This window comes from Streptomyces sp. CB02058 (assembly GCF_001905505.1).
Taxonomy (GTDB): Bacteria; Actinomycetota; Actinomycetes; order Streptomycetales; family Streptomycetaceae; genus Streptomyces.
Genome location: NZ_LIPG01000004.1, coordinates 56570 through 112410, shown reverse-complemented (window position 1 = coordinate 112410; position 55841 = coordinate 56570). Strand labels below are relative to the sequence as shown.

The window sequence follows — 55841 nt, the reverse complement described above, 5'->3', positions numbered from 1 at the left end:
CTTGAGCGTTGCCAGACCGGCCGGTCCCGCACCGATCACCACGACCCGGGGCTCCCCGAGCATGCCGGCCTCCCTGACGAACTTGGTGGCATTTAATCCATCAACCGTTGGATTGATGGCCCGGGCATCATGCGGCCACGTCGGCCGACCCGTCAAGGCGCGTCGGGGGCAAGGGGGCGGATCAGCCCGCGTCCGGCCCGTACATGCGGTCCATCCAGCGGTGGAGAAAGGCCCGCAGCTCCCGGCGCTCCCGCGCTCCCGCACGCCCGGAGAGCAGGCTCACCACATGCGCGTGCACCGCCCAGACCAGGCTGCGCACGGCGATGTGCGCAGTCGGCTCGGTCAGCAGGCCGACCGCGTCCGCCTCCGTCAGCGCCTGCTCGACCTGGCGGTAGAGCGGGGTCGCGTACCGGGCGTCGAACTCCGCGTGCCGCTCCGGCTCCAGCCAGCGGCGCAGCCACAGCGCGGTGGTCTCCGGACGGTCCTCGAGGAAGTCGACGAAGGCGTCGAGCAGTTCGTGCAGGGCGACGTGTGCGGTATGGGCCGCCGCTTCCCCGGCGGACTCACCGTAGGCCGCCACCGCGCCCGACGCCGCCTCCGCGGCCTCGCGCAGTGCGGCCCGCTCGGCCTCGAACACGCGGGCGAAGCAGGTGTCGTACAGCTCGGCCTTGGTTCCCATGTGGTGATGGACGGTGGACACATCCACTCCGGCCGCCGTCGCGATGTCGCGGACGCCGACCGAATCGAAGCCGTGCCGGGCGAACAGCCCGGTGGCCGCCTCCACGATGAGATCAGCGGTGGCCCGCTGCTCGGCGAGGCGCGGCCGCCCTGGGCGGCGCCGGGAAGTCGTCATGGCCGCAATCTTGCCTTACTATCCAGCGAAACTATCCAGCGAGCGTTGGATTACTGGCAGGGGGAGACATGTCGCAGCCGAACCGGACAGTGGCGCATGACGCGCCCGCGCGCGGGAGCCGTCTCCCCCTCAGCGGGCTGCTGATGTTCTCCGGCGGCTCACTGGCCATGGGGGCCTGGGTCACCGTGCCGGGCCTGCTGCTGCTCTACTTCCTCACCGACGTACTTGCGGTCGCCCCTGCCCTGGCCGGCCTGGTACTGCTGCTGCCGAAGATCGCCGATGTGCTGCTCCACCCGTGGGTGGGCCGACTGTCCGACGCCGACCTGGCCCGCCGCGGCCACCGGCGCCTGCTGATGGCCGCCGCCTGCGCGCTGCCGGTCGCCTTCACCCTGCTCTTCGCACCACCGGGCGCCACCACCGGTCCAGCAGCGGCGGCCTGGGTCGCCGTCACCTTCGTCTGCGGCAACCTGCTCTTCGCCCTCTACCAGGTGCCCTACCTCGCCGCCCCGGCCGACCTCGGCATCGGCTACTCCGAGCGCACCCGTCTGATGGGCTTCCGGATGGTGGTCCTCACCGCGGGCATCCTGATCTGCGGGCTGATCGCGCCGCTGATCACCGGGCAGGACGACCCCACCCGCGGGGGCTATGTGCGGATGGGCGTGATACTCGGCCTCGGCATGCTGGCCACGATGGCGATGGGCATCCACGGGGTACGTCGTCTCACCGCTGCGGTACCCGCGCCGGCCCCGGCTGCCCGTCCCGGAGGACTCGACACCCTGCGCAGCGCGCTGCGCGACCGCCAGTTCCGACTGCTCGTCGCCTCCTACCTGGCCATGTCGACCACCAGTCACCTGGTGCTTGCAGCCGTGCCCTACTACGCCGAGTACGAACTCGGCCGTCCCCGGCTCACCACTGTCCTGGTCGCCGCCTTCGTGGCACCGGCCCTGGTGGCCACCCCGGCCTGGGTCGCCGCCGCACGCCGCTTCGGCAAACAGCCGCTGCTCCTCGCCGCACAGGGGGCTTTCGCGCTCGGCTCACTGGCCCTCGCCGTCGGGCGGCCGCTCGGACTGCCCGCGTTGGTCGGCGCGGTGGTGGTGCTGGGTATCGCGTTCGCGGCGATGCAACTGCTGCCCTTCTCGATGATGCCGGACGTCATCGAGGCGAGCGGGGCCACCTCCACGGCCGGCGCCTACACAGGAGTCTGGACCGCGGCCGAGGCTACCGGCGCTGCGCTCGGCCCCTACCTCTACGCCGGACTGCTCGCCCTCAGCGGCTTCGTCGCCAGCGCGGCCGGCCAGACGGTACCCCAGCCCGGCACGGCCCTCACGGCCCTGCGCCTGGGCTTCGGACTGCTGCCGGCGGCCCTGATGCTGCTTGCCCTGCTCATCCAGCGTGGCTACACCCTCGACGGCCGCCTGCGCGCAGCGGAAGCCTCGAAACGCCTTGCCCACGACGCTTCCTGACCGACTGCACAACTGCCCGATGGGGGAGCGCCCGCACAGCGGTGTACCCCGTCCCGCCTGTACGCCGCCGTCCCTTGCTTCTCGCCCGGGACCACTTGCTCGACCTGCTCGCCGGCCGCTCAGGCCCTCGACGGACCTTGATGATGGACGGGACTCGCGGGTTCCTTCTTGCACCGAAGATCTGACCACGACCGTGTTACGGGCTTCGACGAGCCGGCAGCTTTCACAGGGGTGCGCGCCGCACCGAGCGGACGGCAGGCAGACCGGTCACTGTGGTCAGCCCGCCGCCCGGGAGCGGAACTCGTTCAGCGGTCCGCCTCGTCGTCACGCCAGTGCTGGGGCTTGTTCAGCTCGTCGCAGCAGCGGACCTTCCCCTGGCCGACCCCGAACCCCCGGTCACTGACAGGCTGAACCATCCAGCAATCGGCAACCTCGTCCGGAATGGGATAGGGGGCCGGATAGCCCTGCGCACCGGCATCGGGGCGGAAACCGTGCCTCGGGTAGTACTCCTTGTGGCCGAGGACGAAGACCAGGTGCGAACCCCGCTCCTTCAGCATCCGGATGCCTGCGTCGATCAACTGCCCGCCCACGCCTCGGCGCTGGTACTCCGGCGTCACGGCCAACGGAGCCAGGACATGGATCATCGGCTGGTCGTCGAGTCCGTCGAGAAAGGCCCGGGTGAACAGGATGTGCCCGACTGGCTCCTCGCGATCGAAGGCCAGGAGGGACACCGTCGGCACAGCAGTCGGGTCGGCCAGGAGGGCTGCTACAAGTCCGGCCTCCTTGTCATAGCCGAAGGCACGGGTCTCCACGTCCATGATGGTCGCGAAATCCCCGGACGTGCTCTCACGAATCTGCAAGGCAGGTGCTGTCATGCCCCCAGTTAACCAGCACTCCTTACCGGTTCCAGCTCCGCGGCCGCCTCCCTGTGCTGAGCCATCGGGAACCAGAAGGATGGGGATGGATGTCACACATGCGCAGGCAACGGTGGTGATCACAGATCACTTCAGACGGCGAGCATCAAACGAGCGTCAAGAACGTGGGGGAATCCATGGGAGAAAGCGACATGTGGCATGTGATCCTCGACCACACCGAGCACAGACTCGAAATGAGGCACGTACCGGGAACCAGGGAGGACGCGCGGGAGGTCGCGCGCCGGATAGCGCGCACGCACAACTGGACCGGTGAGGGGACGCGGGAGATTCACCAGGTGGGCGAGGACATGTGGTTCGTGGCCTTCCGGCATACATCGGGTCTGACCGCTCACTATGCCGCGTTCCGCGTGTACGTGAGCCGGCTGGTGGAGGTCCTGGAGCCCGCTCCTGAGGAGGAAGAGCCCGAACCCCGGCGCCGGGGTTTCGGACGCAGGCGTCGGTAACGGTCGACGCCTGCACGGTCCGAGCGGCTTCTTGCCGCTCCGGGATTCTGCTCCCGCCCTTCACGGCTCAGCGATCTGTTCGCCACCACGAACCGGGAGGGCAACACCGCCGTGCTCACCGAGGGGGCGCACCACCAGGCCCGCGCCGTCGCAGCGGCCGGCATCGGCGCGCTGCGGGCTGATACCGGCCTCGTACGAAGTGATCGGCTTCGGCATCGTCCGCCACGGCCGTGCGCGTGGGTGAGGCGGCCGGCGCGTCAGCCGGTGGGTACTACCGACTCATCGTGTTCTCGGTTAGCGGCTGCCGGCCCTGTTCTTCGCGATGTTCCGAATCTTCTTGGTGCTGCCCGACTCGGCGAGCAGGGCGAGTACCGTCAGAGACGTCGCCTCCTCGGAAAGGATGCGCTGCATCCAGTCCGTCACCCTCGCCAATTCGCCCGGTGTCGGCACGTGACCGTCCCTTACGGACAGGCAGAACAGCCAGTCGTGGATGCGGCGACGGATGAAGTCGCGGTACGCCTCTGCCCTGAGCTGGTCGATCTCCGGCAGCAGTTCCGCCGACCACTGTCGGAACTCAGCAGGACCGGTCACCTTCATCGCGATGCTGTCCACGAGGGCGACCACCGCCGTCTTGGAGGCCATTTCCACGGGGTCGCGCAGGATCGTGGCCACGATCGCGCGGTCTCGGTCACGGCTCGGCGAGGAAGCGGTGACCGAGATGACGCGCTGGTACGCGGACGATCGCACGTGCTCGTCCGCGACGGCTTCGTCGACGTCCACGTCGAGGATGCCGGCTTCCGCCAACAACTCGGTCACGCCGGTATGCAATGTCACGGCCGCACTTCCTCGCACCGGGCTGGACTCCTATTGTGCGGGCATCTTCTTCTGGTCCGCGCGTTGTTCCACTCTCCCGGGCCGCCGCCCTCGTCGTATCTCCTGAGTGGCGGGCCCGTCGTCAGCTCATTCCCTCGCCCGAGACTTACCCGCGGCCTTCCCGGTCTTGACTCCTCACCTTTCCACCCTCAGGCCGACTCAAGGCCCTCGAGAAGCTCGCGATCGGCCGCTCACGCAACGTTCACCTGCCGGTCAGTCATCGAATGTGGCCATGTTCCTGCCAAAAGGGTGAGATCGCTCCATGGGAGACCACGGGCACGATCACACGCACGTACACGGCCATGACGGACACGACCACGGGCACGAGCGCGGTGCCCAAGGACAGCCGGGCGGGACCAGCCGCCGTGCGCTGCTCGGAGCTGCCGCGGGCGGCATGCTCTTCATGGCGGCTGCTCCGGGCAGCGCCCGGGCCGCGACCACCGGCACGGCAGCTACCGGAAGTTCCGCCGCGCAGGCGGCGGGCGGGGCGTCCCGGGCGTCGTTGATCACGCAGGGGACGACACTCGTCCACGCGGACCTGCACAACCACACGGCGATGTCGGACGGCGACGGGGACCCCGCTCTCGCCTTCGCCTCGATGCGCAGCGCCGGCCTCGACGTCGCCGCCCTCACCGACCACAGCGGGGTGTTCACCATCGGAGGTCTCAACTCCTCCGAGTGGAAGCGCACGGCGACGTTGGCGGACGCCGCCAACGTCCCCGGTGTCTACACCGCGATCCGCGGCTTCGAGTGGACGCACGCCCTGCTCGGCCACGCCAACGTGTGGTTCTCCGACTCCTATGTCGACATGTCGCTGGCGCCGGGCATGGGGGCGTTCTTCGACTGGCTGGATGACAAGGACGCGGTGGCCGGCTTCAACCATCCTGGGCGGGAGGAGCTGCGGTTCAACGAGTTCGGCCATCACGCGGCCGTGCACGACCGCATGGTCAGCCTGGAGATGTTCAACCGGACCGACGACTACCTCTTCGAGGGCTGGTCCTCCGGGATGAGCTCGCCGCTGGTGGCCTGTCTGAACGCCGGCTGGCGCACCGGCCTCACCGGTGTGACCGACGAGCACGGAACCGACTGGGGCATCCCCGAGGGCAAGGGCCGCAGCGGACTGTGGGTCACCGAGAACACCAGGGCGGGAGTCCTGGAGGCGATGCGCGCCCGGCGCTTCTTCGCGACCCGTGTCTCCGGCCTGCGCCTGGACGCCACGGCCGCTGGTGTCCGGATGGGGGGTCAGCTGCCCCTCACCTCCGGGGATGTACGCTTCCGGGTCGACCTGGACCGGGGCGCGGAGTGGACAGGCAAGCCGCTCGACATCCAGGTGCTGCGGCCCGGCAGCGCCGCGCCCGATGTCGTCGACGTCATCACGACGACGGCGGGCCGGATCAGCGAGTTCACCGTGCCGCTGGACACCGCTGACGGCAACTGGGTCGTCCTGCGTGTTTCCGACCCGGCTCAGGCCAACGGCTCACCGGGCCCGGCCGGGCACGCGTGCAACGACTGGGGGGTGGCGTACAGCAGTCCGTGGTGGCTCCAGGGCTGACCGGTCGCCCGCCGACGTCTGCCGCAGGCCGGCACGAATACGCCGGCCAACCGCACCACGAACAGGACCACCCACGGCACGCCCGGCACCACGCCGCTTCCGGAGATCGGGCCTGCCCCTCGCCCGGTTGATGCCGTGGAGCGGCTCCTTCGCCCGAATGAGGCGCCGCAAGGCCCGCCGCGGCCGCCAAGCAACGAAGCAAGGGTGTTGGTCAGACGATGCGCGGGACGGTCTCGTCGCGATCGGTGGACCAGTTGGTGACGATGGGCTTGTCCACGGTGGCCGTGTCGGGGAGTTCGAGCTCGGCGGGGTCGGGGTCGTCCTCCGTGGTGGCGATGATGACGTTCTCGAACTCCTTGCCGCCGTCGGTGTCCGTGGTCTTGGGGTTGATTCCGGTGTATGCGACGGCGGAGCCTGTGAGCTTGATGGGGTCTTCGCCGCCCTGTCCGACGGGGGAGGCGACGCCGTCGGCGCCGGAGCCGAAGGCGACGCTCGGGGTGTTGACGTCCAAGTAGCAGGTGATGCCGGACTTGGCCTTGGCGGTGACAAGGTAGTACCCGCCGGCCTGGGACTCCGCGGTGACGGTGAACTCCAGGTCGTTGGTACCGCAGGACTGCCCGTAACCGCTCTTGTCACCGCTGTCGCCGGAGCCGCTCTTGTCGTTGGAGCTGCTCGTGTCGGACCCGCCGGACTTGCCTCCGTTGCTCGTGGTGCCGCTGGTCGAGGGGGTGTCGCTGCCTCCGCCGGAAGAGGGGGCGGAGGCGGAGGGGGCAGCGGCGCTGCCGGTGTCCGTGGTGTCTTCCGGGCCGCAGGCGGTGGCGGTGACGGCGAGGGCTGCCACCGACGCGGCGGCCAGTACGAGACGGACGGAGCGAGCGGCGGGACGCGAGCGCATCATGATCTCCAGCGACTGTCGATTGCGGTACTTCCTGCTGACACCGACGACACTAGAGGCCAGACGATCTTGAAACGATCGCGCGCACGTCCGGGTTCTGTCTCAGTGAATCGGTTGTGGCGGCAGCCGCGCTCGAGTCGCCCCCGCGGCCGTTCCACGCCGTGCCTGGGGACAGGACAGCCCGGCTTCCAGCCCGGACCTGCGTGAACACCTGGTGGTCCGACGTCCTGGGCACTCGCGCGAGCCGGGCTGTCGGAGGCGGCTTGTACCCTGCACTCGTTCGACGAACGGATGATCAGGGGTACGGGCGGCGTCCAGGGGCGGGAGCGCGGGGGTTTCGATGAGCGACTCACATCCGGTACGAAGCCGTGGACCGGGCCTCTCGGCCGGTGCGCTCATCATGGCCGGCGTCGTCCTCGCCGCGATCGGGGCCGTCTGCGCCTGGCTCCAGGGCGACGCTCCCGGCCGGAGCGCGGAGCCGCGTACGGAGTTCACCGCGAGCAACCCCCCTGACGGTCTGCCCACCGCGCTCACCACCGGTCAGCACCTCCACTGGTCTCGCTGCACCTCGCCGTCCACCGCGCGCGCAGGCTACGACTGCGCTGCCATGAAGGCCCCCCTGGACTACCGGAAACCTGACGGCAGGACGATCGACGTCGCCCTGATCCGTCGCAGGGCCACCGGCCCGAACGCCCGGCGCATCGGCTCGCTCGTCCTCAACTTCGGCGGGCCGGGTGTGTCCGGCGTGAGCGGACTGCCCGAATACCTCAACCAGTACAAGCCCCTCCTCGACCGCTACGACCTGGTCTCCTTCGACCCGCGCGGAGTTGGCGCGACCATCCCCGTGCGCTGCGGGAAGACCGCGGACGACATCGGCTACGACGGGGCCGACGCCTGCGCGGAGCACTCCGGGGCGCTCCTCCCGCACATCGGCACCTCGCACACCGCGCGCGACCTCGATCTGATGCGCTACCTCCTCGGCGACGAGCGGCTGCACTACTTCGGCGTCTCCTACGGAACGGCGCTCGGCGCGGTCTACGCCCACCTGTACCCGTCGCACGTCGGACGGCTCGTCCTCGAAGCGCCCGTCGATCCGACCGAGGACCACGACGAGGGGCAGGTGTCGCAGGTCAAGGCGGTCCAGGCGGCGTTCGACCGGTTCGCTGCGCACTGCGCGGCCCGTATTCGTCGCTGCCCGACCGGCGACGGGCCCCAGGAGGCCGCGCGACGCATGGCGAGCCTGGCGAACCGACTGGAGGAGAAGCCCGCCCCGGCCGGCGGCGGAAGGAACCTCGACGCCGACGGCCTCTTGTACGCCGTGAGCGACCATCTCGACCTGGGCGCAGACGGCTGGTCGTCGCTCGCCAAGGCCCTCGGCGCGCTGATCGACCGAAACGACGGCCGTCCGCTGGGCAACGGCGCGGACGGCATCGGCTCCGCCGACCGCGCGGCGACACCGCGTGACAGCAGCCGCGCCGCCCAGATCGCGATCACCTGCGCGGACTCGAGTCTGCGCCCCGACTTCGAACGTCTCGACCGGGACGAGGCCCGCATCAAAGCCGCGTCACCTGTGTTCGGCGCGGCCTGGTCCGTCGGGGTCTACCTCTGTTACGGCTGGCCGTTCGACGGTGAGCGCGCCACGTTCGAGGTGAACGCCGACGGCGCGGCCCCCGTGCTGGTGGTCGGCGGCACCGGCGACGCGACGACCCCGTACCCCGGCGCCCGCCGTATGGCCCGCGCCCTGGGCGAGGGCGTAGGCGTGCTCCTGACGGCCGAGGAGGAGGGCCACGGTACATACCCGCAGAACCGTTGTGTCACGGAGAAGGTCGACGACTACCTCCGCACCGGCCGCACTCCGGCCGTGGGGGAGGTGTGCCGGGGCAGCATGTCATGAGGCCCTCGGGCCGCGGTGTTCGAGACGCAGATCCCGCTTTCGACGCAAGAGACACCTCCAGCTTCGGGGGCGTAAGCCGTCGGCGAACGTTCGCACGCGTCGGCCCGCTCATCACCCAGGAGCCTCACCGGCAGGAATCGGACCGCAGCCGGAGGGTTCTTGCGGCAGGGCGCCGTCGGCAGCGCCCGGTATGCAGTGCCTCGCGGTCCCAGAGGGCGCGCGGCTGCGTGTGCGGGTTCCCGTAATGCTCCAGTAGTGCTCGGCGATGTGGTCGGGATCGAAGTCGGTGCCGGGGGCGACCGGGCCATCCACGGTGACGCTCGCCGAAGCCGAGTTGAGCAGGCGGCTGTTGCGCTGCTATGAGCAACAAGCGGACCGGTGAAGCGGACCTGGGCTGCTGCCCGGGCTTTCGACTGCGGCTCGTCGGCATCTCGCGGCGCACGGGGCTGCCGCGTTGTGCGTACTCCGCCGTCGCGGCCGGTACGGGTCACGAGTCCGATGCCGCCAGGCCGTCAGCCTCGCCGACGAGCACCGGGGTGAAGCTGATCACTACGTTACAATGCCCTTTATGTCTGATATGCCAGATAGGGGTGGTGAGGGTTTCACTCCGCACGACCACGCCGCTTCAGCCGCGCTGTCCGGTGCACGCATCCTCCTCGGTGACCGCGACGAAGGCACGGCTGCCCGCATCGCCGAAACGCTGCGTTCGCACGGCGCGTCACACGTGCACTGTGTCGGCTCCGTAGCCGACTTCCTCAGCGCCGGGGCTGTGCCGCCCGCCCCGGTACGGCTCTGGGACGTGGCCGTGTGGGACACCGGGATCAGTGGTGACGACGCGTCCCTGACCGCACTGCTCGACCAGTGGCGCACGGGAGTTCCCGGCGCTCCGGTCGTGGTGTCCGACGAGGCGCCCAGTACGCGCCGGGCGATGGCCGCCCTTCGCGGCCGGGCCGCCGACATGGTCGAGCGGGGCGACCCGGACGGCCTCGTCGCAGCCGTGGCCAGAGTCCTTGAGAACAGGGCCGATCCGCTGAGAGTCGAGGGTGCACGTCAGGCGGGGCCTCGGATGCTGGTGGTCGGCGCCCACCCGGACGATGTCGAGATCGGGGCCGGGGGCATCATCCACCGCCGGGCGCACGGCGGGTGGGGCATCACCATCCTGACCCTGTCGGGCGGCGCCAACGGCGGTGACCCGGACCGCCGACGCGAGGAGGCCCATCGAGCCGCCGAGGTGCTCGGCGCGCACCTCATCATGGAAAACCTTCCCGACGGCTCCATCAGCGACGACAGTGCCACCGTCAGGACCATCGAACGCGCGGTTGCCGAGGTCGACCCGGACGTCGTCCTGGTGCACTCCGAGAGCGACACCCACCAGGACCACCGGGCGGTCCATCGGGCCACGCTCGTGGCGTCGCGTCAGGTTGCCCGCCTGGCCTGCTACCAGTCGCCGTCGGCCACCGTCGCCTATCAGCCGAATCGTTTCGTCGAACTGAGCGAGGCCGACCTGGAGGCGAAACTCTCCGCGATCGGCGCGCACAACTCCCAGGCAGCGAGCCGCTGGTACCTCGAGGAGGAGCTCCTGCGCTCCACCGCCCGCTACTGGGGCCGCTTCTCCCGAACCCGCTACGCCGAACCTCTGGAGCTCGTCCATGACAACACGCCCCTGGGTTACTACCCCGCCGACCACGCCTGACCTCGTCCGCGGCGGCTCCCCTTTCGCGCCCGACCTGGCCGCGCCCCTGGGCCGCCCGCCGAGGGTCCTGGTCACGGGCGCCGGCGGTCCGTCGGGGGTGTGCTTCCTGCGCGGTCTGGAGGGTGTCGCCGAGCGGTACGCGGCAGACCTCGATCCCAACGGCGCCGGCCTCTACCTCGTCCCCCGCGCCTATCGGATGCTGCTGCCGCCGGGCGACGCACCGCAGTTCGCCGAGGCTGTGCTGCGCCTGTGCGAACGCCACGACATCGACGTCCTGATCCCCACCGTGGACGTCGAGTTGGTGGCCCTGTCCCGCGCCGCCACCGACTTCGCCGCAGCGGGCGTGCAGCTGCTGGTGTCCCCTGCGGAGGCGTTGGAGAACTGCCTCGACAAGTGGCGGCTCGCCGAGGCGTGCAACGGGGCTGTACGGCTGCCGGCCACCCGGGTCCTCGGCCCGTCGGGCGGAGGAGCCCCCGACGGCGAGGCCACGGACTTCGAGGGCGGGTTCCCCGCCATCGTCAAGCCCCGCAGCGGGTCCGGCTCGCGTGGCATCATCCTCGTCAAGGACCCGTCGGACCTTGCCGCGCTCCCGCACGACGGTTCCTGTCTGCTGCAGGAACTGCTGCCTGGCACCGAGTACTCCGTCGACGTTCTCACCGACGCCACCGGCCGGGTCGTCGCAGCTGTCCCCCGTTCCCGCGACAAGACCGACTCCGGTGTCATCGTCGCCGGCCGTGTCCTGCGCGCCCCGGAGCTCTCCGATCTCGCCAAGGACACCGTGCACACCCTGGGGCTACGCGGGATTCTCAACGTGCAGGTACGCCAGGACAGGTCCGGAAAGCCCGCGCTCCTGGAGGTGAACCCGCGTCCGCCGGGCGGGCTTTCCCTGACCGTGGCCTCCGGGGTGGACATGCCGAAGTGGGCGGTCGCCGGCCTCCTGGGCACCGAGCTGCCCGAGTGCATCGAGCACTACGAGACGGCGGTGGTCCGCCACTGGCAGGACATCGTCCTGAGCCCCCGCGAACTGGGTGACATGGGCGACAGCACCGAGTCCGGCCTCCCCGGCACGGGAGCGCCGGCGTGAGGGGTGAAGCCGGCCCCCTGGGCACGGACCTGCACACGCACACGGACTTCTCCGACGGCCGCGACCCCCTCGACCAGGTCGTGGCTGCCGCGGAGACCGCCGGGCTGCACACCCTGGTCCTCACCGACCACGTCCGCGCGGACACCACCTATCTCCCGGCGTACGTGGCCGCCGTGCGCGCCGCGCGCGCCACGACCTCCGTACGCCTGGTGTGCGGTGTCGAGGCCAAGATCCTGGATACCGATGGCCGTATCGACCTGCCGGAGGACCTCACGGGAGTCGAGCACATCGCCCTTGCCGACCACCGTTTCCCGCTCCCCGACGGGCCCGCACACCCAGGCACCGTGCGGGCGCTGGTCGACGAGGGAAAGCTCACCTCCTCCGAGGCCCTGCGCCTCCTCGTGCAGGCAACCGCGCGGGCGGTGACCCGCATCCCGCCGGGCCGCGGCGCGCACCTGGCGCACCTGTTCAGCGTGCTGCCCAAGTCCGGGCTCGACGAGGACGACGTCGACGAGGTTCTCCTCGCCCCCCTCGCGGTCGCGTGCCGTGAGCACGGCATCGCGGTCGAACTCAACGAGAAGTGGCGCTGCCCGTCCGTCCGGACAGCCACCCTGCTGAGCCGCGCGGGAGTGACTCTGGCTGCGGGCAGCGATGCGCACCGGGCCGACGCCGTCGGTCTCTTCCCCTGGGTGTCCCAGGCGCTGGCCGAGGCCGGGCGCGGATCCGGCGCCCTGATGCGAAGGAATCCGGAGGAGCCGTGCACGCCCTGAACGACATCCTGCACGTCGTCGCCACCGTGATCGTGTTCCTCGGCGCGGTGCCGTTGGTGGTCGCCGTGATCCAGTTCCTCCTCGTCGGCTTCCAGCGATTCAGGTACCTGTACGAGACCGCAGGGGACGCCCCGTTCCCGCTGCCGCGCACGGCGATCCTCATCCCGGCCTGGAACGAGGCACCGGTCCTCACCGCCTCCGTCGAAGGACTTCTCGCCCTGAACTATCCGCGTGACCGGCTCCGCGTCGTCGTCATCGACGACGCCAGCACGGACGAGACCCCCCAGGTGCTGCGCGCACTGACGGCCCGCTACCCGGGCAGCGTGGAACACCTGCGGCGCGAGAACGGCGGCCAGGGCAAGGCCCACACCCTCAACCACGGCCTGGCCCACGTACTGGGCGACGACTGGGCCGAGGCCGTCCTCATCATGGACGCCGACGTCGTCTTCGACTCCGATGCCCTGTGGCGCATGACCCGGCACCTGGCCGAACCGAACGTGGGCGCCGTGACCGCGTACATCAAGGAAGGCAGTGGAAAGCAGGGCAACTACCTCACCCGCTACATCGCCTTCGAGTACATCACCGCGCAGGCCGCCGCCCGCCGGGCGCACAACGTGCTGGGCGTCGTCGCCTGCCTGGCCGGCGGCGCCCAACTGCACAGACGCACCAGCCTGGAGGCCATCGGCGGACGAATCGACACCAGCACCCTCGCCGAGGACACCGTCACCACCTTCGAGACCCAGCTCGCCGGACGCCGCGTCGTCTTCGACGGCTACGCCACCGTGTTCGCCGAGGAGCCGGGCGACCTGGCGAGCCTGTGGAAGCAGCGGGTGCGCTGGGCCCGGGGCAACCTCCAGGTCACCCACCGCTACCGGCACGTGTGGTTCCGTCCGCGCGCCCGGCGCGACCAGCACAGGCTGGGCTCCACCCTCTTCGGCCTGATCTGGTTCTCGCTGCTCGCGACGCCGTTTCTCCTGGTCGCCTGCTCCGCGTCGCTGCTCTTCCTCTACTTCACCGACTCCGACAGGGCATGGGCGCTGTTCCACCTGCTATGGGTCGTCAACCTCGTCTGCTACCTCCTGATCGTCCTCATGTCGGCGGTGGTCGACCCGGCGACGTTCCGCCGATGCTGGTTCGAGGCGCTGATCTACCCCGGTCTGGTGTCGACCTGCATCCTGGTGATCACCGCGCTGCCGGACGTCTTCCTGCCCCTGCTCGACGACGCGGGGATCCTGCCGGGGGACGGCTCCACCCCCGTCCTGATGATCATCATTTACGTGTGGCTCGCGCTGTCCATCCCCATCGCGTGGATCGCCAAGCTGTTGACCGGCACCCGCCTGCGGCCGCTCGCCCCCGTCCTGCTGACCCTGGTCGGCTACGGATCCCTGCTCACCGCCTCTCTGGTCGCCTCCTTCGTCCTCCAGGCGCGCAATGCCGACATGACATGGGACAAGACCAAGAAGACCGGGAAGGTGAGGGCAGGACGATGACCGTGCGAAGCGGAGACCCGAGTGACGGAACCGGCACGCCCGCGGACGGCGGGAGCCCGGCGGCCACGGATCTCCAGGCGCTGAGGGAACGGGTCGAGGAGCTCACCGCCGACGACCGCCGTCGCGACCGGCGCCTCCTTTGGCAGCAAGCGGCGGTGGTGCTGCTCATCGCGGCGGCCCTGGTGGCCCGCGCACTCTGGCTGGCCTGAACGCTTCCCCGGCACGAGCCGTCAGCGCAGGACGAACGGGCCTGGCCCCGCGCGTCGCGAGCGCGAACCAGGCCGTTGGCGCCGCGAGCCGGTCGTGCAGCCTCGTCGGGAGTCGACGCGGATGCGTCCGGCCCGGTGAGTCATGGCGACCCGTGTCGGCGTGAGGTGGCGCTCGCCCCGTGTCACCTGCCGCTGTAGACGGGGAAGGCGCTGTGCTCGCCGTAGTCCACATCGCGCAGGCTGCGCAGGGCGTCCATGTCGGCGCCGGAGATCTCGAAGTCGACCTCGGCGTTGGAGCGCATGTGCTCGGGGTTGGCCGTCTTGGGCAGGGACACCGTCTCGAGCTGCAGGGTGTAGCGGATGCAGAGCTGGGGGACGGACACGCCGTACTTCTCGGCCATCGCCCGGACTTCGGCGTTCTTCAGGATCGCGCCGTGCGCGATCGGCGAGTACGCCTCGACGAGGATCTGCTCGGCCTCGCAGTAGCCGAGGAGCTCCGAGGGGGTGTTGCCGGCGTGGACGAGCAGCTGGTTCACGTGCGGCACGGTGGTCGCCCCCTGGAGCAGGCTCTCCAGGTCCTGCTGCTCGAAATTGGACACCCCGATGGAGCGGATCCTGCCGGCCCGGTGGGCCTCTTCGAGCGCGCGCCAGGCCGCGCGGTTGCCCTCGGCGTAGTCGCCGCCGCGGAAGTCGTCCCACGGCTGCGGGCTGTGGATGAGCATCAGGTCGATGTACTCGAGGCCGAGCTTGTGGAGTGACTCGTCGATCGAGGCGACCGCTTGTTCGTAGTCCTTGATCTCGGCTGCGAGTTTCGTCGACACGAACAGCTCGTCGCGGGCCACCGCGGCGGTGCGCACGCCTTCGCCGACGCCGCGCTCGTTGCCGTAGGCCTGCGCGGTGTCGATGTTGCGGTAGCCGATCTCCACGGCCGCGCGGACCGCCTCGGCCGCCTTGTCGTCGTCGATGAACCAGGTGCCCAGCCCCAGCTTGGGGATCGCGACGCCGTTGGACAGGGTGTAGGTCTCGTCCAGGATGGTCATGCGTTCGTTCCGTTCTTCGGTAGCGCCCCGTACACCTCGTCGGTGACGGGCTCGAGCCATTCATTGCTGACGCCTTCGCCCGGGGTGATGAAGGCGACGTGCGAGAACCATGAGTCGGCCTTCGCGCCGTGCCAGTGCTTCGTGCCCGCCGGGACGCGGATCACCGCTCCGGGCTCCATGCTGATGGGGTCATCGCCCTCGGCCTGGAACCAGCCGCTGCCGGCCGTGCACAGCAGGATCTGGTCACCACCTCCGTCCGTGCCATGGTGAATGTGCCAGTTGTTGCGGCAACCCGGCTCGAAGGACACGTTGCTGACCGGAACACCTCCCGAGGTGAGCAGGGCCAGATAGCTCTGGCCGATGAAGTACTGCGCATAGGCGTCGTTCTTCTCCCCGAGCGGAAAAATCTGTTCGAATTCGTTGCCGGTCATCCTGTTCCTTCCTGGGTTCCATGCGCCCCGCTGATCGTGCGGGGCCAGTTCGCTCCTCGGGCCTGGGATCAGGCGGAGCGCTCGCCCGAGATCTTCTTCAGCATGCGGCGTTGTTCACCCTCGGCCACCCGGAGCCGACAGGCATCCCGGATCCCGCACGCAGGTGACCGCCGCCGGACCCGGGCCGCATCCGCTGCCACGATTGAGGAAACCGCAGATCAGAGACGCGTGGAAGGCACTGCTGTTACACGTACTGACAGGGTCCCCCAGTTGTGCCTGGTTCCTCACGGCCTGGACAGCCTGGGTAGGGCCCACGCCCGTCGACCGGCGCCCCACTTCTCCGCGTGCCGACTCGCACCGGCGGCTGGATGGATGCCTACGCCGAACGGCGTCGAGAACTGGCGTAGCCGCTCCGTGCGAGGTTGCCTGGACGGACGGCACCGCGCCTTCCCGGTCCGCCCAGGGGCGATGCGTCGTGTGGTTTCCTTCACCAGCGACTTTGGAGTTCTCCATGGCCTCCGGCACAGTGCGCCGCACTGCCGGCCCTCGCCTGCGCCGGCCGGCGGCGTGGGGACTGCTCCGGTGAACGGCTCCATCGGTGGCGACTGTGAGCACGTACTGCACGAGTTCATCGCGGAGGTGCACGCGACGGCCCCGACGAATCTGCCCACGCTCATCAATCGTCACGCGGTGCGACTGGGGCTGGGGCATGTCGACGTCTACCTGGTGGACCTGCAGCAACGGCAGCTGACCTCGTTGTCCGGGGAAGGCCGGCTGCCGGTGGACGGGTCGACGGCCGGCTGGGCGTTCCGAGCCGCGGCATTGCGTGTGGAGAACACCGATGCCGGAATCCTCACGGTCTGGCTCCCGCTCGTCGACGGGGTGGAGCGGCTGGGGGTGGTCGGCATTCATGTGGCGACGCTGAACAGCATCCTCCTGCGACGATGCGTCACCCTGGTGTCGGTCCTCGCAATGGCTGTCACATCCAAGCGGGCGTACAGCGACCGTCTCGTGCAGCAGGCGCGAACGGGGACGATGACCTTGCCCGCCGAGATGCTGCGGGCTCTGCTCCCGCCCCGGACCATCGGCGACGACCGGGCCATCTCCACCGCCGTACTCGAACCTGCCTACGAGCTCGGCGGGGATGCCTTCGACCACGCCCTGACGGAGTCGACGCTGCACGCCGTGATCCTCGACGCGATGGGCCACAACCTCGCGTCCGGGCTGACCACTGCGATCGCGATGGCGGGATGCAGGAGCGCGCGGCGCAAGGGTTCCGGGCTGGGCGAGCTGGTCAGGACGGTCGACGAGGCGCTCGCCGAATGGCTGCCGGAGCAGTTCTGTACAGGGATCGTCATGCAACTGGACCTGGCCAGCGGTGTTCTGAGCTGGGTCAACGGTGGCCACCCGCCACCCCTGCTCATCCGCGACCACCAGGTTCTGGAGAGCGCGCTCGAACACCCGGGGGAGCCCCCGATGGGGACGCCGGGAATCCTCGGAGGGCCCTCGCGCACCGTGCGGGAGGCTGCGCTGCAACCCGGGGATCGCGTCATCCTCTACACCGACGGTGTGACCGAAGCGCGGTTGGCCAGCGGGTCGCAGTTCGGTCTGGCCGGTTTCACCGCATCCATCATCCGCGCCACCGCAGCCGGTGAACTGGCCTCGGAGGCTCTCCGCCAGCTCATCCACTCGATCCTTGCGCACCAGAACGACCAGCTGAAGGACGACGCCACCATCCTCATGATCGAGTGGCGTCAGCCGCACGCCGGGTGACGCCACCCGGGGGCGGACCCGTGCGCCGACGACGCGTTGCGCGCATGCTGCCGGTCGCGCCCGCCGTGCGTCGCGAGCAGGATCAAGAAGCCGCGGGACGGCAGGTTCCGGCTCGACATCTGTCACGCGGCGTTGCCGAGTGCCGGCGAACGCTTGTGTTCCACCGACCATCAGCCTCGTGACCTGGAACGCAATTCTTGTCGCGCGGCCAGGGCGGCCGTCCGTCTGCTGCGACAGGACGGCCTGATCGAAGACAGGGTTCCTCGCCCCCCATGGACCTCACCGCCACAGTTCAACACCGACAGGTGACCGAACCGGCGCTGCCGCCCGGGACGAAGCCCGGCTCGCCTGAGCGGGAATCACGGTGCACGCCCTCTGACGGGCAGGCCGGCGGCCCGTGCAGGGTGGGCCGCCGGCTGGTCCGACAGTTCGCCGCCCGTCGTTCAGGAGGCGATGGCCATGTCGAAGATGTGGACGTTCCTGTTGGACGGCAGCACCACGAAATCGACCTGCTTGGTCGCGTCCAGCGGAACCGAGTGCGCGAAGACCCGGTAGGCGATGCCCGCGTTCCCGTAACCGTCCGGCCGGTTGCGGCCGTCCGCGGAGGCCACCAGAGTCGCCCCGTGGGCGTCGGCCGGGTCGAAGGACCAATTGGGGAAGCCGAACGAACCGCGGCTGCTGGTGCCGTCGGTGTAGTACACCGAGGCCGTGCCGGTGGCCCCGCTGGTGACGCCCGAGCCGAGGAGGACCAGCTTGCTGCCCCTGCCGTTCAGGGTGATCGCCTGACCGGTGCCGGAGACGTTGTCCTTGGTGCCGGGGGCCACGTCCGGCCAGGTCAGTTCGGCGCCCAGCGCCTCGACCCGGCCGCCCGGGACCAGCCCGGCGGCGGCCAGCTTCTGTGCGGAGAAGCTGTTGCCCTCGCCGTCGTAGTCGCCCGGCTCGGTGTCGCCCTCATCGGTGACGCCCACGTTGTTGTAGGCGGCTGCGAGGTTCGCGAGCGGGGCGCCGTTCGTCTCGGTGCGCGTGGCGGTCGCCGAACCCGTGCCGTCACCCCCGGTGTAGGTGGCCGTGGCGGTGAAGGTACGCAGAGCGAATCCGTCGCGCTTCTCGGGCACCTGTATCCGGAACTCCGCGGCGGCGTCGGCACCCACCCCGAATGTGCCGGGGACGCTGACGACGGCCGGCTGGACGGCCCAGCCGACCGGTCCTGCGAAAGCCACCTTCAGCGACCGCATCCGCTGTGGCCCGGCGTTCTTGACGGTCACCTTCACGCTCGAGATGGCCGGGCCGTCGAGGTCGACGGACGAGACCGACACCTCGGTGCGTGGGGCAGGGGACCCGGGCGGAGGTTCGGCACCGGCCGCGAGGGGTGATGAGGCGATCATGACCAGCGCTGCCACCGCTGTGGTCCCCAGGAATCTGAGCGGTCTGATGGTTCTCACGGGCTGCTCCTTCTGTCGGTCGGCCGGGGCGGGAGCTCAGGCGACGGGGGGCATGTTCGTCTCACGGGAGTCCAGGCCCAGGCGCAGATTCACCCAGGAGCCGCGGGTGAAGTCGGGGACCTGTACCGGGCGTCCGCCCGCAGCGAGGGACTTGACGCTCAGCGGCACGGGCGAGCACCAGGCCGCCGAGTCGTAGACGTCGATGTCGGGCACGAGACCTGCGCGCATCAGCTGAACGGTGCGCCACTGCAGTACGTAGTCCATGCCGCCGTGGCCGCCGTTGTTCGCCGCGTCGTCGCCGATCTTCTTCCACAACCAGTGGTCGAACTCCTTGCGGTAGGAGTCGAAGTCGCGCCAGGCGTGTCCGCTGTGGTCCGGCTCGACGTAGATCCGTCCTCCGGTCGACGACGATCCCGCGTAGTCCTCGAAGATCCCGCGGCTGCCGGCCAGGCTGTTGATCCTGCTGTAGGGCCGGGGCGAGCTGACGTCGTGCTCGGCCCTGATGACGCGGCCCTTGGCGGTGTCGATCAGACAGGTGACCAGGTCACCGTTGACATAGGTCTCCTTCCATGAGGGATGGGACCTGTCGATGAACCGCTCCCGGTAGTCCGCGAGGCCCTTCGGCTCGGTGGCGGTGGCCCGCAGCACGGTCATGCGGTCCCCGCGGTTGATGTCCATCGCGGCGGCGATCGGGGCCAGCCCGTGCATGGCGTAGAAGGACGCGGTGCTCCGCGTGTGCCACATGCGTCGCCAGGAATCGGTGTAGTACGTGTCGGAGAACAGCAGTTCCCGCAGGTCGTGCAGATACCCGCCGTGACCGTTGGTGACATCGCCGAACAGCCCTTCGTGGGCCATCTTCAGCATCGCCAGCTCGTTGCGGCCGTACGAGCAGTTCTCCGAGAGCATCAGATGCCGCCGGGTGCGCTCGGAGGTGTCGACGAGGTCCCACAACTCTTCGATCTCGGTGGCCACGGGGAGTTCGACGAGGACATGCTTGCCCGCCAGCAGTGCGTCCCTGCCCTGCCGGTAGTGGAACTCCCAGGGCGTGGCTATGTAGACGAGGTCGATGTCGTCGCGCTCCAGCATCTTCGCGTACGCGTCACCGGAACCGCCGTACTCGGCCGGGCGGGGCTTTCCCAGAGCGACAAGACGGTCCGCCAGCGCCTTCGCACGGCTCTCACGTATGTCGCAGACGGCGGTGACCCGGCAGCCTGGCACGACGGCCCAGCCCTCGCCCATGCCGCTACCGCGGTTGCCGATGCCGATCACGCCGACACGGACGGTTTTGTGGACGTCGAAGGGGACGTCGGTCATCGGTCGCTGGCCTTTGCCGCGACGGGGCGAGGGGACGGGCAGCGGAGCACCGGGCGCAGCGGGCTGCGCCCGGGCGGAACCGGCGCCGAGCGCCACCGTGCCGCCGGCCAGGGCCCCTCCTAGGAGTAGACGGCGTGAGACTGCGGGGATTTCGGGCATGCAGGAGCTCCTTCGATCCGCGACCGGGCATCACTGGCGAGGACGACTTTGATGGAATGGGCGCAGTCATGTCAATAGATGCTCGAAGTGGCATGCTTTCAAGCAGAAATGAACAAGTGAGTGGAGTGCCGGAGCCTCGAAGCGCCTGCGGCATGGGATCTCCGGCCAGGCCGGCGAGCACGCGACCGTGACCGAACGAGCCAAGGCGCGCCGTCGATGCCCTCCTTGCCATGAGGGCCTGCCCCTCCCTGGCATTCATGGGCGAGGGCTTCGAGGCCCTCGGTCCTGTGCGGTCGGACCAGCGAAGACCGGAGCCACGGCGCCGTCACGGGCCGCAGTTCGGTGCGGGTGCGGGTGCGGGTGCGGGTGCGGGTGCGGGCTCGGGCGCATGGTGCCCGGTGATCGTGGCGCCCTCGGCCCAGGGACGTGTCGATGCCGTGCTCGTGCCTGTCGCGTGCGCCGCGCAGTCCTGTACGCGATGAGTGCGGGTCGCCTGCCACGGGAGGAGGCCGACGGCTCACCACCGGGCCCTGGCAGACTGCAGAGCATGAGCTCCATGATGCCCGCCCGCGTCCTTCTGCTGGTGACCAGCGGAACAGCATGCCTGGCCACCGCAGCAAGCGCGCTGGTGGGCCTCTTCGTCGAAGGCCCGCTCACTGCCCTGATCCTGGGCATCGGCACGGCGACCGGGAGCACTGTCGCGGCCTTCCTCGTGCGGCGGCGGGCCATGGCAGCCCACGCGCGTGCGAGGGCGGCAGTGATGGCACACGGGTATGCCGAGGGCATCGCCCAGTACGTCCTGCTGATCGTCTGCAACTATGAAGCCGCGGTCTTCCCCCGGAGCGGCCCCCACGGCGTCACCCCCGAGGAACGTGCTGCCCGCCGCGCCGACGCCTACAAGATCGCCGCCGAGGAGGAAGTCCCGCACCCGGTGCGGGAGGCCGCGGCCGACGTTCTGGCCGCCCTCGACGACGGCGACCGCAGCCGCTCCGCCGCTGCTCAGGCCGCGCTCATCATCGCCGTACACGCACACGCCAAGCAGCTTGTTCCGCTGCCCCCGGGACGCTGAGGGCTGTCCGTACGCCGCCGGCCACGTGCCTCGCCCGCACGGGCAGCTCAGCGTCCTTGCCGCCCCACGTCAGTTCGGTACCAGCACGATCCAGACCTGGCCGGTTGCGAACGTCATCGGCTCGCCGTCCCTGGTGGTGAAGCCGGTCGCCGACTCGGCGGTGTTCCGCTCCCATGCCACGTCGTACGACTTGCCGTCACGCAGGACTGCCGCCGAGCCGGACCCCACGGTCGCGCTGAAGGGCGAGGTGTTGCCCCCTCGGTCCCGGAAGCGCGAGTCCTGCACGTCCACGTTCTGCAGAACCACTGTGGCTGCCGCGAGCCGGTCCCCGGAGGCCGTACGGGCAGGGGCGCCGTCCATGCTCACCAGCCACTGATCCCCGTCCGGGGACCAGGTGAAGGTGAACCGCGCCGACGGGTAGGACACGGTGCGCCCGCTGACGGGTGTGCCGCCCGAGGGGGGTGCGGCGAAGCGGAGCCCGAGGTCCTCGGCCGCGTTCACCCCGGTGCCGGCGTGGGGGATGTCCCCTGGGCGCAGGTAGAGATTGTGCGGTGCGGCGCGGTCTGCGCTGCGGAAATAGGCCTGCGGTGCTTTTGACGGCGGCAGTGCGTCCAGAGGGGCCGCTTCGATCGACGGCCGAAGGGCGGACTGGGCGCCCGAGTACGCGAGCGTGGGCTTGTCGAACTGCCGGAGAAGCTCCAGATCGGTTTCCCGAGCGCTGCGTACCGGGCCGATGACGGACGGCACGTCGGAGGAGTAGGCGGCGAGTATGCGGCTGAGGCCTGCCTCCACCTGCTCCACGTAGACGATGTCGGCCTCCTCGAGCCCGGTCGGCGGCCGGGCCGCGGCTACGTTGTCGATCTTCACGGCGAGGACGTCGGCGCGTGGTGCGGATGCCGAAGGGGGACTTGTCTCCCCTCCGCCCGAGCTGCCGCAGGCCGCGGTGATGACGAGGGTGAGTACGGCGAGTGCGGCGGCGGCCGATCTCTTCGTTCCGGAGGTAGGCATGGCGGCCGCCCCCTTCCGAGCCGGCTCGGCGGAACGGCCCCGGCTCACGTGTGCTGCGGCGGTGACTTTCCCGTCAATCATCACGCAGAAGACCGGTCGGAGCGCCTCAGGCGCGGCACCGCCGGCCTCATCCGAGCAGTCGCCCGACGGGCACCTGCCACCGCGATGTGCTGTTCATCGGCCGATGCTGTCCAGTTCGGCCACGTTCTCGTCCGAGAGGGAGAGACCGGCGCCTGCGATGTTCTCGCGCAGGTGGGCTGTGGACGAAGTGCCGGGGATGAGGAGGATGTTCGGCGACCGCTGCATCAGCCAGGCCAGCGCGACCGACATGGGCGTCGTGCTCAGACGGTCCGCGACCCGTGAGAGGGCCTCGGACTGCAGTGGCGTGAAGCCTCCCAGGGGGAAGAACGGCACGTAGGCGATGCCGTGGGCGGCGAGATGATCCACGAGGTCGTCGTCGTGGCGGTGGGCGAGGTTGTACAGGTTCTGCACGCACACGATCGGGGCGATGCTTCGCGCCTCGGAGACCTGCTCGCCGGTGACATTGCTGACGCCGAGGTGGCGGATCAGTCCTTCTTGCTGGAGTTCGACGAGCGTCTCGAATGCTTCGGCGATCGAGCCGGGCCGGGGCCCCTGAGCGTCGCCCATGCGCATGTTGACCAGGTCGAGGGTGTCGACGCCGAGGGATTCGAGGTTTTCATGGACCTGCTTGCGCAGGTCCTCGGGGCGCCGCGCCGTGGGCCAGCCGCCCTGCGCGTCGCGGGTCGCACCCACCTTGGTGGCGACGAACAGCGGCGCCGGGTAGGGGTGCAGCGCTTCGCGGATCAGCTCGTTCGTGATGCGCGGTCCGTAGGCTTCGCTGGTGTCGATGTGGGTGATCCCAAGGCCGGCTGCTTCGCGCAGCACGGCCAGGGCGCCGTCGTGATCGGCGGGCGGTCCCATGACCCACGGCCCGGCGAGCTGCATCGCGCCGTAGCCGAACCGGGTGACGGACGAGTCGCCCAGCGTCCAGGATCCGCCGGGAAGAGGTGTGGAGGTCGTGTTCATCGTGGTGCCTTTCACTTCATGCACGGGGTGGTGTTTCCAGCCCCCTTGCATCAGTGTTGGAGAGGAACTTCCCGTCGGGAAGTAGGCACTCTGAAGTGCGTAACAACCCAAGGCGAAAGGCGGAGATCCGTGACGATGTCGAAGGCCGACCGGAAGGCGCAGGCCAAGGCGGAGTACAACGCGTTCCTGGCGGTCTGCCCCAGTCGTCAGCTCCTCGGCCGGATCTCGGACAAGTGGGTCGTCCTGATCCTGTGTGCGCTGGGCGGTGACACGCCCGAAAAGTCCGGCGCAGCGCACGCTCCGAAGATGATGCGCTACTCCGAACTGGCCCGGCTGCTGGTTGGCGTGAGCCAGAAGATGTTGACCCAGACGCTACGGGCTCTCGAACGCGACGGGTTGCTCATCCGCACCGTGACACCCACGGTCCCCGTCACCGTCACCTACGAGCTGACAGACCTCGGCCTCTCACTCCACCACCTGACCCGCGGGCTCAGACATTGGGCCCAGACCCACATGGAACAAGTCCTCGCCGAGCGCGAGAACCACGACGCACGCGCTTCCTAGCGCGCAGCCGCTTCTGGCCCACGCGCCTCTCCGGCACCAAGCCGTCGGAATGCGGGCACTGACCGGAACCTGGCGGAGTGGCTGACGTGCTGTGCCGGTACGGACGTCATCTCCGGTGCCGTCGTGGCGACTTCAGGCGTCTCCCATGACCAGGCCCTCGATGGTGTGCTTCTGCGTCAGGGGCGTCAGTTCGTCCACGACGGGGCAGCCGAGGTGCCGGCGCACCCGGGCGGGCAGCCCGTCCCAGTAGGCGCGGGTGACTGCGGTGTCGTGGCGGTCGCTGTTGTTCGCCTCCGGCCCGTCCACGCCGAGGACCAGGACGGGGCGGGCCGCGGGGGAGTGGTTGGTCGTCCCGCGATGGATCGTCAAGGCGGTCCGGGCCGAGATGTCGCCGCGCCGGGGATACTTGCGGACCGCTCGCTCCTGGTAGCGGGAGTAATGCGACTTGGGCGGGAACATGCCGTGCTCGAACTCGGGACCGTCGTCCCACTGGGTGCCCAGCGCGATCTCGAACGGCCCCATGTCCTCGGCCGTGTCGACGGTGGTCACGTTGAAGGCGAGCGAGGTGAGGCGCCGTTCGCGACGGGTTTCGTCGGGGACGGGGAAGTCGCGGTGCCACGGCTGATTGACGGCGCCTGCCAGCGGGACGTCGAATCCGAGCTCGACGATGCGGTAGTCCGGCCCCAGTGTCGCGGCACAGAGGGAGCGCACCCAGGGGTGCTCCACCAGCTCCGTGAACCCCCTGATCTGCTCGGGGTGGATCTCGACGTAGAACCGGTTGGGGCCACGTCCGACAGCGCCCCCGGGGCGGCCCATGGCTTCCTCGAACGCCGTGTTCACGTCCTCGCCCAGCCGATCCGCCCACGCCTCGGTGAAGGCGCCCTTGCGTGCGGTGATGCCGTCCCTGTACAGGGCTTCCACGTCCGGGGACACGTCGACGTCCAGTTCGCTCACGTCGATGCCCGGGAAAGTCTGCACGCTCATGTCGCGTCTCCTTGCGCAGTGATGACCGCGACCATGCTGCAACGTGGAATGCGACGTTGCAATACCTCCTCCGAGATTCTGGTGCCGGTGATCGTCGCGTGGGAGGATGGGCCCGTGAGTAGCCGTCTGAAGGACGTCGCCGCCCTCGCCGGGGTGTCGACACGCACTGTTTCCAACGTCGTCAGTGGCACGGGGGCCGTGGCCGAGGAGACGCGTGCGCGAGTTCAGTCGGCCCTGGACGAGCTGGGGTACCGTCCGAACGTCGCCGCCCGGAACCTCCGTGCCGGCCGTACCGGGCTGATCGGCCTGGCCATTCCCGAGCTCCATTCGCCCTACTTCGGCGAGCTCGCCGGAATGATCGTCGAAGCCGCCCAGCAGCGCTCGTGGACCGTCGTCATCGATCAGACCTTCGGAGACCGGGAGGCCGAGAGAAGGCTGCTGGAGGGAACCGGCGGTCGTCTGGTCGACGGCCTCATCATCAGCCCGTGGGCCCTCGGCCCTGAGGAACTGACGGGCCGTTCCCGGGACGTGCCGGTCGTGCTGCTCGGCGAGCAACAGGCCCACGGGGTCGCGGACCGTGTCGCCGTCGACAACGTCCTCGCCGCCGACGAAGCCACGACGCACCTGCTGTCGACCGGACGCCGGCGCGTCGCCGCGATCGGCGTGCAGCCCCACCTGCGCAACGAGACCGCGCGGCAACGGCTGTCCGGCTACCGGCAGGCGTTGCGGCGCGCCGGGCTGCGGCCCGAGCCCGCTCTGGAACGGTCCGTGACGACCCTGCACCGCAAGGACGGCGCGGAGGCGATGTCCACCCTCCTGGACAGTGACGAGCGGCCCGACGCCGTCTTCGCGTTCAGCGACGAACTCGCTCTGGGCGCGCTTCATGTCGCCGTCGAGCGAGGTGTGCGGGTCCCGGAGGACCTCGCCGTGGTGGGGTTCGACGGGATCGAGGACGGGCAGTACGCCAATCCGCCCCTTACCACCGTGGTCCCGGACAAGCGGCAGATCGCCGAGCGCGCTCTGCAGTGCCTCGCCGACCGTATCTACAGTCCCGCCTCCACGGTCCCGCCCCTCGACATCGTCATCCCCCACCACCTCGACATCCGCGCCAGCAGCGGCCGGACGGGCTGAAGAGGAGAACGGGCCGCGCGCCTCCCGTCCGCGTCAGGTCGCCCTCGATCTCCGTACGGTGGTCGAGCAGGCGGCTGGGCCCGGCGGTCAGCGGCCCCGGGCCGCGATCCGGGCAGCAACCATGGAAAGGGGTACAGCCACGGCCCAGCTGTACATCGCAGCGATGGGTGAGAATCGCGCGATCCCCACGGAGAGCAGGAACACGACGGCCTGCGCCGGCAACGGCACGCGGCGCCAGGAAGTGCCGAGGGCGCGGCTGGCGCGCAGCTCCATCCCGTACAGCACGAGCGCGGTCGTGCCGATGACCGCCCCGTACAGGCCGGGGCCGAGGAAGCGGTCGCCGTAGTCCACGAGGACCTTCGTGGGAAACGGAATCGACGACAGGAGCAGCAGGAACGTGACGTTGAGCCAGAACAGGTACGAGTCGATCGGACCGACGACCCGCAACGCCGCGTGGTGGGCCCTCCAGAACAGTGCGATCACCACCGCGCTGAGCGCGAAGGCGCCCACCTGGGACTGTACGTCGTCCAGGGCCTGATGCAGCTGCTCCCCGTCGAGCCCTTCGGGCAGTCTGATGTCCAGCACGAGCAACGTCATGGCGATGGCCACCACTCCGTCGGTCAGGGCGAGCACCCTGTCCTTCGAAACGAGTTCCACCTCGGGTGGGACGATCTGCCGGCCCGCACTCTGATCCATGGGAACACTTCGTAGCACTCGCGCTCCACCGGCGGAGCCAACCGGACCCGTGTCGTCCCCAGCCGGTCGCCCGTCGGTCCTCCGCCCTCGTACGCCGTCGGAGAGCCGCTGCCGGCGAGGCCGAGTGCGGGGGACGAGGACGACGAAGCGTGGTGCCGGTCCACGCAGGCGGGCCTGGGCAGGCCCGAGCCGGCGCGGTCCGGCACCACGCGGTGGTGGCGACGACGCTGACGTGCGCGTGAGTCTGCCGGACCACGACCGTGGTGTCCGGCCCGCGGGTGCAGCGGTGCGGCGGGCCGGAGCACGGACGGAGGTCAGGCCGCGAGCGCCTCCTCGGCCGCGACGGGCCGGGACTCGGGGTCGTGCCGGCGCAGGGCGACCAGGACGAGTGCGCAGAGGGCGACGACCACGGCCGCGCCGATGTAGAGCTGCGTCGCGGAGGCGCCGGCGTCCTTGAGCATGCCTGCGACGGTCGGGGACAGGATGGCGCCGATGCGGCCCATCCCGAGAGCCCAGCCCATGCCGACGCTGCGCACGTTGGCCGGGTAGAGCGGCGGACCGACGGTGTACGCGCCGGCGATGCAGCCGTTGATCAGCGCGCCGACGACGACGCCGACGGCGAACCCGAGCCACAGGGTCGAGGTGCTCACGATGAAGACGATCATCATCGCGGCCGAGAGCAGGGAGAACCCGATCAGCACCACCCGCGGCGTGCGCACCCGGGCGACGACGCCGTAGAGCACGGAGCCGACCGTACCGCCGATCGAGATCGCCATTCCGGCGGTCACCGCCGCGCTCTCGGACAGGCCCTCCTCGACGAGCAGTGTCGGCGTCCAGCTGTTGACGAAGTAGAAGCCGAACATGATCGTGATGAAGGTGAGCCAGAGCAGGATCGTCGGGGCCAGCAGCTGCTTGATCCAGCCCGAGCCGGCCCGCTCGGCGGCGGGTCCGGTGGCGGTGGCCCGCTCGAGATCGGCGCCGGTGACGGGTTCCATGCGCATGCGGGCCAGGGTCCGGTTGATCCGCGCCGGCGCGTTGCCTGGACGCCGCTGTTCCAGGAACGCGACCGACTCGGGCAGGACGGCGGCGATCACGATCAGGGCGAGCAGCGTCCCGATGCCACCGGCGTAGAAGACGATCCGCCAGTCGCCGCCCACCACGGTCTTCGCGACCAGGCTCGCCGCCGTGGCGCCGATCCCGTAGCCCGCTGTGTAGATGCCGATGGCGAGACCGCGGTTCCTGGCGTTGGAGAACTCGCTGGCCATCACGTTGGTGCTGGCCAGGATGCCGCCCACACCGATGCCGGTGACGAGGCGGAAGAGGCTCATCACTGTCACCGACGGCGCCATCGCCGCGCCGAACATGCCGATCGTGCCGAGGACCAGGCTGACCAGGATCAGCGGCCGTCGGCCGATGAGGTCGGCGAAGGGCGCCAGCAGCATCGAGCCGATCGCCATTCCGATCAGGCCGACGGAGACCAGCAGCCCGAACTCCGACCCGCTGAGGCCGAACTCCTCGGTGACCGAGGGCCCGGTGAAGGCGACCGCCATGACGTCGAAGCCGTCGAGGCAGTTCATGAAGGTGCAGAGCGCGACGACCAGCCATTGGTAGCCGCTCATCGGTGCCTGCGAAATGCGTGCGGTGATGTTCATGGGTGTCCAGGTGGTGAGAGATCCGGGCGTTCGCGGGTGCCCGCCGGGTCAGGTCAGGCGGAGGGAGAGAACAGCGGGGGTGTCCGAGCCGCTGTCGGCTGCGGTCGCCCGGGAGACGCAGAGGCACAGCTTGTCCGAGCGTTCCTTCTGGGCCTCGCTCAGGAAGACATCGCGGTGGTCGACGGTGCCGGTGAAGTTCAGCACCTGCGCCAGGCACAGCCCGCACTCGCCCTTGCGGCAGTCCGACAGGGTCTCGACGCCCGCCGCGTCGAGGGCGTCGAGGATCGAGGCGCCGCGGGCGACGGTGACCTCGCGGCCGAGTTCGGGCAGACGGACGAGGAACTCCTCCGCCGGGTACCTGCCGCTGGAACCGAAGGTCTCGAAGCGCAGGTTGGTCGTGGGCAGGGCGTGCTCGGCCCAGCTCCGGGAGACGGCGTTCATGAGCCCGATCGGGCCGCACATGTAGAGCTCGGTTCCGGCGGCGGAGGGTGCCCGGGCTATCCCGGCGATCAGGTCGTCGACCGCCAGCGGGGTGCCCTCGTCGTCGACGTGGAGGCGGACCCGGTCACCGTGCTCACCGACGAGCTCGTCGGCGTACGCCATCACGGCGCGGCTGCGCCCGACGAGCCGCAGCTCGTAATCGGCTCCGCGCCGACGGAGTGCGGATGCCATCGCGACCAGCGCGGTGACGCCGATGCCGCCGGCGACGAGCACGTACCGGGAGGCGCCGACCGCGAGCGGGAAGTTCTGCAGCGGGCCCGTGACGGTGAGTTCGTCCCCGGCCCGGAGCCGGTGCATCGTCGCCGAACCCCCGGACGAGGTGGGGGAGAGCCGCACGCTGAGCGTCAGCCGCCGACCGCCGCCCTCCGAGCGGACCACCGAGTACGACCGCACGCGGCTCACTCCGTCTCCGGTGCCGTCCCCGGAGCCGATCCGGACGTCGAGGTGCGTGCCGGGCGCGGCGTGCTCGGGGTGCTCCGGCGTCAGGACGATGCGGCGTACGCCGTCGGCGACGTCGGAGACCTCGACGACCCGGGCCCGCTGCCAGCGGGTCTGTGTCTGCACCGCCATGTCAGGCCACCCGACCTGCGGCCGGCGCGGAGGAACTGCGTCCTTCGGCCGCGAGCATGCGGTCCAGGATCTGGCGCACCCACATGCCGCCGGCGTCGATGTTGAGGCTGTAGAACTCGTGCTCGGGATTGGCGTCGATGGCGCGCTGCTGGGCGCGCAGCATCTCCTCGTCCTCGCCGAAGACGCCGTGCACGGCCTGGCGGAGCTGGGTGGTGATCGTCTGGCTGTCCAGGCGGTAGTCGCGCATGAACGCCCAGAAGTAGTGGGCGGTGCGGTCGGTCTCGGGGGTGATCGTGTTCATCACGTACCCGTTCACCCCCTGGCTGCGGTCGCCTTCGGGTGCCCCGGTCCCCGCCTTCGCGACGCCGACGTCGATGCAGATGGTGCCGGGTGCCTCGAACGTGATGATCTGCCAGCGGTCGACCCTGCCGGAGAAGCCGGGGAACTTGTCCCGCATGTTCTTCAGCCAGAACGGTGGGGCGTCGATGTCGCGCATCCACCGGGCCACGGTGACCGTGTCGCCCTTGTGGGTCACGTCGAACTCGGCCTCGGACAGTTCCTCCTGGCCGATGCTCGACGAGTGGACGAACTCCTCATGGGTGAGGTCCATGAGGTTGTCGAGGATGAGCTGGTAGTTGCAGTCGGCGTGGATCGTCTCTCCGTCGCCGGCCCAGTCCGGGTGGTCCATCCGGTGCATGTCGGGCACCGTGGCCGGGTCGGCGAGGTCAGGATCGCCGACCCAGACCCAGACGTACCGGTACCGCTCGACGACGGGGAAGGACGGGACCACCGCGCTGGGGTTGATCGTCTCCTGCGCGGGCATCCCGGTGCAGCGGCCGGCCGCGTTGTAGCGCAGGCCGTGGTAGGGGCACTGCAACTCGTCGCCCAGGATCCTGCCCATCGACAGGGGCGCCAGCCGGTGCCAGCAGGCGTCGGCGAGGGCGACCGGGCGGCCCTCGGTGGTGCGCCACAGCGCCAGCGGGACGCCGGCGATCGTGCGGGCCAGCGGCTGCTTGCCGGAGACCTCGTGATCCCAAGCGGCCGCGTACCAGGCGTTGCGGGGGTAGTTGAAGATCTTCGCCGCCGCGGTGGAGGGCGGAGTGGTGACAGACATGAAAACTCCCTATGAAGAGAGGTATGTGTTACGCGGGCCACAAACTAACTATCGATATAGTGAGATGGCAAGGGTGTGTAGCTTGGTGATTTCGGAGGGGGAGGTGCCTTGTCGCTGCGTTACGCGCTCATCGCGCTGCTCACCGGTCGCCCCATGACCGGGTACGACATCTCGAAGGGCTTCAGCCGCTCGGTGGCCCACGTCTGGCACGCCCCGGACTCGCAGATCTATCCCGAGCTCAACCGGATGGAGCGCGACGGGCTTCTCAAGTCGGTCGAGGTGCGATGGGGGCAGAAGGGGACGAAGAAGGAGTACCACGTCACCGACGCGGGGCTCATCGACTTCCGGGCCTGGATGGAGTCCCCGCTGACGCCGCAGCGGCAGCGCGACCCCGCGTATCTGAAAGCCGCCTACTTCGACTTCGCCGACCCCGCGTCGGTGCGTGAGCAACTGCGGCAGCAGGAGGAGTACTGGCAGGAGCAGTTGAGCATGCTCGAAGGCACCCGGGCCGCACTCGTCGAGCGCACCCACCCGACCTTGGCGGCCCGCCTCTCCAAGCTGACCGAGCGGGAGGCCGAGCTCGCGGTGCGGTACAAGGTGTACGCCTACGACGGGCTCATCGCCCGTGCCCGCACCGAGTTGGCGTGGATCGCGGACGGCTTCGCACTCACCGACGAGCTGCACGGCCCGTGACCCCCTGATCCTCCCTGCCCCCGGGGTGCGCGCGGGATGAGGGGCCGGGGAGCGCCGAGGCGGTCGATGCCGCGCTCCGGGCGCCGCCCTCTTCGCCGTCCACGCCGACGCGACTGCGGCCGTCCACGCGGGTGCGAAGGCCTGCTGAACGCGGCACGGCCCCTGCACCCGGTCGCGGGAGGGTGGCGTGGCCTCCGGTGGTCAGGTCCCGGGGCCTCCGAGTCCCGCCCCGGTGACCGGCCGCACAGCGGCGAGCGATCCCGTGCCGGTCACCGTGGAAGGACTGTTCGTCATGCGTCGCGGAGCGGCGATGCGCCGTGCCGCATGCAGACCAGTCGATCCCGCTCGTCCCACGGCCGGGTGACGGCGAAGCCGAATCGTTCGTACAGGGCGATGGCCCCGGTCCGCCATTCCCATACGGAGAGCCGGACCGCGCCCATGCCGTTCTCCGCAGCGTGAGCGAGCGCGGCACCGAGCAGCGCGGACGCGATGCCCCGGCCGCGGAACTCAGGATCGGTCCAGAGCCTCTTGATCTCCGACTGCCCCTGGGCCGGCGCGGAGGTCACCACCAGGCATCCCACAGCGACGTCTCCCAGGAGAGCCACCAGCACGACAGCGTCGGCGAACGCGGTCCGGGGGTCGGCGATCTCCGCCCGGTAGCGTGCGGGCAGTCCGGCCACATCGGAGACCGGTACGCCCTTCTCGGCCTCGGTACGCAGGTGGTAGGCCGCCAGCAAGGCGGCCACACCGTCGTCGCTCGGAGGAGTTCGGCCTGGCCAGCGCGCTATGGCGATCTCGTGGTGATCAGTCATGACGGCAGCATCGCATGACAGCGATCGCGTGCCGCATGAGCCCGGGAGGGGTACCGCCCACATCCGGGCGGAGCCTGTGAGTGCGGGGTGACCTGGGGTACGCCGCCCCTCCGGAGGGCGGCGCACCCCCACTCCCGGCAGCGGACCGGCGCCGGCTCCTTGCCGGTCAGGCCCGTTTCAGGAGGGGGTGGGTTCCGTCGCCGGGGCGGTTGCGGGTGCGGAAGGTGCGGCGGTAGGTGTCCGGGGGGACGCCGAGCGTGCGGTTGAAGTGCCGGCGCAGAGTGGTGGCGGTGCCCATGCCGGTGGCGGCGGCGATGGCGTCGATGCCGTCGTCGGTCCTCTCCAGGAGCTCCTGGGCGTGGCGGATCCGTTGGGCGAGCAGCCATTGCAGGGGAGTGGTGCCGGTCGCGGCGCGGAAGTGGCGGCCGAGGTGACGGGAGCTCATCCCGGCTCGGCGGGCGAGGTCTTCGACCGTCAGCGGCTGATCGAGGCGTTCGATGGTCCACGGCAGCAGGGCGGCAAGGGGGTGATCGTCCTGCTCGGGCACGGGCGCCGACACGAACTGCGCCTGGCCGCCGGAGCGGTGCGGAGGGACCACCAGACGGCGGGCCGTGGTGTTGGCGACGGAGGAACCGTGGTCCAGGCGGACGAGGTGCAGGCACAGGTCGAGTGCTGCGGCTTTGCCGGCGGAGGTGAGGACGCTGCCGTTGTCGACGTAGAGCACGTCCGGGTCCACCTCGACCGCGGGATGACGGGCCGCCAGGGCGTCGGTGTGTGCCCAGTGCGTGGTGGCGCGCCGCCCGTCGAGGATGCCCGCGGCGGCCAGGACGAACGCGCCGGTGCACAGCGAGACCATGCGGGCGCCCGCGCGATGGGCGGCCCGTACGGCGTCGATGAGGTCCCCGGGCGGTTCCACGTCCGTGTCGGCCCAGCCCGGGATGATCACGGTGTCGGCGTTCCGCAGATGCCCGAGACCGCGTTCGGGCTCCAGGCCAAAGGGCCCGAAGGACACGGGTGCGGGCCCGCAGACCGTGAGGTCGTACCAGGGCACGGTCACCGCGGCCGGCGCTGAGCCGAAAACCTCGTAGGCGATGGACAGTTCGAAGTGCAGCATCCCGTCCGTGACGGCCAGTGCGACGGATCCCATGTCCGGAAGTGTATGGGCAGTGTCGTTCCGGACACTCACGGTTGACGCTTCAACCAGGACAGGATCGTTCCAGCCGAGCAGTTCGCTCGGGTCGAGCACGGGAGAAGTCATGACAGCGGGTCAGTTGGTCACGGTGTACGGCGCGTACGGGCACACCGGGAAATTCGTGGTGGCGCACCTTCGGGAGCGTGGATTCGTCCCCGTCCTGTCCGGGCGTGACGCCCAGAAGCTCAAGGTGTCGGGGGAGGAGTACCCGGATCTCGAGGTCCGTCCGGCATCCGTCGCCGACCCCGCGTCGCTCGATGACGCGCTGGCCGGCGTCGCGGCCGTCGTCAACTGCGCCGGTCCTTTCGCCACGACGGCCGCCCCGGTGATCGAAGCGGCGCTGCGGGCAGGCATCCCGTACGTCGATGTGGCGGCCGAGATCGAGGCCAACGCCGACACGTTCGCGCAGTTCGCGGATCGGGCCCGTGCCGCGGGCGTGGCCGTCGTGCCCGCGATGGCCTTCTACGGCGGACTCGGCGACCTGCTCGTCACCGCTGCGATGGGCGACTGGAGCGCGGCCGACGAGGCACACATCGCTTACGGACTCGACCGCTGGGAGCCCACCGAGGGGACGCGTGTGGCGGGCAGGGTCTCCGCCGGACGGCGTGCGGGCAGGCGTGTCCGGTTCAGGAACGGAGGGCTCGAGTACCACACCGACGAACTGCCGACCGTGCAGTGGCCCTTCCCGGGGCCGATGGGGCCACGGGCCGTTGTCGGCGAGTTCACCATGGCCGACGTCGTCACCGTCCCCAGCCATCTGTCCATCCCCGAGGTCCGCACCTACATGACGACGGAGGCGGCCGTCGGCGTCACCGCCCCGGCCCCGTCGCCCCCCACCGCGGTCGACGAGCGCGGCCGCTCCGCACAGACATTCCTCGTGGACGTCGTCGTACGCTCCGGGGACACCGAACGGCGCGCCGTGGCGGGTGGCCAGGACATCTACGCCGTCACCGCACCCCTCGTGGTCGAAGCGGTCCACCGCATCCTGACCGGCCGGACCCGCACGTACGGCGTCGCCTCCGCGGGCGAGATCTTCGAGGCCACCGACTTCCTCGATGCGCTCAGCCCGCACATCACGTGCGAGGTGCGCTCCTGACGCGGCTGCCCCGCGGCGTGTCGCGCCTCGCGGCACAGCCGTGGAGCCGCTCGTGCCCCACGTCGGCATCGGGTCCGGGCCGGTGGTCAGGACGGGGTTCGGACTGTCCCGGACCTTCGCCGAACGGCGTCGAGACCGATGGGACCCGCGCCCCACACCGAGGCGGCGTCCGACGCGGGCATCGGTCCCTTCAGCTCGGATCCTCCACGGCGGACGTGGGCGGACCCTGGCTCAGTAGATGTGTCCCATATGAGCCAGTGCCTGCTTCAGAAGCACGCCGTGGCCGCCCGGCATCTCGCTCTGCACGGCGGGTGAGGCCGCCTCCTGCGGGCTGAACCAGACCAGGTCCAGTGCGTCCTGCCGAGGGCGGCAGTCACCGGCGACCGGCACGACGTACGCGAGGGACACCGCGTGCTGGCGCGCATCGTGGAACGGGGTGACGCCCATGGTGGGGAAGTATTCGGCCACGGTGAAGGGCTGCAGCGAAGCCGGGACACGTGGCAGGGCCACCGAACCGAGATCCTTCTCCAGATGGCGCAGCAGGGCGTCACGGACGCGCTCGTGGTGCAGGACGCGGCCGGAGACGAGAGCGCGGCTGATGGTCCCGTCGGCTCCGATCCGGAGAAGCAGCCCGATGCTCGTGACCTCGCCGCTCTCATCGACCCGTACGGGGACCGCCTCGACGTACAGGACGGGCATCCGGGCCCTGGCCATGTCCAGTTCGTCTTCGCTGAGCCAGCCGGGCGTGGTTTCCGTCATGTCAGACATCGCTTGATCATACTTACCCGGCCGGATTCTGGTGCAGGCCAGGCGGAGATCGCCTCGAAGAAGAGGAGGACGTCGTGAACGAGGGCCCCGGCGCGGGCCGTCGTACGCCAGGGCCTTGGTGACGCCGGAGGCGGCCTTCGCCGTTGGCCTACGGGCGCCACTCGGGCTGATAGTCCGGATGGCCGGCGTGGGCCTGCGCCAGGTGCCGCACGGCCATCTCGACGGCCGTGCGCTGCGTGCCCGCCACGTAGCGACCGAGCGCGTCCGCAGGCCTTTCACCCGTCTCGGGCGCCGCGTACTGCCTCAGCAGGCCCCGTGTCGCCTCAACCTCACGCAACACCTGCGCCGGGTCGTGCAGGGCGATGTGTGCGGCGCGGGCGGCGTCCTCGTCGGACCCGCCGACCTCGGGGCCGGTGGTGACCAGGGGCGGGGCGTCGTCGTCGTCCGCAGACGACGCGGAGTAGATTCCCGTCCCCCATGCCTGCCAGGTCTCACTCGTGCCGCCGGCAGCCGCAGCGGCTGCCTCCCGCTCGTCGAGACGGGCTCGGAGGAAGGCGATCAGCGCGGCGCTCATGCGGGGCTCCCGGGCCGGTCGGTGGACGTCTCGTCGTGCGGGTAGTCCCGGTGCTCGACGTAGGGCGCGGCGAGCAGCCGAAGCTGAAACTCGGCGTTCCGCCCGCCCGGTCCTGCGGTTCCCAGATACGGCACCACGGTGTCGTCCAGCAACGCCAGGCGCGCTTCGGCGGAGGCGACGGAGAAGCGGGCGTGCTTGGCTGCGTCCTCGGGTTCGACGCCGTAGCGCCCGGGCTGCGTGAGCACCACGTTGCCGGCGAAGCGGGCCTTCTCCAGCTCCTCGTCGAAACGAGCTCGGACAAAGGTCACCAGTGCGTCGGTCATGCGGAGCTCCTCGAGGCGTTGATCCTGGCCCGTGGTCGGCTGACCCGCTCCGAGCCGACGACGACGACCTCGATGGTGCGGTCGTCATGCGTGCGCTGGGAGACGCCGTCCTCCGGCGTGGCGTGTCCCCGCACAGCTACCGGGCGTGTTGCTGCCCCGGGCAGGACCACAAGCCGTTTCCTGACGCCGACACCGACACCGACACCGATGCCGAAGTCTAGCGTCGGCGGCACGACCGCTGACCACGTGCTTCCCGCCGCTGATCGCGATGTCCTCGCGAAGGGGCGGGGCCCCGCGCTCCGGCCCGCCCGGGGTGCCGATGGCGACATCGGGCTCTTCCACGGCTGGCGACCCTCACTTCGAACGATCGGTGAAGAGGGCACCGAGGTCCGGCTGTCCCGGCCGTGCACGATGGGGGGCGGCGAGCGATGGTGGCCTACCCGGCTTCCGTGGCTACGCTCGTCTCTCCATCGATCCTGAACGCAGGGGAGCAGACTGTGCGCAGCGCCGCCGTAACACCCGCGGGCGATCGAATCCGCTGGGTCGAGCTACCGGGTCAGGAGCCGCCGCGCGTCTACGTGCACGGGCTGGGCGCTACGTCGCCCGCGTACTTCACCGAGGTCGCGGTCCATCCTCTGCTGACCGGCCACCGGTCACTGCTGATCGACCTGTTGGGTCACGGCATCAGCGACCGGCCGACGGTCTTCGACTACACACTGGAGTCACATGCCGATGCGCTCGCCGCCGGCCTGACCAGCGCGGGTGTCAGGGGCGCCGAGCTGATCGCGCACAGCATGGGCGGCTCGGTCGCCATCGTTCTGGCCGCCCGTCACCCCCAGGTGGTCTCCCGGCTGGTCCTGATCGACGCCAACCTCGACCCGATCCCGCCCACGCCCGGCTCGGCCGGCAGCAGCGGCATCGCCTCCTACTCCGAGGAGGAGTTCGTCGCGGGCGGATGGGAGGAGGTCCGTGACCGGGCGGGTGCACACTGGTGGTCCACGATGCGCCTGGCGGGCCGCGAAGCCCTGCATCGCAGCGCGGTCCACCTCACTCGCGGGACCGTGCCCACCATGCGTGAGCTCCTGATGGATCTGGGGATTCCCCGTACCTACCTGCTGCCCGAGGCCGACGGCCCACTCCCGGGCACCGACGCCCTCACCGCAGCGGGCGTGTCCGTCGTCGCGATCCCGGATTGCGGCCACAACATCATGCTGGACAACCCGGAAGCCTTCGTGCGCGCCACTGCGGAGGCGCTGGCGGACCGAGGGCAGGAGCGTACCGGGCGCACGTGCGCTGAGCACGAGAAGTGACGTCGGCGCCCTCGGGGTTCGTGAGTCGCCAGCCGTTCTCTTGAGCGAGAAGGACGTCCTCATGGAGCAGATTGGTGCGGCGTCACCGGCCGCTCTCGGACGTGTGCAGGGCGGCAGGATGATCGGGGACCGATGAACGGCGTACGCAGAGGTGCCGGGCTCCGGAACGGGAAACACCATCGCCCGGTGCCGCTGGACACCTGCCGCCGCGGCGACGCGCTGGACGCAGCCGCCCACGTCTGCACGCTCTGCTCGCGAACTGTTCCCGCCGACGCAGTCACCCCGCTGGGTGATCCTTGGCTGGGCGCGCATGGTCGATGCGCTCCGGTTCCTCACAGCCAACGACGGGGCTTGGCCCATCGATTGCCTGTCCATATATTGGTCAATGGTTCCATCATATGGACGGCTCGGGTGTGACGATTCTGGTGCGGGCAGGATGCCCCGCATGACTGAGGAGATACGCAAGGCATACCTGCTGGGCGCCGAGCGGGCTGTGCACCTGCTGGCCACGGAAGAGGTGGCACGTCGCTGGGACGAGGAGTCAGTACTGCCGGGGATGACGGTGGGTGGACTGGGTGGTCACCTTGCGCGCAGCGTCCTGCAGGTCGAATGGTTTCTCGATGGAGAGACGGTCGGCGCCGATCCAGTATCGCCAGTGCGCTACTACGCGCGGCTCGTCGGCACGTCTGTGCCCGACTCCGCACTCAACGTCGGCGTGCGTGCGCGGAGCGAGGAGACGGCAACCGCCGGCCCCGCCGCCGTGGCTGAGCAGACGCGCGCTGCATGGCAAAGGCTGGCACAACGGCTGGAGCGAGAGCCGGCCGATCGGCGAGTGGCAGTCCTCCACCGGCCTGGAGAGGAAATGCTGCTCGATGGCTACCTCCAAACCCGATGCGTCGAGTTGGCGGTGCACCTTGATGACCTGGCTCTGAGCGTAGGCGCTCCGAACCGGACGCCCGGGACCACCCTCGCCATTGCAGTCGACGTCCTTGTCGCAGCCGCCCGTGACCGGCACGGCGATCAGGCTGTGCTGCATGCGCTCGCCAGGCGTGAACGTGACGCCGACCAGTCCTTGCGCGTGCTGTAAGCGGCGGTTGACGTCCGGACTTGAAGGGCTTGCGCCGAGGCCTTGTTCTCCCGGAGCTGCAGCTCCGGTCAGTGATGACAGCGGCGTGAACTGTATCTGGACCGATGACGGAACGTGCGAGTCGAACGGGTTTCCTGCTGGGGTGACCTTCCGGCGACAGACGTGAGGTGACCTTCCGGCGATGGACGCGTGAAGGCACGGCCCCTTGGCAGCTCGGAGGCGCGATCCGAACCGAGTTGTCCAGGAGGCCCTGCCGTCGCAGTTCTACGCGTCCGCGCCGGACCAGTTCAACTCGGCTTTCCGATCGTGTGATTGTCTCGCGCACGAGAACGCGGCATCCGGGCCCGACACCGAGCACGGAGGCAGAGCCCACCCAGGCGCCGCGACCGCGGCGTGGCCGGGCCGCCACCCCGCTCACCGTTCCGGGGGCCGGCGCATCCCACGGGCCTGGATCCGGTGCCACTGCGACGGCCGCTCAGACCGCGGTGCGGGCAACCATCACACCGAATCCTGCGATGTACTCCTTGATGGGCCGGTAGAAGGAGTACGTCACGTCGTAGGGGCCCGCCGCGCCGAGGGCCGCGAAGGCGGCGACCCACGTGCGTACCTCGTGGGCGGAGTTACCCGCGTCCTTCGCCATCTGCTCCGGTGTCATGGCGTCGATGGGGGAGAGGTCGCCGGAGGAGAGCGTCGCCATCAGGGCGGTGTCCCAGTCGGGGTTCAGGTCCTGGATCGGGGCCGTGCCCGCCGCGAACGCCTTCGCCGTGTCGATGACCCGCTGCTGGCGGGCGTCGCGGGCCGCCGCCGTGGGATGGCGGCCGTTGAGCAGCAGCGCGCGGGCGGCGTCGTCGGCGGTGGCCCACTGGGGGACCGGCGGGTCGTGGGAGAGGCCGCCGGAGCCGATGACGAGGATGCGCTCGTTCTCCAGCGAGGCGAGGTATCCGCCGATGGCCTCGCCGAGCTGCCGTACCCGGCGCATCCGCACGAAGGGCTTGGCCACGCCGTTGACGAAGACCGGGATGGTCGGAACGGTCCCGATGCCGCCGAGGAGGATCTCCAGCGGCTGGATCGCCCCGTGGTCGACCTCCATGCGGCGGGAGACGGCCACGTCGATGTCGTGCTCGGCCACCCACTGGGCGAGTTCCTCGGCGCGTCGGGTCGGTACGTTCAGTGGGCCCTCGGCCGTGCCGTAATCGCCGACGCCGAGAGCTTCGTAGCCGATGCAGAACGGCGGCATCAGATCGTAGAAGAAGCCGTTGTAGTGGTCGGGCGCGAAGGAGACGACCAGGGTGGGGTCGTACTCCCTGACGAAGGTGCGGGCGGCTGAGAAAGCGCCCTGCACCGCGTCCTTCACCTCCGCGGGCGGGTCGGCGTACTCGAGCAGTGGGCTGTGCGACATGGTGACGAGGGCGACGGTCATGCCGAGGCTCCTTCCAGGGGCGGCGGGGCATGTGCGGCGACGGGTTCGGTGGTGAGCGATGCCGCTGCGCGTAGCGCGGCGAGGACGCGCGGCGCCTGATGGGTGAGGGAGGCGGCGGCCACGAAATGGTCGGGGCGCAGCACGACCAGGCCGCAGGCGCGGACGTCGAACCAGTTCTTGAGGGCGCCGGTCACGTCCCCGGCCACGGTGACGGGTGCCGGCGAGTTCGCGAACCGCTTCTCCGCCCAGGGGCGCTGGGTCTCCGGCATGAAGGACACGAGCTTCATCCGGTGGCGGCGGACGAGGGCGAGGTCGTCCGCGGTGAGATACGCGGTGGGGTCGGTGCCCCAGGTGGCGAGCGTCCACCAGTCGCCGGTGACCTCGTCCAGCAACACGTCCATCGCATCGGCCGTGTTGACCCGCGGCTGGATGAACTGAAGCCCCACCGGCGAGAGGGCGCCGGCCGAGTCGATGAACGAGGCCGGCCCTCCGCCCCGCTTGAAGCCGGCCCGCGCCCGGCCCGGCGTGAGCGTCGCCTGGTCGACCACGACCCCGGCGGCGTAGCGCGGCATGGGCTTGAACCGCAGCTCGGTGAAGTACGACTTCCACTTCGGCACGAGGTTGAGCGCGGACGCGGCGGCGTCACGTACGGCGCCGCCGAAGCGGCCCATCTTCATGACCGTGCCGGCCGCCATGTTCACATCGATCATGTCGGAGGCGTGCTTGCGGCGTTCCTCGGTGTACGTGTCGAGGAGCGCGTCGGTGGCCTCGTCGGCGAGGACGGCGCTGAGCTTCCACGCCAGGTTCGTCGCGTCACGAATGCCGGAGTTCCAGCCCTGACCGAGCCAGACCGGCATCAGGTGTGCGGCGTCGCCGGCGACGAAGACGCGGCCCTTGCGGAAGTCGGAGGCCACGCGGCCGTGGTGGGTGAAGGTGCGCTGGTTGATGATCTGGAGCGCCGACGGGTCGGGCACGTGCCGGCTGAGCAGGCGGCGCATGAACGCCGGGTCGTCGCAGCGTTCGGTCGGCTCGTCGTCGTGGAGCATGAACTCCCAGCGGCGGATGCCTTGCGGCAGGCCGATGGACACGTACGGGCGGCGCGGATCGGCGCCGAGGTAGACCGAGGGGGTGCCGATCGGATCGTTCGCCACGTCGACGACCACCCAGCGGGTCGACGGCGAGTCCCCCTCGAAGCGCACGCCCATCCACTTGCGGGTGAAGGAGCTGCCTCCTTCACAGCCGACGGCGTACCGGGCGGTGAGGGCGACCGTCTCGGTCTCCTTGCCGTCGGCGCCGAGCCGTCGGGCGGTGACGCGGACGCCGTCACCGAGGTCCTCGAGGCCGACGACCTTGTGCCCGAAGCGCAGTTCGGTGTCCGGGAACCGGGCGAGTCCCTCGGCGAGTTCCTTGTCGACCAGCGGCTGCACGAAGCCGTGCTTGCGCGGATAGCCGAACTCCTGTGTGCGCGGGTTGTTGGTGGCGAGGACCCGGCCGGTGCCGTTGACCAGGCGCACCACGTGGTGCGGGACGGTGAACGGCTGAATCCGCTCCCACAGGCCCGCGGTGTGCAGGGTGCGGATCGACTCGTCGTCGAGGCCGACGCCGCGAGGGTAGTCGATCAGTTCGTCGCGGGCTTCCAGGACGGCGGCCCGGTGGCCCCGTATGCCGAGGAGGTTGGCGAGGGTGAGGCCGACGGGCCCGGCTCCGATGACGACGACGTCGGTGTCGAAGTTGGTCATGGGGTGTTCCGATCGATTCGGTAAACGGTCGATGCCGGTTCAGTTGTGCGACAGGAAGTCGATGACGAGGCGGTTGAACTCGGCGGCGTGCTCGATCATCGCCCAGTGGCCGCACCGGTTGAGCAGCACGAGACGGGAGTCGGGGATGTCGGCCAGGAGCCGCAGGCTGGTCTCGTAGTGCAGTACGCGGTCGTCCTTGCCGTGGATCAGCAGGGTGGGCGTCCGGATGCCGGGGATCTTGTCCCGGTCCACCTTGACGGGGATGGGGGCGCCGTGCGCGAGGCCCTCGACGTAGTTCTTCAGGTGGTCGGGGCGGGCGAGGGCCGCTTCCGAGCGGGCCCGGGTCAGCTCCGGGGTCGCGAAGCGCGCCTTGTCGTAGGTCATGATCTCGACGAGCGCCTTCATGTTCTGCGGGCTCGCGTCCTTGTACGCCTCGACCAGGACCTTCAGGCCCTCGCTGGGGCCGTCGCCGGGGCCGAAGAGGGAGGCGGGGCCGCGGCCGAGCGAGGCGCCCATCGTCACCAGGTGGGTGATGCGATCGGGGTGCAGGGTGGCGAAGCGGACCGCCGTGTGCGCGCCCATCGAGTTGCCGACGAGGGCGGCCTCGGCGAAGCCGAGCGCGTCGAGGAACTCCACGAGGGTGGCGTCGTGGTCCATGTCCTTGGTGGCCTGGGCGTCGGAGTCGCCCCAGCCCGGCATGTCGGGGGCGATGACATGGAATCCGGCCTCGGCGACGGCGCCGATGTTGCCCGAGAAGTTCGACCATCCCGTCGCGCCGGGGCCCGAGCCGTGCAGCAGCACGACCGGCGTGGTGCCCGCCGTTCCGGCCTCGTAGTACCGCATGCGCAGACCCGACGGAAGGGTGATGTCGCGGGACGCGGCTTCCTTGGTGAGGGACATGTGACCCGACTCCTCGTTCTTTATATGCACACGTGCGATCGTTATTTACACGCCAGTCATCATGATGGAACGCCCGCCCGACACGATTGTCAAGGGGTGTTCGATCACGTCGCCCGGCATCGGACGGGGCCGGCGGCAAGGGTGGGGCCGACCTGCGGGCATGCCGAGCGGGGCCGGGAGCTGATGCCCTCCCGGCCCTGTCCCGTGCGGGATGTCAGCTCGCCTGCGCGAGCCCCAGAGCCACGTCGACGATCATGTCCTCCTGGCCGCCGACCAGGCCTCGCCTGCCGACCTCGACGAGGATGGTGCGGACGTCGATGCCGTAGCGCTCGGCGGCGGCCTCCGCGTGCCGCAGGAAGGAACCGTAGACCCCGGCGTAGCCGAGCGTGAGGGTCTCGCGGTCCACGCGCACCGGGCGGTCCTGCAGGGGCCGGACCAGCTCCTCGGCCGCGTCCTGCAGGGCGAACAGATCGCAGCCGTGCTTCCAGCCGTTGAGGTTCGCGACGGCGACGAACGGTTCGATGGGGCAGTTGCCGGCGCCCGCACCCTGGCCGGCGAGCGAGGCGTCGACGCGGGTGACGCCCTCCTCGACGGCGACCATGGAGTTCGCGACGGCGAGGGAGAGGTTCTCGTGGGCGTGGATGCCGATCTCGGTGGCGGGGTCCAGTACATCGCGGTAGGCGCGCATCCGCTCACGGACGCCGTCCATCATGAGGCGGCCGCCGGAGTCGGTGACGTAGACGCAGTGCGCGCCGTAGGACTCCATGAGTGCCGCCTGGCGGGCGAGCGTCCTGGCGTCGGCCATGTGGCTCATCATCAGGAAGCCGGAGACGTCCATACCCAGCTCGCGTGCGGTGGCGATGTGCTGGGCGGACACGTCGGCCTCGGTGCAGTGCGTGGCCACCCGCACCGAGCGCACCCCGAGCGCGTACGCCTGCTTGAGCTCCGCGATGGTGCCGATGCCGGGCAGCAGCAGGGTGGTCAGGCGCGCGTTCTCGATGTGCGCGGCCGCCGTCTCGATCCACTCCCAGTCGGTGTGGCTGCCGGGGCCGTAGTTGAGGGAGCCGCCCGCGAGCCCGTCGCCGTGGGACACCTCGATGCCGTCGACGCCGGCCGCGTCGAGGGCCGCCACGATCTTTCCGACCTGCTGCGGCTCGATGCGGTGCCGGATGGCGTGCATCCCGTCGCGCAGGGTGACGTCCTGGATGAACAGCTTCTCGGCGGTCATGCGTCGGCTCCCTGGAGTGCGGTGGCGCGGACGGCCATGGCCTCGGCCATCCGCAGGGCCGCGCTGGTCATGATGTCGAGGTTGCCCGCGTACGCGGGCAGGTAGTGAGCGGCCCCCTCGACCTCGAGGAAGACGGACACCTGGTGGGTGACCGGGGCCTTGGTGAGGGTGTGCACCGGCTGGTCGGCGGGGACCGGCGTGATCTGCACCCGCTGCTTGAGGCGGTAGCCCGTCACGTACGCCGAGACCTCCTCGACGCGCTCGGCGATGGCTGCGCGGATGGCATCGTGGGCGGCCTCTTCGGGTGCGTTCACCAGCGCGAGCACCGTGTCCCGCATGATCAGCGGAGGCTCCGCCGGGTTGAGGACGATGACGGCCTTGCCCCGGTCGGCGCCGCCGACCGTCTCGATGGCGTGACTGGTCGTCTCGGTGAACTCGTCGATGTTCGCGCGGGTGCCGGGACCCGCGCTCTTCGACGCGATCGATGCGACGATCTCCGCGTACGGGACGGGCGACACCGAGGCGATCGCCGCGACGATCGGGATGGTGGCCTGGCCGCCGCAGGTCACCATGTTCACGTTGTCCGCGCCGACATGGGCGTCGAGGTTGACCGCCGGGACCACCATCGGGCCGATGGCGGCGGGGGTGAGGTCGACGAGCTGCTTGCCGTAGGGGGCGAGCGCGGCGGCGTTGGCGACGTGCGCCTTCGCGGACGTCGCGTCGAAGACGATCCTGATGTCCTCGAAGCCGTCCATCGCGATCAGACCCCGCACACCCTCGGCGGTCACCGGCACCCCGAGCCGCTCGGCGCGGGCGAGGCCGTCGGACGCGGGGTCGATGCCGACCATCGCACCCATCTCCAGGGTGTCCGAGAGCCGAAGCACCTTGATCATCAGGTCGGTGCCGATGTTGCCCGAGCCGATGACGGCGACCTTGGTCTTCATGCGGAGGCTCCTTCAGTGCTGGAGGCGTGGAAGCGGACGGAGACGGAGCCCAGTCCGCCGATGTCGGCGATGAACGCGTCGCCGGCCGCTGCGGGCACCATCGGGCCGAGCGCGCCGGAGAGCACGACCTGGCCGGCGCGCAGCGGATCGCCGAACTCGCGGGCGGTCCGGGCCAGCCAGGCGAGCGCGGTCAGCGGGTCGCCGAGGCAGGCCGCGCCGTTGCCGCTGGAGACGGTCTCGTCGTGCCGCTTCATGGTCATTTCGGCCTCGGCCGGCTCGAACCCGGCGAGCGGCTCGGCCGGGGAGCCGAGCACGTAGAGCGCGGAGGAGCCGTTGTCTGCGACCGTGTCACCGAAGGTGATGTCCCAACCGGCGATCCGGCTGTCCACGATCTCCAGCGCCGGCACCGCGTAGGCCACGGCGGCCCGGATCTGCGCGTCGTCCAGGGGACCCTCGGCCAGGTCCGCGCCCAGGACGAACGCGATCTCCGCCTCGACCTTCGGCTGGAGCAGCCCGTCGACCGGCACCGAGCCGCCGTCGTCGACACTCATGTCGGCGAACAGCACCCCGAAGTCCGGTTGGTCCACGCCCAGCTGCTTCTGCACGGCGGGCGAGGTGAGGCCGATCTTGCGGCCGGTGACCCGGCCGCCCGCTTCGAGGCGGCGCGCGGTCAGCAGCTCCTGGACGGCGTAAGCCGCCTTGACGTCATCGCTGCCGATCAGGTCGCGCACCGGGGGGCAGGGCACGTGATCGGCGGCGGCGTCGAGCAGCCGCTGTGCCGCCTGTGCCACGGCGGCGTCGCCGGGGGGAGTCTCGTTCATGCCCTCAGCTTGAACACGGGGAGCGCTCAGGGCCCAGCGGCGAGTTCCGTCCGGCGGAACTATTCGCCGAATCAGTGTCTGCGCAGCTCCGCGCGGCGGCCCAGGGTCGCCGAGATGCCCGCCGCCGCCGCGCGCACGCTGGTGGCGTGCCGGGCCGGCTGGAACCGGTGCACCGGGCCGGTGACACTGACCGCCGCCACGATCTCGTCCGACGGGCCGAAGATCCCGGCCGCGACGCAGACGATGCCGACCGCCGACTCCTCGTACTCGAAGGCCACGCCCTTGGTGACCACGTCGGACAGCTGCCGCGTCAGGACGTCGACGTTGGTGATGGTCCGCGGCGCCTTGCGCACGAGGGGCCCGCCCAGCGCGGCCTCGCGCACCTCGGGCGGGGCGTGGGCCAGCAGCACCTTGCCGATCGCCGTCGCGTGCAGCGGCATGCGCCCGCCCAGCCGCGAGGGGGAGTCGGCCTGCTGGTGGCCGCCCATCTTGGCGACGTAGACCACCTCCGTGCCCTCGCGTGTGCCGAGGTGGACCAGCTCATGGGTGCGAACGAACAGGTCCTCCAGGAACGGCGTGGCCACTTCGAGCAGACCGCGCTCGACCGACGCCCGCATGCCCAGCTCGAAGACGAGTCCGGACAGCCGGTAGCGCCCCTCGACACGGTCGAGGAGCCGGGCGGCCACCAGATCGCCGAGGACCCGGTGCAAGGTGCTCTTGGCGAAGTCCGTGCGCCGCTGCAGCTCGGCGAAACCGAGCGTGGTGTCCTCGACGGTGAAGGCCTGCAGCACGGTGAGGGCCTTGGCCAGGACACCGCTCGGCGCCTCGTCGCTCAAGGGAGCCTCCTTCCCGGGTGTCGGACGCGTTTCCGCTGTTCTCGGGCCGTTGCCCGGCGCGCGACGCGGTCGACTGTACGGGAATGTCCCGGCGCGCCAGGGGGTGACGCTGTGTCACCACCGTGCACGTAGACTGGGCGGATGAACGACGAGCAGGCGGGGGCGGACACACGCGGTGCGCCGGTTGACGGGGTCACGGGTGAGGGCCAGGGGTCCGGCAGGGCGCGCGAGGCGAAGGGGCCGGCCGTCGGCTCGCAGACACTCGCACGGGGGCTGCACGCCCTCGAACTGGTCGCCCGGCAGCCGCAGGGACTCGCCGTTCAGGATCTCGCGCAGCGCCTCGGCGTGCACCGCACCATCGCCTACCGCATCCTGGTCACCCTCGCCGAGCACCACCTGGTCGTGAAGGCCGCCGACGGCCGCTACCGGGCCGGCTCCGGCACGGTCACCCTCGCGCGCGGATACGCGGCGGGTGTCCGCGAGGCCGCCCTGCCGGTGCTGCGCCGCACGGCCGACGAACTCGGAGCCACGCTCGCGCTCATCGCGGCGGAGGGCGAGGAGGCCGTCGCCGTCGCCGTGGTCGAACCGCTGTCCGTCGACTACCACCTCAGCTACCGGGTCGGCAGCCGCCACCCCGTCGGGACCGGCGCCGCGGGCCTGGCCCTCGCGGCACTGCGTCCACCCGCGCGGGGCGAGTCGCCCGAGGTCGTGCAGGCCCGTGAGCAGGGGTACGCGCAGACCTTCGGCCAGGTCGAGCCCGGCGCGTACGGCGTCGCCGTGCCCCTGAGGCTCGCCGACGCGGCGCTGCAGATGTGCGTCAACCTCATCACCTCGCGACAGGACGTGGCCGAGGGCTCCGTGCCGACGATGCGGGCGATCGCCGAGGAGATCTCGGCGCTCGGCTGAGCCGCGTCACGGCGCCGTGCGCGCAGACCATGGGGCCCCCACGTCGACGTGGGGGCCCTTTCCGCGTGCGTCGAAGCGCTTTGATCGATCATTCCGGTGGCTCTTGACACCTCTTCCCGGGCGCCCGCATGGTGTTCGCTATCTACATGCGCTTGTGCGGAAAATGCACACGAAGTGAGTGGTGGCCGCGCCGATCCGGCCGCCGCCCGTGTGCCCGGGCCTCCGCAGCGCACCGAACCCCCGGAGTGGCAGATGCCCATCAGCGACGCTGCGCGCCGCGCCGAGTCACGGCGAATCGCCCTGTCCAGCTTTGTCGGGAGCGCCATCGAGTTCTACGACTTCCTGCTCTACGGCGCCGCCGCCTCGCTCGTCTTCAACGAGCTCTTCTTCACCGACCTGGACCCACTCGCCGGCACCGTCGCCGCCTTCGCCACCCTCGCCGTCGGCTATGTCGCGCGCCCCCTGGGCGGCATCGTCTTCGGCCACTTCGGCGACCGCGTCGGCCGCAAGTCCATGCTGGTCCTGACCATGACCTTGATGGCGATCGCCAGCTTCGCCATCGGCCTGCTGCCCACCTACGAGAGCGTCGGCATCTGGGCGCCGCTGCTGCTCGTCACCTGCCGCTTGGTCCAGGGCATCGCGGTCGGCGGTGAATGGGGCGGCGCCGCCCTCATGGCCATGGAGCACGCGAGTACCGAACGGCGTGGCCTGATGGCCTCGTTCGCGAACATGGGCGGCCCGGCGGGCGCAGTGCTCGCCACCGCTGTCTTCGCCGCCTTCTCGGCGCTGCCCGAAGACGAGTTCATGGCCTGGGGCTGGCGGGTGCCCTTCCTGCTCAGCCTGCTGCTCATGGCGGTCGGCCTGTTCATCCGGATGAAGGTCACCGAGAGCCCGGTGTTCGCCGAGGCACAGCGCAGGGCAGAGGAGGAGGCGGCCCGGAGCGAGCCGGTCAAGCAGGAGGCGCCCCTGCTCACCGTGCTGCGCCGGTACCGGAAGAACATCCTCCTCTCCTGCCTCGGCGGCTGCGCGGCACTCGTTCTCCAGTCGCTGCTCGCCACCTTCATGCTCACCTATGCCACCGGTGTCGGTTTCGAACGTTCGACCGTGCTTCTTGCCCAGACCGTCTCGTCGGCACTGCACATCTTCACGATCCCGGCGTTCGCGATCCTCTCGGACCGGGTGGGCCGCCGCCCCGTCATGATCGCCGGCGCACTCGTCACGGCTGCGGCCGCGTTCCCGCTGTTCGCACTGGTCAACAGCGGTTCCGTAGCGCTCCTGTTCACGGCGTACATCATCGGCAACCCGATCCTGCAGGCGTCGATGTACGGACCGATGGCGGCGTTCGTCAGCGAGATGTTCGGCACCCGCGCCCGCTACACGGGCGCCTCGCTCGGCTATCAGCTCGCGTCCACGCTGGGCGCGGGCACAGCGCCCCTGATCGCGAGCAGCCTGCTCGCCGGAGCGGGTGGCGGCACCCACTCGGGCCCGGTCAGCCTCTACCTGATCGCCGTCTGTCTGATCAGCGCCGCGGCGATCGCGCTGACCCGGGAGTCACACCGTGCCGACATCACCGGCTCGGGTGAGGGGCAAGTGCGGGAAAGGCAGGACGCGGTTCTCCGGCGGTAGGTGCGGGACGGCAGGATCCCTGGTTGCCCGGGTGCGCAAGAACCGAGCAGCACAGGGGTCCTGTTGTCGCGGTTGCCCGCGCTCACGCCGTCCGCCTCGACTTGGTACGGAGAAAGCACAGTCGCCGGAACGCACCTTCCCGGCGTCCCCTGACCGGGACGTGGCCCGGCCGGTGCCCCCATCGTGTTGACCGCCCCCGGCGGGCAGTGCTGGAGTCGGTACGTGGACAGCATCCCCGCCAACCGGCGGCTCTGGAACGAGATCAGCAGCACCTACCAGCACGCGCACGACCCGCAGATCGGCGCCGCACCCCGGCTGTGGGGCATGTACTCCATCCCCGACGCGCACCTGCGTGCCCTGGGTGACGTCACCGGCAAGCGCGTCCTCGAACTCGGCTGTGGCGCCGGCCAGTGGTCGAGGGCGCTCGCCGCCGAGGGCGCCACCGTGGTCGGGCTCGACCTGTCCGAAGCCCAACTCGCCGCGGCAACCCGCGCCATGGGGCCGGCCCGCTATCCCTTGGTGCAAGGCGCCGCCGAACAACTGCCCTTCGCCGCCGACAGCTTCGACCTGGTGTTCTGCGACTTCGGTGGGCTCAGCTGGGCGCCCCCGCACCTGGTCGTCCCGCAGGCGGCACGGGTCCTGGGCAGAGGCGGGCGCCTGGTGTTCAACGTCGCCAGCCCGTGGTTCGAAGTCTGCTACGACGAAGCCGCCGGTCGCGTGACCACGACGCTGCAGAAGGACTACTTCGGGCTGGACACCATCGCCGAAGGCGACGGCGCGACCAGCTACCAGCTCTCCTACGGTGACTGGGTCAGGGTCCTGCGCGGCGCCGGTCTCGTCATCGACGACCTCCTCGAGCCGCGGCCCGCACGCGGAACACCCAACGGCTACAACGAAACCGACCCACCCGACTGGGCACACCGCTGGCCGGCGGAACTGCTCTGGACAACCCACAAACCGTAAGGTCGGGAGCCCGCCACGAGGAATCCGGCACCGAGTCACGCCGCGCCGGCGGGCAGTACCGCGCAGGTGCCGTGGAACCGGTCGTCGCCCAAGGCCCTGTGGCGGCTGAACCGCACGCGTAGGGCCCGCCGCCCGGCTGCGGCCGCTCACGGCGCCTGCCGGGCATGGCCTGGCGGCAGATGACCGCGATGAAGGCAACGGCGTTGCGGGTGCACGTTCTCGGCCCTACTCCTCGGGTGCCGGCTTCGGCGCCGCGAAGTCGATCTGTGTGGCGGGCAGGACCCGGACGCTGCGATCAGGAAAGTCGATGTGCCGGTAGATCTCGTTGTGATGGGCGATCGACTGGTCGGGAAGGACGAAGTCTGTCGGCTCAGGGCGGACCGACGTGGTGTGCCCGTCCGCCACCAGCACCACGTCGTAGCCGTGGCTGAGGGCCTGGCGGGCAGTGGTCTCCACGCAGTTCTCAGTGGCGAAGCCGGTGACCAGGACCTCGGTCACGCAGAGCCGGACCAGTATCTCGTCGAGGTCGGTGCCCAGGAAGGCGTCGGCGCATGCCTTCGTCACGACCGGCTCTCCGTTCTGCGCGGCCAGTCCGGGCAGGGCGTCGCCGCACCCTTGCTGCTGGACCGTGATGACAGGAACTTTCGCGGTACGCGCCCGAGAGCTGAGCCCCGCGATGGTTGCGACTGTGCGCTCGGGGCGATGCATGATCGGCTTCAAACTGCTCTGCATGTCGATGACGAGGAGCGCGGCACGGTGCGGGGTCGGCGGCATCGGCCAACCGTAGCCGCCCCCTCCGCCGTGGCGACCGGCGGTACCGAGGCATCGTTCCCGCCGTGGGACGCGAGCGGAGACGAGGGCGGCCCGCCGCGTGGACGCCGCTCCTGCTCCAGGGCTGGAGTCGGCCGGGCCGGGTGGCGGTCGGCCGGGGGCTCTACCGACCGGCGGGGCCGGAGGTGAAGAACCCGGCCATCTGCTCCAGGCCGTCCTCGCCGAACATGGTGTCCAGGCTTGCGGCGGACTCGACGGCGGAGGCTTCGCTGCGCGGGAAGAGGGCCTCTTCGTAGGCGGCCAGAGCAGCCTCGGTGTCGCCGGGGTCGGCGGCGAGGGCGAGGGCCAGCTCCGCGCCGTCGTACATCGCCAGGTTGGCGCCCTCGCCCGCGAACGGGGACATGACGTGGGCGGCGTCGCCGAGCAGCGTGACGCCGGGGACGCGGTTCCAGCGGTGTCCGACGGGCAGGGCGTGGATGCGCCGTGGGGTGATGGTCTCCGCATCGGCGACCAGGCCGCGCAGGTCCTCGTCCCATCCCTCGAAGTGAGCCAGCACCGCGGCCTTCGCGGCGACGGGATCGCTGAAGTCGATGGTGTCGATCCAGCCCTCGTCGGCCTTGCGCGCGGTGTAGACGTGCAGGCTGCCGTCGGTCTCGCGGTGGGCGAGGAGGCCGCTCCCGTGTCCCAGGGCGATGAAGAATCCGCCGCCGATGACCGCGGCGCTGCGCGGGTGGCGGGTGTCGGCCTCGTACAGGTCGGTCTCGACGAAGGAGATGCCGGTGTAGGCGGGCTCGGCGTCGGAGAGCAGCGGCCGGATGCGGGACCAGGCGCCGTCGGCGCCGATGAGGAGGTCGCTCGTGATGACGGTCCCGTCGGTGAAGGAGACCTCGTGGCGGCCGTCCCCCAGCGGACGTGCGCCGGTGACCTTGCGGCCCCAGTGGACGGTGCCTTCGGGCAGGGAGTTCAGCAGCAGGTCGCGCAGGTCACCGCGGTCGACCTCGGGGCGGTCGCCGTCGCCCTCGTCCTCGCTGGACACACGGACGGTGCCGTCGGGGCCGAGTAGGCGCATGGCCTGGCCGCCCTCGTGGACGATCTTGAGGAATGCGCCGTGCAGACCTGCCGCGTGCAACGCCTTCTGCCCGTTCTCCTCGTGGATGTCGAGCATGCCGCCCTGCGTGCGGGCTTCCGGGCCCGACTCCAGGTCGAAGATGACGGACTCGATGCCGTTGACGTGCAGGACACGGGCGGCGGTCAGACCGCCGAGGCCGCCGCCGACGATCGCGACGGGGAAGTGGGTGGTGCTCATGGGAGACCTCTTCGCAGGAGTGGGGGAGCTGGTGCGCACGGGGGAAGCGGCTGTCGCCGCCGGTGCCGGCGCGGGGGTGGGACGGTGTCGCGCGGCGGTGCCGCAGCAGTCCTTCCGGCCACTTCCACCGTAACGAACATGTTCGTAGCGAACAAGTTCGTCGAAGGGTTGCGTATGGCTACGCGCTGCCCGGACGGCGTGCGCCGCACGCCGTCCGGGCAGGACTCAGTCGGCCTGGCGCGGTACCGCAGTGCCGGTGATGCCGTTGACGAGGACGTCGAAACTCCAGCGCAGCCGGTCTCTGGCGGTGCCGCCGATCAGGTCCGGCATGTGCGCGGTGATCGCCGGATGCGTGGCCTCGTCCACGGCGTGCAGCGCGCGCACGGTGGCGTTCCAGTCGTCCTCGGAGGTCGGGTCGTGCTCGTGTGCGGACTGTTCCGCGGCGGTGGCCGTGGCGTCCTGGAGCAGCTTGTCCACCCCCCACGCGACCTGGGCGCGCGGGGCGCCGCTGCGCGCGAGCAGGTCGAGGACGCGTTCCACCAGCCGCACGTAGTTCTCGCCGCTCGGCCTGGCCACGAGTGCGGACCGGGCGAGCTGAGGGTGCTCGAACAGCACCAGGGTGTACGACGCCATGACGGAGCGCAGCTGATCGCGCCAGTCGCCACCGCTGTCCCGGCTGCTCAGATCCACCTCGCCGAGCAGCGCGTCCAGGACGGCGGCATGCAGCTCGGCGGTGTTGGCGACGTAGACGTACAAGGAGGCCGGGCCGGTGTCCAGCTCCTGCGCCAGGCGGCGCATGGTGAGCTTCTCCAGCCCGTCGGCCCGCATGATCCGCATGGCGGCGTCCACGATCCAGCGCCGGGACAGGGCGGGCTTGGCCGGACGCTCGCGCCGGCTGACCGGCTCTTTTCTCCCGTTCATACGCCGATCGTAACGAACGCGTTCGTGATGGGCGTAGCTGGCGCGGAGGGCGGAGGCGCGCGGCGATGTCCGGTTTCAGGAGCGGCAGCGACGACAGCCGCAGGGCGGTTGCTCCGGCCTCCTGTTCCGACCGATCCGGCCGCCTGTTCCGACCGGCACGGGCCGACGACCGAATTCCCCCGTGGCGGGATGCCTCCCCGTACGGCGCCACTCCCCGACAGGTCGGTGCCGCCACCGCGAACCGAGGACCTCGGCGTGCACCGCGACACCGCAGAAGACGCCTTGATCGGCGTACGTCACCATGGTCTGCCGGGCGGACCATGTGGTGGCCCGGTAGTCGGTAGGTCTGTTGTGAGGGTGGGTCCGTGGAGCGGAACGAAGACCAGGTCCTGGCTGAGGAGCTTGCCGCTCTCAGTGCGGTGGGTGGGGGTGGCGGTCGCTTGGTCCGGGCGGTGGCCAAGCTGATGAGGAAGGAAGTCCACGAGGTCGATCTGGTTCTTCCCTTGCCCTTCGACGATGCGGTGAAGCGCGTCTCCGGCGTGCTCGGGAGGGCGGGCCACGTCATCGAGACCCTGCCGGTTCGCCCTGGTGAGGATGAAACCGTTCGCATCGTCGCCGGCGGTGGTGCCGGCGGTCTGAATCCCGTAGTGGTGACCGCGCGCGTGCTGAGGGCCGATGAAGACACCTCGGAGGTCTGGCTTCGTGGCGCTGCCAAAGAGGGGCTCGTCAGACAGCGGGCGGCGGAGAAGACCGTCGTCCTTCTGGCCGCCCGGTTGAGCCGGGGAGCCGGAGAGGGCGCGACGGACGGGTGAGCAGCGTGGCGACGGCGGCCCTGACCATGTCTGGGCGCTCGACGCTGTCCAGAGGCAGGGCCATCGGTGCGCAGGCGCGCTGTTCGTCGAAGAGCTCGCATCGTGACGCACTGGTGGAGCCGACCCAAGGGCTGTCCCGCAATCCCTGGCGGATCAGCCCCCGTTGCCCCGTCGGCGTCGGCGTCGGCGTCGGTGACGGGCGTCGGCTCCGGGGGAGTGGCCACGGTGTGAAGACCCGGACCAAGCCGGAGTGGTCGGGCGGCTGCTCCCGATGAAGCGGCGGCCGACGAACGCCTCCTGCCCGAGGCCCAGGTGACGGGTGCGGATCCGGCGTACGACTTCAGTGCTCGCGCCTGCGCACCGGGCCCGGTCCCGCCGTCCGAGCGAGCACCGGACCCAAGTCATCGTTCCAGGAGGTGACTTCACTCGTCCCCTCCATGACGGGACGACGACAACCGCCGGCTCGAGACACGAACAGGGCCGCGCAGCGGCGTCGGACCCGGCGGACGCTGGCGAACTGTCAAGTAGCCGTTACGCGTTGTACGTGGCGAGTAAAGAAATCCTCCGGACCTCACGATTCTCCTGGCGAAAATTGCTTCCATCACGAAATGATCACTAAAGTTTGCGATCGAACCTTCGCGCGATCGATCACCCGTCCGGGTGGCAGCGAAGACGCCGTCGTGTCCGTGACGTGCCTGGAGCCAGCGATTCAGCTCCTCCGCGCCCCGGTGGGCGGCTCGAGGAGAAGGAGTTCGCCTCCGTGGCGTCCCACCGTCGTCCCAAAGCGCCGAGCCGTGCCCGCGTGACCGTGCTCACCGCCTCCACCGCCGCTGCGCTCGCCCTGACCGCCCAGGCAGCCCACGCCGACCCCAAGCCGACCAAGAGCGAGGTCAAGGCGAAGGTCGACAAGCTCTACTCGGAGGCCGAGAAGGCCAGCGAGAAGTACAACGGAGCGAAGGAGCAGCAGGACAGGCTCACGAAGGAGGTCGGGGAGGTACAGGACAAGGTTGCGCGCGGGCAGGACGAGCTGAACGCGCTGCGGAGCGAACTCGGTTCCATCGCCACCGCGCAGTACCGCTCGGGAGGCATCAGCCCCTCCATACAGCTCTTCTTCTCGTCGGACCCGGACGACTTCCTCGACCAGGCGTCGGCGCTGGACGGTCTGACTGTCAGGCAGACCGAGTCGCTGCAGAAGATCCAGGCCAAGCAGCGCTCCCTGGCGCAGGAGCGTAAGGAAGCCCAGGGCAAGCTCGCCGAACTCGCCGAGGTGCGTGAGGAGCTCGGCAAGAACAAGAAGGCGTCCCAGACCAAGCTCGCCGCCGCCCAGAAACTGCTGAACACCCTGACCGTGGCCGAGCGCGCCGAGCTCGCCGAGAAGGAGCAGCGAGCCAGTCGCGACGCAGGTGGGCGGCTCGACCTCGGCAACGAGGTCGCCGCGTCCGGCCTCGGAGCCGCCGCGCTCCAGGCGGCCAGCACGCGGATCGGAATGCCGTACTCGCACTCCGTCACCACGGGCCCCAACTCGTTCGATTGCTCGGGCCTGACTCAATGGGCGTACCACCAGGCCGGTGTCGAGATCACCCGCACCACGTACACCCAGATCAACCAGGGCACCCGCATCGGGCAGAGCCAGCTGAAGCCTGGCGACCTCGTCTTCTTCAGTGGCAACTCGCACGTCGGGCTGTACGCCGGCGGCGGCAACGTCCTGCACGCCCCCTACCCGGGCGCCTACGTCCGCATCGAATCGATGAGCACCATCGGCAGTTTCTACGGTGCGGTCCGCATCTGACCACACCGTAGAGACTGCACTCTGCGAGCGCGGTCAGCACTCCGGCCGCGGCGCTGGTGGTCCTGTCCTGGTGACGGCGGGCGTCCGCGGCGCGGGGTGGGCAGTTCCGGGAGCTGCTGAGAGAGGGCGGTGTTCCTCCACGTGATCATCGGATGTGATGGCGTTCATGTGGCTGGGGCGGTCGGCCCGCCCGCCCGTCGCCCTCACCGGCTCATCGCGTTCTCAGGCCGAGTCTTCCGGCCCTGTTCCTCGTGATGTTTCGGATCTTCCTGGTGTTGCCCGGCTCGACGAGCAGAGTGAGGGCGGCCGACGATGCCGCCTCCTGTGCCAAAACGCGCCGTATCCAGTCCGTGAC

At 70.2% G+C, this 55841-nt stretch carries 55 protein-coding genes (2 of these 55 running past the window's edge); 22 read left to right on the top strand and 33 right to left on the bottom strand.

Features of this window, described 5'->3' with window-relative positions; all coding sequences use genetic code 11:
• Positions 1–63 carry the start of a flavin-containing monooxygenase gene (locus tag AMK10_RS38115; RefSeq protein ID WP_079180813.1) on the bottom strand. The gene continues 1329 nt to the left of window position 1, outside the view, so the window shows 63 of its 1392 coding nt (coding positions 1–63); the start codon lies at positions 61–63; its stop codon lies off the left edge, out of view.
• Between the two features lie 118 nt (positions 64–181).
• The gene (locus AMK10_RS21115) at positions 182–853 is read right to left on the bottom strand and encodes a TetR/AcrR family transcriptional regulator (protein ID WP_073749462.1); all 672 of its coding nucleotides are present in this window, start codon (positions 851–853) and stop codon (positions 182–184) included.
• A gap of 68 nt (positions 854–921) precedes the next feature.
• Between AMK10_RS21115 and AMK10_RS21110 the strand changes: the two genes are divergently transcribed.
• Positions 922–2316 carry an MFS transporter gene (locus AMK10_RS21110; protein ID WP_073749461.1) on the top strand — a complete coding sequence of 465 codons (1395 nt, stop codon included), beginning with the start codon at positions 922–924 and terminating at the stop codon, positions 2314–2316.
• A 305-nt stretch (positions 2317–2621) separates the two neighbouring features.
• On the opposite strand, the gene AMK10_RS21105 is transcribed toward AMK10_RS21110, so the two are convergent.
• On the bottom strand, positions 2622–3191 hold the full coding sequence (locus tag AMK10_RS21105) for a GNAT family N-acetyltransferase (RefSeq protein WP_073749460.1): 570 nt from the start codon (positions 3189–3191) through the stop codon (positions 2622–2624).
• 176 nt (positions 3192–3367) lie between these two features.
• Between AMK10_RS21105 and AMK10_RS21100 the strand changes: the two genes are divergently transcribed.
• On the top strand, positions 3368–3694 hold the full coding sequence (locus tag AMK10_RS21100) for a hypothetical protein (RefSeq protein ID WP_143194974.1): 327 nt from the start codon (positions 3368–3370) through the stop codon (positions 3692–3694).
• Between the two features lie 60 nt (positions 3695–3754).
• On the opposite strand, the gene AMK10_RS37465 is transcribed toward AMK10_RS21100, so the two are convergent.
• Together AMK10_RS37465 and AMK10_RS21095 are read right to left on the bottom strand one after the other, a co-directional pair.
• Positions 3755–3910: a hypothetical protein gene (locus AMK10_RS37465; RefSeq protein ID WP_158070892.1), complete on the bottom strand. Its 156-nt coding sequence runs from the start codon at positions 3908–3910 to the stop codon at positions 3755–3757.
• Between the two features lie 78 nt (positions 3911–3988).
• Positions 3989–4528 carry a hypothetical protein gene (locus AMK10_RS21095; RefSeq protein ID WP_073749458.1) on the bottom strand — a complete coding sequence of 180 codons (540 nt, stop codon included), beginning with the start codon at positions 4526–4528 and terminating at the stop codon, positions 3989–3991.
• Between the two features lie 301 nt (positions 4529–4829).
• On the opposite strand from AMK10_RS21095, the gene AMK10_RS21090 reads away from it, so the two are divergent.
• Positions 4830–6119: a CehA/McbA family metallohydrolase gene (locus tag AMK10_RS21090; protein WP_073749457.1), complete on the top strand. Its 1290-nt coding sequence runs from the start codon at positions 4830–4832 to the stop codon at positions 6117–6119.
• A gap of 211 nt (positions 6120–6330) precedes the next feature.
• Here the strand turns inward: AMK10_RS21090 and AMK10_RS21085 are convergent, their stop codons facing one another.
• Positions 6331–7014, bottom strand: coding sequence for a DUF4232 domain-containing protein (locus tag AMK10_RS21085; RefSeq protein WP_073750127.1), 684 nt, complete (start codon positions 7012–7014; stop codon positions 6331–6333).
• 340 nt (positions 7015–7354) lie between these two features.
• Between AMK10_RS21085 and AMK10_RS21080 the strand changes: the two genes are divergently transcribed.
• From AMK10_RS21080 to AMK10_RS21050, 6 genes are all read left to right on the top strand, one after another.
• Positions 7355–8908 carry an alpha/beta hydrolase gene (locus AMK10_RS21080; protein WP_073749456.1) on the top strand — a complete coding sequence of 518 codons (1554 nt, stop codon included), beginning with the start codon at positions 7355–7357 and terminating at the stop codon, positions 8906–8908.
• Between the two features lie 568 nt (positions 8909–9476).
• Complete coding sequence (locus AMK10_RS21070) at positions 9477–10601, top strand: PIG-L family deacetylase (RefSeq protein WP_158070891.1); 1125 nt, start codon at positions 9477–9479, stop codon at positions 10599–10601.
• Entirely contained in the window at positions 10558–11685 is a 1128-nt protein-coding gene (locus tag AMK10_RS21065) for an ATP-grasp domain-containing protein (protein WP_079180812.1), read from the top strand. Before AMK10_RS21070 ends, AMK10_RS21065 begins: the two co-directional genes overlap by 44 nt.
• Entirely contained in the window at positions 11682–12455 is a 774-nt protein-coding gene (locus tag AMK10_RS21060; protein ID WP_073749454.1) for a PHP domain-containing protein, read from the top strand. Before AMK10_RS21065 ends, AMK10_RS21060 begins: the two co-directional genes overlap by 4 nt.
• Complete coding sequence (locus tag AMK10_RS21055) at positions 12443–13945, top strand: glycosyltransferase (RefSeq protein WP_073749453.1); 1503 nt, start codon at positions 12443–12445, stop codon at positions 13943–13945. The genes AMK10_RS21060 and AMK10_RS21055 overlap by 13 nt, the downstream gene beginning before the upstream one ends.
• Complete coding sequence (locus AMK10_RS21050; RefSeq protein WP_073749452.1) at positions 13942–14154, top strand: hypothetical protein; 213 nt, start codon at positions 13942–13944, stop codon at positions 14152–14154. Before AMK10_RS21055 ends, AMK10_RS21050 begins: the two co-directional genes overlap by 4 nt.
• 182 nt (positions 14155–14336) lie before the next feature.
• Here AMK10_RS21050 and AMK10_RS21045 read toward each other — a convergent pair whose 3' ends face one another.
• Together AMK10_RS21045 and AMK10_RS21040 are read right to left on the bottom strand one after the other, a co-directional pair.
• Positions 14337–15194, bottom strand: coding sequence for an aldo/keto reductase (locus AMK10_RS21045; RefSeq protein WP_073749451.1), 858 nt, complete (start codon positions 15192–15194; stop codon positions 14337–14339).
• Positions 15191–15625, bottom strand: a complete 435-nt coding sequence (locus AMK10_RS21040; RefSeq protein WP_073749450.1) for a cupin domain-containing protein — start codon at positions 15623–15625, stop codon at positions 15191–15193. The genes AMK10_RS21045 and AMK10_RS21040 overlap by 4 nt, the downstream gene beginning before the upstream one ends.
• Before the next feature lie 582 nt (positions 15626–16207).
• Here AMK10_RS21040 and AMK10_RS21035 point away from each other — a divergent pair.
• Positions 16208–17398: a PP2C family protein-serine/threonine phosphatase gene (locus tag AMK10_RS21035; protein WP_073749449.1), complete on the top strand. Its 1191-nt coding sequence runs from the start codon at positions 16208–16210 to the stop codon at positions 17396–17398.
• 443 nt (positions 17399–17841) lie between these two features.
• Here the strand turns inward: AMK10_RS21035 and AMK10_RS21030 are convergent, their stop codons facing one another.
• Together AMK10_RS21030 and AMK10_RS21025 are read right to left on the bottom strand one after the other, a co-directional pair.
• Entirely contained in the window at positions 17842–18840 is a 999-nt protein-coding gene (locus tag AMK10_RS21030; RefSeq protein WP_241839618.1) for an NEW3 domain-containing protein, read from the bottom strand.
• Positions 18841–18876: 36 nt separating this feature from the next.
• Positions 18877–20313, bottom strand: a complete 1437-nt coding sequence (locus AMK10_RS21025; RefSeq protein ID WP_073749448.1) for a Gfo/Idh/MocA family protein — start codon at positions 20311–20313, stop codon at positions 18877–18879.
• 547 nt (positions 20314–20860) lie between these two features.
• Here AMK10_RS21025 and AMK10_RS21020 point away from each other — a divergent pair.
• Positions 20861–21382, top strand: a complete 522-nt coding sequence (locus AMK10_RS21020) for a hypothetical protein (RefSeq protein WP_073749447.1) — start codon at positions 20861–20863, stop codon at positions 21380–21382.
• A gap of 69 nt (positions 21383–21451) precedes the next feature.
• Here the strand turns inward: AMK10_RS21020 and AMK10_RS21015 are convergent, their stop codons facing one another.
• Together AMK10_RS21015 and AMK10_RS21010 are read right to left on the bottom strand one after the other, a co-directional pair.
• Positions 21452–22390, bottom strand: coding sequence for a DUF3048 domain-containing protein (locus AMK10_RS21015; protein ID WP_073749446.1), 939 nt, complete (start codon positions 22388–22390; stop codon positions 21452–21454).
• A gap of 174 nt (positions 22391–22564) precedes the next feature.
• The gene (locus tag AMK10_RS21010) at positions 22565–23437 is read right to left on the bottom strand and encodes an aldo/keto reductase family oxidoreductase (RefSeq protein ID WP_073749445.1); all 873 of its coding nucleotides are present in this window, start codon (positions 23435–23437) and stop codon (positions 22565–22567) included.
• A gap of 135 nt (positions 23438–23572) precedes the next feature.
• Here AMK10_RS21010 and AMK10_RS21005 point away from each other — a divergent pair, with 135 nt between their 5' ends.
• Positions 23573–24001 carry a winged helix-turn-helix transcriptional regulator gene (locus tag AMK10_RS21005; protein WP_073749444.1) on the top strand — a complete coding sequence of 143 codons (429 nt, stop codon included), beginning with the start codon at positions 23573–23575 and terminating at the stop codon, positions 23999–24001.
• 132 nt (positions 24002–24133) lie between these two features.
• Here the strand turns inward: AMK10_RS21005 and AMK10_RS21000 are convergent, their stop codons facing one another.
• Positions 24134–24985, bottom strand: coding sequence for a phytanoyl-CoA dioxygenase family protein (locus AMK10_RS21000; protein WP_073749443.1), 852 nt, complete (start codon positions 24983–24985; stop codon positions 24134–24136).
• A 114-nt stretch (positions 24986–25099) separates the two neighbouring features.
• Between AMK10_RS21000 and AMK10_RS20995 the strand changes: the two genes are divergently transcribed.
• Entirely contained in the window at positions 25100–26116 is a 1017-nt protein-coding gene (locus AMK10_RS20995) for a LacI family DNA-binding transcriptional regulator (protein ID WP_073750124.1), read from the top strand.
• 87 nt (positions 26117–26203) lie between these two features.
• Here AMK10_RS20995 and AMK10_RS20990 read toward each other — a convergent pair whose 3' ends face one another.
• The 4 genes from AMK10_RS20990 to AMK10_RS20975 all read right to left on the bottom strand — a co-directional run bounded on the left by AMK10_RS20990 (position 26204) and on the right by AMK10_RS20975 (position 30649).
• The gene (locus AMK10_RS20990) at positions 26204–26812 is read right to left on the bottom strand and encodes a TMEM175 family protein (protein ID WP_073749442.1); all 609 of its coding nucleotides are present in this window, start codon (positions 26810–26812) and stop codon (positions 26204–26206) included.
• 314 nt (positions 26813–27126) lie between these two features.
• Positions 27127–28431, bottom strand: a complete 1305-nt coding sequence (locus AMK10_RS20985) for an MFS transporter (RefSeq protein WP_198959760.1) — start codon at positions 28429–28431, stop codon at positions 27127–27129.
• A gap of 81 nt (positions 28432–28512) precedes the next feature.
• Positions 28513–29535, bottom strand: coding sequence for a PDR/VanB family oxidoreductase (locus AMK10_RS20980; protein ID WP_073749440.1), 1023 nt, complete (start codon positions 29533–29535; stop codon positions 28513–28515).
• 1 nt (position 29536) lies between these two features.
• A complete protein-coding gene (locus tag AMK10_RS20975) occupies positions 29537–30649 on the bottom strand; it encodes an aromatic ring-hydroxylating dioxygenase subunit alpha (protein ID WP_073749439.1) in 1113 nt (370 codons plus the stop codon).
• Between the two features lie 108 nt (positions 30650–30757).
• On the opposite strand from AMK10_RS20975, the gene AMK10_RS20970 reads away from it, so the two are divergent.
• Complete coding sequence (locus AMK10_RS20970; protein WP_073749438.1) at positions 30758–31342, top strand: PadR family transcriptional regulator; 585 nt, start codon at positions 30758–30760, stop codon at positions 31340–31342.
• A 290-nt stretch (positions 31343–31632) separates the two neighbouring features.
• Here AMK10_RS20970 and AMK10_RS20965 read toward each other — a convergent pair whose 3' ends face one another.
• Together AMK10_RS20965 and AMK10_RS20960 are read right to left on the bottom strand one after the other, a co-directional pair.
• Entirely contained in the window at positions 31633–32154 is a 522-nt protein-coding gene (locus AMK10_RS20965) for a GNAT family N-acetyltransferase (RefSeq protein WP_073749437.1), read from the bottom strand.
• Positions 32155–32320: 166 nt separating this feature from the next.
• Complete coding sequence (locus AMK10_RS20960) at positions 32321–33301, bottom strand: helix-turn-helix domain-containing protein (RefSeq protein WP_073749436.1); 981 nt, start codon at positions 33299–33301, stop codon at positions 32321–32323.
• A gap of 109 nt (positions 33302–33410) precedes the next feature.
• Between AMK10_RS20960 and AMK10_RS20955 the strand changes: the two genes are divergently transcribed.
• Positions 33411–34442 carry a saccharopine dehydrogenase family protein gene (locus AMK10_RS20955; RefSeq protein WP_073749435.1) on the top strand — a complete coding sequence of 344 codons (1032 nt, stop codon included), beginning with the start codon at positions 33411–33413 and terminating at the stop codon, positions 34440–34442.
• A 231-nt stretch (positions 34443–34673) separates the two neighbouring features.
• Here AMK10_RS20955 and AMK10_RS20950 read toward each other — a convergent pair whose 3' ends face one another.
• From AMK10_RS20950 to AMK10_RS20940, 3 genes are all read right to left on the bottom strand, one after another.
• Positions 34674–35201: an NUDIX hydrolase family protein gene (locus AMK10_RS20950; protein WP_073749434.1), complete on the bottom strand. Its 528-nt coding sequence runs from the start codon at positions 35199–35201 to the stop codon at positions 34674–34676.
• Between the two features lie 157 nt (positions 35202–35358).
• Positions 35359–35784: a DUF6221 family protein gene (locus AMK10_RS20945; protein ID WP_073749433.1), complete on the bottom strand. Its 426-nt coding sequence runs from the start codon at positions 35782–35784 to the stop codon at positions 35359–35361.
• Entirely contained in the window at positions 35781–36107 is a 327-nt protein-coding gene (locus tag AMK10_RS20940) for a DUF6221 family protein (RefSeq protein ID WP_073749432.1), read from the bottom strand. The genes AMK10_RS20945 and AMK10_RS20940 overlap by 4 nt, the downstream gene beginning before the upstream one ends.
• A 497-nt stretch (positions 36108–36604) precedes the next feature.
• Between AMK10_RS20940 and AMK10_RS20935 the strand changes: the two genes are divergently transcribed.
• Both AMK10_RS20935 and AMK10_RS20930 read left to right on the top strand, forming a co-directional pair.
• On the top strand, positions 36605–37417 hold the full coding sequence (locus tag AMK10_RS20935) for an alpha/beta fold hydrolase (protein ID WP_073749431.1): 813 nt from the start codon (positions 36605–36607) through the stop codon (positions 37415–37417).
• A gap of 445 nt (positions 37418–37862) precedes the next feature.
• Entirely contained in the window at positions 37863–38504 is a 642-nt protein-coding gene (locus tag AMK10_RS20930; RefSeq protein WP_073749430.1) for a maleylpyruvate isomerase N-terminal domain-containing protein, read from the top strand.
• Between the two features lie 475 nt (positions 38505–38979).
• Here the strand turns inward: AMK10_RS20930 and AMK10_RS20925 are convergent, their stop codons facing one another.
• The 7 genes from AMK10_RS20925 to AMK10_RS20895 form a co-directional block, all read right to left on the bottom strand.
• Entirely contained in the window at positions 38980–39924 is a 945-nt protein-coding gene (locus AMK10_RS20925; RefSeq protein ID WP_073749429.1) for a 3-carboxyethylcatechol 2,3-dioxygenase, read from the bottom strand.
• Positions 39921–41663: a bifunctional 3-(3-hydroxy-phenyl)propionate/3-hydroxycinnamic acid hydroxylase MhpA gene (gene mhpA, locus AMK10_RS20920; protein WP_073749428.1), complete on the bottom strand. Its 1743-nt coding sequence runs from the start codon at positions 41661–41663 to the stop codon at positions 39921–39923. The genes AMK10_RS20925 and mhpA overlap by 4 nt, the downstream gene beginning before the upstream one ends.
• A 39-nt stretch (positions 41664–41702) precedes the next feature.
• Entirely contained in the window at positions 41703–42563 is an 861-nt protein-coding gene (locus tag AMK10_RS20915) for an alpha/beta fold hydrolase (protein WP_073749427.1), read from the bottom strand.
• 214 nt (positions 42564–42777) lie between these two features.
• Positions 42778–43791, bottom strand: a complete 1014-nt coding sequence (gene dmpG / locus AMK10_RS20910) for a 4-hydroxy-2-oxovalerate aldolase (RefSeq protein ID WP_073749426.1) — start codon at positions 43789–43791, stop codon at positions 42778–42780.
• Positions 43788–44735, bottom strand: coding sequence for an acetaldehyde dehydrogenase (acetylating) (locus AMK10_RS20905; RefSeq protein WP_073749425.1), 948 nt, complete (start codon positions 44733–44735; stop codon positions 43788–43790). The genes dmpG and AMK10_RS20905 overlap by 4 nt, the downstream gene beginning before the upstream one ends.
• Entirely contained in the window at positions 44732–45556 is an 825-nt protein-coding gene (locus tag AMK10_RS20900) for a 2-keto-4-pentenoate hydratase (RefSeq protein ID WP_073749424.1), read from the bottom strand. Before AMK10_RS20900 ends, AMK10_RS20905 begins: the two co-directional genes overlap by 4 nt.
• A gap of 71 nt (positions 45557–45627) precedes the next feature.
• Positions 45628–46392 (bottom strand): IclR family transcriptional regulator, encoded by a 765-nt coding sequence (locus AMK10_RS20895; RefSeq protein ID WP_073749423.1) that lies wholly within the window; start codon positions 46390–46392, stop codon positions 45628–45630.
• A gap of 141 nt (positions 46393–46533) precedes the next feature.
• On the opposite strand from AMK10_RS20895, the gene AMK10_RS20890 reads away from it, so the two are divergent.
• The 3 genes from AMK10_RS20890 (at position 46534) to AMK10_RS20880 (ending at position 49887) form a co-directional block, all read left to right on the top strand.
• On the top strand, positions 46534–47298 hold the full coding sequence (locus AMK10_RS20890; RefSeq protein ID WP_079180811.1) for a helix-turn-helix domain-containing protein: 765 nt from the start codon (positions 46534–46536) through the stop codon (positions 47296–47298).
• Positions 47299–47550: 252 nt separating this feature from the next.
• Complete coding sequence (locus tag AMK10_RS20885) at positions 47551–48924, top strand: MFS transporter (protein WP_073749422.1); 1374 nt, start codon at positions 47551–47553, stop codon at positions 48922–48924.
• Between the two features lie 222 nt (positions 48925–49146).
• The gene (locus tag AMK10_RS20880) at positions 49147–49887 is read left to right on the top strand and encodes a class I SAM-dependent methyltransferase (RefSeq protein WP_073749421.1); all 741 of its coding nucleotides are present in this window, start codon (positions 49147–49149) and stop codon (positions 49885–49887) included.
• Positions 49888–50112: 225 nt separating this feature from the next.
• On the opposite strand, the gene AMK10_RS20875 is transcribed toward AMK10_RS20880, so the two are convergent.
• From AMK10_RS20875 to AMK10_RS20865, 3 genes are all read right to left on the bottom strand, one after another.
• Positions 50113–50661 carry an isochorismatase family protein gene (locus tag AMK10_RS20875; protein ID WP_073749420.1) on the bottom strand — a complete coding sequence of 183 codons (549 nt, stop codon included), beginning with the start codon at positions 50659–50661 and terminating at the stop codon, positions 50113–50115.
• Between the two features lie 160 nt (positions 50662–50821).
• Positions 50822–51964 (bottom strand): FAD-dependent oxidoreductase, encoded by a 1143-nt coding sequence (locus AMK10_RS20870; RefSeq protein ID WP_073749419.1) that lies wholly within the window; start codon positions 51962–51964, stop codon positions 50822–50824.
• A gap of 225 nt (positions 51965–52189) precedes the next feature.
• A complete protein-coding gene (locus tag AMK10_RS20865) occupies positions 52190–52885 on the bottom strand; it encodes a TetR/AcrR family transcriptional regulator (protein ID WP_073749418.1) in 696 nt (231 codons plus the stop codon).
• 365 nt (positions 52886–53250) lie between these two features.
• Between AMK10_RS20865 and AMK10_RS20860 the strand changes: the two genes are divergently transcribed.
• Positions 53251–53697, top strand: coding sequence for a hypothetical protein (locus tag AMK10_RS20860; RefSeq protein ID WP_073749417.1), 447 nt, complete (start codon positions 53251–53253; stop codon positions 53695–53697).
• 760 nt (positions 53698–54457) lie between these two features.
• On the top strand, positions 54458–55486 hold the full coding sequence (locus AMK10_RS20855; protein ID WP_073749416.1) for a C40 family peptidase: 1029 nt from the start codon (positions 54458–54460) through the stop codon (positions 55484–55486).
• A gap of 211 nt (positions 55487–55697) precedes the next feature.
• Here the strand turns inward: AMK10_RS20855 and AMK10_RS20850 are convergent, their stop codons facing one another.
• On the bottom strand, positions 55698–55841 hold the final stretch of the coding sequence (locus AMK10_RS20850) for a hypothetical protein (protein ID WP_073749415.1). The gene runs 411 nt beyond the window's last position; the window shows 144 of its 555 coding nt (coding positions 412–555); its start codon lies off the right edge, out of view; the stop codon is at positions 55698–55700.

Coding starts and splice junctions, on each gene's coding strand:
- AMK10_RS21115 (WP_073749462.1), bottom strand. CDS start 853: ATGACGACTTCCCGGCGCCGCCCAGGGCGGCCGCGCCTCGCCGAGCAG.
- AMK10_RS21110 (WP_073749461.1), top strand. CDS start 922: ATGTCGCAGCCGAACCGGACAGTGGCGCATGACGCGCCCGCGCGCGGG.
- AMK10_RS21105 (WP_073749460.1), bottom strand. CDS start 3,191: ATGACAGCACCTGCCTTGCAGATTCGTGAGAGCACGTCCGGGGATTTC.
- AMK10_RS21100 (WP_143194974.1), top strand. CDS start 3,368: ATGGGAGAAAGCGACATGTGGCATGTGATCCTCGACCACACCGAGCAC.
- AMK10_RS37465 (WP_158070892.1), bottom strand. CDS start 3,910: ATGCCGAAGCCGATCACTTCGTACGAGGCCGGTATCAGCCCGCAGCGC.
- AMK10_RS21090 (WP_073749457.1), top strand. CDS start 4,830: ATGGGAGACCACGGGCACGATCACACGCACGTACACGGCCATGACGGA.
- AMK10_RS21085 (WP_073750127.1), bottom strand. CDS start 7,014: ATGCGCTCGCGTCCCGCCGCTCGCTCCGTCCGTCTCGTACTGGCCGCC.
- AMK10_RS21080 (WP_073749456.1), top strand. CDS start 7,355: ATGAGCGACTCACATCCGGTACGAAGCCGTGGACCGGGCCTCTCGGCC.
- AMK10_RS21070 (WP_158070891.1), top strand. CDS start 9,477: ATGTCTGATATGCCAGATAGGGGTGGTGAGGGTTTCACTCCGCACGAC.
- AMK10_RS21065 (WP_079180812.1), top strand. CDS start 10,558: ATGACAACACGCCCCTGGGTTACTACCCCGCCGACCACGCCTGACCTC.
- AMK10_RS21050 (WP_073749452.1), top strand. CDS start 13,942: ATGACCGTGCGAAGCGGAGACCCGAGTGACGGAACCGGCACGCCCGCG.
- AMK10_RS21045 (WP_073749451.1), bottom strand. CDS start 15,194: ATGACCATCCTGGACGAGACCTACACCCTGTCCAACGGCGTCGCGATC.
- AMK10_RS21040 (WP_073749450.1), bottom strand. CDS start 15,625: ATGACCGGCAACGAATTCGAACAGATTTTTCCGCTCGGGGAGAAGAAC.
- AMK10_RS21025 (WP_073749448.1), bottom strand. CDS start 20,313: ATGCCCGAAATCCCCGCAGTCTCACGCCGTCTACTCCTAGGAGGGGCC.
- AMK10_RS21020 (WP_073749447.1), top strand. CDS start 20,861: ATGAGCTCCATGATGCCCGCCCGCGTCCTTCTGCTGGTGACCAGCGGA.
- AMK10_RS21015 (WP_073749446.1), bottom strand. CDS start 22,390: ATGCCTACCTCCGGAACGAAGAGATCGGCCGCCGCCGCACTCGCCGTA.
- AMK10_RS21010 (WP_073749445.1), bottom strand. CDS start 23,437: ATGAACACGACCTCCACACCTCTTCCCGGCGGATCCTGGACGCTGGGC.
- AMK10_RS21005 (WP_073749444.1), top strand. CDS start 23,573: ATGTCGAAGGCCGACCGGAAGGCGCAGGCCAAGGCGGAGTACAACGCG.
- AMK10_RS21000 (WP_073749443.1), bottom strand. CDS start 24,985: ATGAGCGTGCAGACTTTCCCGGGCATCGACGTGAGCGAACTGGACGTC.
- AMK10_RS20990 (WP_073749442.1), bottom strand. CDS start 26,812: ATGGATCAGAGTGCGGGCCGGCAGATCGTCCCACCCGAGGTGGAACTC.
- AMK10_RS20985 (WP_198959760.1), bottom strand. CDS start 28,431: ATGAGCGGCTACCAATGGCTGGTCGTCGCGCTCTGCACCTTCATGAAC.
- AMK10_RS20980 (WP_073749440.1), bottom strand. CDS start 29,535: ATGGCGGTGCAGACACAGACCCGCTGGCAGCGGGCCCGGGTCGTCGAG.
- AMK10_RS20975 (WP_073749439.1), bottom strand. CDS start 30,649: ATGTCTGTCACCACTCCGCCCTCCACCGCGGCGGCGAAGATCTTCAAC.
- AMK10_RS20965 (WP_073749437.1), bottom strand. CDS start 32,154: ATGACTGATCACCACGAGATCGCCATAGCGCGCTGGCCAGGCCGAACT.
- AMK10_RS20960 (WP_073749436.1), bottom strand. CDS start 33,301: ATGGGATCCGTCGCACTGGCCGTCACGGACGGGATGCTGCACTTCGAA.
- AMK10_RS20955 (WP_073749435.1), top strand. CDS start 33,411: ATGACAGCGGGTCAGTTGGTCACGGTGTACGGCGCGTACGGGCACACC.
- AMK10_RS20950 (WP_073749434.1), bottom strand. CDS start 35,201: ATGACGGAAACCACGCCCGGCTGGCTCAGCGAAGACGAACTGGACATG.
- AMK10_RS20945 (WP_073749433.1), bottom strand. CDS start 35,784: ATGAGCGCCGCGCTGATCGCCTTCCTCCGAGCCCGTCTCGACGAGCGG.
- AMK10_RS20940 (WP_073749432.1), bottom strand. CDS start 36,107: ATGACCGACGCACTGGTGACCTTTGTCCGAGCTCGTTTCGACGAGGAG.
- AMK10_RS20930 (WP_073749430.1), top strand. CDS start 37,863: ATGACTGAGGAGATACGCAAGGCATACCTGCTGGGCGCCGAGCGGGCT.
- AMK10_RS20925 (WP_073749429.1), bottom strand. CDS start 39,924: ATGACCGTCGCCCTCGTCACCATGTCGCACAGCCCACTGCTCGAGTAC.
- mhpA (WP_073749428.1), bottom strand. CDS start 41,663: ATGACCAACTTCGACACCGACGTCGTCGTCATCGGAGCCGGGCCCGTC.
- AMK10_RS20915 (WP_073749427.1), bottom strand. CDS start 42,563: ATGTCCCTCACCAAGGAAGCCGCGTCCCGCGACATCACCCTTCCGTCG.
- dmpG (WP_073749426.1), bottom strand. CDS start 43,791: ATGACCGCCGAGAAGCTGTTCATCCAGGACGTCACCCTGCGCGACGGG.
- AMK10_RS20905 (WP_073749425.1), bottom strand. CDS start 44,735: ATGAAGACCAAGGTCGCCGTCATCGGCTCGGGCAACATCGGCACCGAC.
- AMK10_RS20900 (WP_073749424.1), bottom strand. CDS start 45,556: ATGAACGAGACTCCCCCCGGCGACGCCGCCGTGGCACAGGCGGCACAG.
- AMK10_RS20890 (WP_079180811.1), top strand. CDS start 46,534: ATGAACGACGAGCAGGCGGGGGCGGACACACGCGGTGCGCCGGTTGAC.
- AMK10_RS20885 (WP_073749422.1), top strand. CDS start 47,551: ATGCCCATCAGCGACGCTGCGCGCCGCGCCGAGTCACGGCGAATCGCC.
- AMK10_RS20875 (WP_073749420.1), bottom strand. CDS start 50,661: ATGCCGCCGACCCCGCACCGTGCCGCGCTCCTCGTCATCGACATGCAG.
- AMK10_RS20870 (WP_073749419.1), bottom strand. CDS start 51,964: ATGAGCACCACCCACTTCCCCGTCGCGATCGTCGGCGGCGGCCTCGGC.
- AMK10_RS20865 (WP_073749418.1), bottom strand. CDS start 52,885: ATGAACGGGAGAAAAGAGCCGGTCAGCCGGCGCGAGCGTCCGGCCAAG.